Origin of the sequence: Paenalcaligenes hominis (assembly GCF_041359055.1) — a bacterium.
Lineage (GTDB): Bacteria > Pseudomonadota > Gammaproteobacteria > Burkholderiales > Burkholderiaceae_B > Paenalcaligenes > Paenalcaligenes hominis_A.
This window is the reverse complement of record NZ_JBGJKZ010000001.1, coordinates 115,344-171,512: the sequence shown is the minus strand read 5'-3', so window position 1 is coordinate 171,512 and position 56,169 is coordinate 115,344. Positions and strand designations below refer to the sequence as shown.

The 56,169-nt window shown below is 47.1% G+C and carries 62 protein-coding genes and 1 tRNA gene (2 of these 63 running past the window's edge); 49 read left to right on the top strand and 14 right to left on the bottom strand.

The features are described 5' to 3' along the window. The 5 genes in view from ACBP46_RS00825 to ACBP46_RS00805 are tightly spaced (at most 44 nt apart) and all read right to left on the bottom strand, a layout consistent with a single transcriptional unit that may run on beyond the window. Positions 1-1,138 carry the 5' portion of a glycosyltransferase family 4 protein gene (locus tag ACBP46_RS00825; protein WP_371014845.1) on the bottom strand. The gene continues 92 nt to the left of window position 1, outside the view, so 1,138 of the gene's 1,230 nt are visible here — the first part of the coding sequence; the start codon lies at positions 1,136-1,138; its stop codon lies off the left edge, out of view. Positions 1,139-1,146: 8 nt separating this feature from the next. Further along, the gene (locus tag ACBP46_RS00820; protein WP_371014844.1) at positions 1,147-2,538 is read right to left on the bottom strand and encodes an MFS transporter; all 1,392 of its coding nucleotides are present in this window, start codon (positions 2,536-2,538) and stop codon (positions 1,147-1,149) included. A 2-nt stretch (positions 2,539-2,540) separates the two neighbouring features. Next, the gene (gene glmU / locus ACBP46_RS00815) at positions 2,541-3,914 is read right to left on the bottom strand and encodes a bifunctional UDP-N-acetylglucosamine diphosphorylase/glucosamine-1-phosphate N-acetyltransferase GlmU (RefSeq protein ID WP_371014843.1); all 1,374 of its coding nucleotides are present in this window, start codon (positions 3,912-3,914) and stop codon (positions 2,541-2,543) included. 24 nt (positions 3,915-3,938) lie between these two features. Then, entirely contained in the window at positions 3,939-4,634 is a 696-nt protein-coding gene (locus ACBP46_RS00810; protein WP_371014842.1) for a PhaM family polyhydroxyalkanoate granule multifunctional regulatory protein, read from the bottom strand. Positions 4,635-4,678: 44 nt separating this feature from the next. Then, positions 4,679-5,503, bottom strand: a complete 825-nt coding sequence (locus ACBP46_RS00805; RefSeq protein WP_371014841.1) for an NUDIX hydrolase — start codon at positions 5,501-5,503, stop codon at positions 4,679-4,681. Positions 5,504-5,694: 191 nt separating this feature from the next. Here ACBP46_RS00805 and ACBP46_RS00800 point away from each other — a divergent pair, with 191 nt between their 5' ends. The 23 genes from ACBP46_RS00800 to sorU all read left to right on the top strand — a co-directional run bounded on the left by ACBP46_RS00800 (position 5,695) and on the right by sorU (position 21,978). Continuing rightward, positions 5,695-6,576 carry a DMT family transporter gene (locus tag ACBP46_RS00800; RefSeq protein WP_371014840.1) on the top strand — a complete coding sequence of 294 codons (882 nt, stop codon included), beginning with the start codon at positions 5,695-5,697 and terminating at the stop codon, positions 6,574-6,576. 33 nt (positions 6,577-6,609) lie between these two features. Next, positions 6,610-7,434: an ABC transporter ATP-binding protein gene (locus ACBP46_RS00795; RefSeq protein WP_371014839.1), complete on the top strand. Its 825-nt coding sequence runs from the start codon at positions 6,610-6,612 to the stop codon at positions 7,432-7,434. Further along, the gene (gene mlaE / locus ACBP46_RS00790; RefSeq protein ID WP_371014838.1) at positions 7,431-8,219 is read left to right on the top strand and encodes a lipid asymmetry maintenance ABC transporter permease subunit MlaE; all 789 of its coding nucleotides are present in this window, start codon (positions 7,431-7,433) and stop codon (positions 8,217-8,219) included. The genes ACBP46_RS00795 and mlaE overlap by 4 nt, the downstream gene beginning before the upstream one ends. 16 nt (positions 8,220-8,235) lie before the next feature. After that, on the top strand, positions 8,236-8,691 hold the full coding sequence (gene mlaD, locus ACBP46_RS00785; protein WP_371014837.1) for an outer membrane lipid asymmetry maintenance protein MlaD: 456 nt from the start codon (positions 8,236-8,238) through the stop codon (positions 8,689-8,691). A gap of 45 nt (positions 8,692-8,736) precedes the next feature. Further along, positions 8,737-9,552, top strand: a complete 816-nt coding sequence (locus ACBP46_RS00780; RefSeq protein ID WP_371014836.1) for an MlaA family lipoprotein — start codon at positions 8,737-8,739, stop codon at positions 9,550-9,552. 21 nt (positions 9,553-9,573) lie between these two features. Next, positions 9,574-10,215, top strand: coding sequence for an MlaC/ttg2D family ABC transporter substrate-binding protein (locus ACBP46_RS00775; protein ID WP_371014835.1), 642 nt, complete (start codon positions 9,574-9,576; stop codon positions 10,213-10,215). An 87-nt stretch (positions 10,216-10,302) separates the two neighbouring features. Further along, entirely contained in the window at positions 10,303-11,070 is a 768-nt protein-coding gene (locus ACBP46_RS00770) for an ABC transporter ATP-binding protein (RefSeq protein ID WP_371014834.1), read from the top strand. 89 nt (positions 11,071-11,159) lie between these two features. Continuing rightward, entirely contained in the window at positions 11,160-11,918 is a 759-nt protein-coding gene (locus ACBP46_RS00765; RefSeq protein ID WP_371015400.1) for an ABC transporter permease, read from the top strand. A 4-nt stretch (positions 11,919-11,922) separates the two neighbouring features. After that, positions 11,923-12,162 (top strand): BolA family protein, encoded by a 240-nt coding sequence (locus ACBP46_RS00760; RefSeq protein ID WP_371014833.1) that lies wholly within the window; start codon positions 11,923-11,925, stop codon positions 12,160-12,162. Continuing rightward, positions 12,162-13,418, top strand: coding sequence for a UDP-N-acetylglucosamine 1-carboxyvinyltransferase (murA, locus tag ACBP46_RS00755; RefSeq protein WP_371014832.1), 1,257 nt, complete (start codon positions 12,162-12,164; stop codon positions 13,416-13,418). The genes ACBP46_RS00760 and murA overlap by 1 nt, the downstream gene beginning before the upstream one ends. 4 nt (positions 13,419-13,422) lie before the next feature. Then, complete coding sequence (gene hisG, locus ACBP46_RS00750; protein ID WP_371014831.1) at positions 13,423-14,109, top strand: ATP phosphoribosyltransferase; 687 nt, start codon at positions 13,423-13,425, stop codon at positions 14,107-14,109. Positions 14,110-14,162: 53 nt separating this feature from the next. After that, entirely contained in the window at positions 14,163-15,467 is a 1,305-nt protein-coding gene (gene hisD, locus ACBP46_RS00745; RefSeq protein WP_371014830.1) for a histidinol dehydrogenase, read from the top strand. A 15-nt stretch (positions 15,468-15,482) separates the two neighbouring features. Next, complete coding sequence (gene hisB / locus ACBP46_RS00740) at positions 15,483-16,070, top strand: imidazoleglycerol-phosphate dehydratase HisB (protein ID WP_371014829.1); 588 nt, start codon at positions 15,483-15,485, stop codon at positions 16,068-16,070. 42 nt (positions 16,071-16,112) lie between these two features. Then, positions 16,113-16,853 (top strand): 1-(5-phosphoribosyl)-5-[(5-phosphoribosylamino)methylideneamino]imidazole-4-carboxamide isomerase, encoded by a 741-nt coding sequence (gene hisA / locus ACBP46_RS00735; RefSeq protein ID WP_371014828.1) that lies wholly within the window; start codon positions 16,113-16,115, stop codon positions 16,851-16,853. Further along, positions 16,850-17,626, top strand: a complete 777-nt coding sequence (gene hisF, locus ACBP46_RS00730; protein ID WP_371014827.1) for an imidazole glycerol phosphate synthase subunit HisF — start codon at positions 16,850-16,852, stop codon at positions 17,624-17,626. Before hisA ends, hisF begins: the two co-directional genes overlap by 4 nt. Next, positions 17,623-18,021, top strand: a complete 399-nt coding sequence (hisI, locus tag ACBP46_RS00725) for a phosphoribosyl-AMP cyclohydrolase (RefSeq protein WP_371014826.1) — start codon at positions 17,623-17,625, stop codon at positions 18,019-18,021. The genes hisF and hisI overlap by 4 nt, the downstream gene beginning before the upstream one ends. Beyond that, positions 18,018-18,347 carry a phosphoribosyl-ATP diphosphatase gene (locus ACBP46_RS00720; protein WP_371014825.1) on the top strand — a complete coding sequence of 110 codons (330 nt, stop codon included), beginning with the start codon at positions 18,018-18,020 and terminating at the stop codon, positions 18,345-18,347. Before hisI ends, ACBP46_RS00720 begins: the two co-directional genes overlap by 4 nt. 79 nt (positions 18,348-18,426) lie before the next feature. Then, a complete protein-coding gene (locus ACBP46_RS00715; RefSeq protein WP_371014824.1) occupies positions 18,427-18,795 on the top strand; it encodes a histidine triad nucleotide-binding protein in 369 nt (122 codons plus the stop codon). Between the two features lie 13 nt (positions 18,796-18,808). After that, entirely contained in the window at positions 18,809-19,036 is a 228-nt protein-coding gene (tatA, locus tag ACBP46_RS00710) for a Sec-independent protein translocase subunit TatA (protein ID WP_371014823.1), read from the top strand. An 18-nt stretch (positions 19,037-19,054) separates the two neighbouring features. Beyond that, entirely contained in the window at positions 19,055-19,450 is a 396-nt protein-coding gene (gene tatB / locus ACBP46_RS00705; protein WP_371014822.1) for a Sec-independent protein translocase protein TatB, read from the top strand. Next, entirely contained in the window at positions 19,447-20,205 is a 759-nt protein-coding gene (gene tatC, locus ACBP46_RS00700; protein WP_371014821.1) for a twin-arginine translocase subunit TatC, read from the top strand. The genes tatB and tatC overlap by 4 nt, the downstream gene beginning before the upstream one ends. Positions 20,206-20,354: 149 nt before the next feature. Continuing rightward, entirely contained in the window at positions 20,355-21,581 is a 1,227-nt protein-coding gene (gene sorT, locus ACBP46_RS00695; protein ID WP_371014820.1) for a SorT family sulfite dehydrogenase catalytic subunit, read from the top strand. Between the two features lie 70 nt (positions 21,582-21,651). Continuing rightward, positions 21,652-21,978 (top strand): SorU family sulfite dehydrogenase c-type cytochrome subunit, encoded by a 327-nt coding sequence (gene sorU / locus ACBP46_RS00690; RefSeq protein ID WP_371014819.1) that lies wholly within the window; start codon positions 21,652-21,654, stop codon positions 21,976-21,978. 109 nt (positions 21,979-22,087) lie between these two features. Here the strand turns inward: sorU and ACBP46_RS00685 are convergent, their stop codons facing one another. Further along, positions 22,088-22,804, bottom strand: a complete 717-nt coding sequence (locus tag ACBP46_RS00685; RefSeq protein WP_371014818.1) for an alpha/beta hydrolase family protein — start codon at positions 22,802-22,804, stop codon at positions 22,088-22,090. Between the two features lie 238 nt (positions 22,805-23,042). Here ACBP46_RS00685 and ACBP46_RS00680 point away from each other — a divergent pair, with 238 nt between their 5' ends. After that, a complete protein-coding gene (locus ACBP46_RS00680; RefSeq protein ID WP_371014817.1) occupies positions 23,043-23,822 on the top strand; it encodes a Nif3-like dinuclear metal center hexameric protein in 780 nt (259 codons plus the stop codon). Positions 23,823-23,878: 56 nt separating this feature from the next. On the opposite strand, the gene mscL is transcribed toward ACBP46_RS00680, so the two are convergent. After that, positions 23,879-24,346: a large conductance mechanosensitive channel protein MscL gene (gene mscL, locus ACBP46_RS00675; RefSeq protein ID WP_077734209.1), complete on the bottom strand. Its 468-nt coding sequence runs from the start codon at positions 24,344-24,346 to the stop codon at positions 23,879-23,881. 124 nt (positions 24,347-24,470) lie between these two features. Between mscL and petA the strand changes: the two genes are divergently transcribed. The 16 genes from petA to ACBP46_RS00595 all read left to right on the top strand — a co-directional run bounded on the left by petA (position 24,471) and on the right by ACBP46_RS00595 (position 40,598). Beyond that, positions 24,471-25,118 carry a ubiquinol-cytochrome c reductase iron-sulfur subunit gene (gene petA / locus ACBP46_RS00670; RefSeq protein WP_167661321.1) on the top strand — a complete coding sequence of 216 codons (648 nt, stop codon included), beginning with the start codon at positions 24,471-24,473 and terminating at the stop codon, positions 25,116-25,118. A gap of 44 nt (positions 25,119-25,162) precedes the next feature. Then, complete coding sequence (locus ACBP46_RS00665; protein ID WP_167661322.1) at positions 25,163-26,548, top strand: cytochrome b; 1,386 nt, start codon at positions 25,163-25,165, stop codon at positions 26,546-26,548. 20 nt (positions 26,549-26,568) lie between these two features. Continuing rightward, on the top strand, positions 26,569-27,417 hold the full coding sequence (locus tag ACBP46_RS00660; protein ID WP_371014816.1) for a cytochrome c1: 849 nt from the start codon (positions 26,569-26,571) through the stop codon (positions 27,415-27,417). Between the two features lie 110 nt (positions 27,418-27,527). Continuing rightward, on the top strand, positions 27,528-28,136 hold the full coding sequence (locus ACBP46_RS00655; RefSeq protein WP_371014815.1) for a glutathione S-transferase N-terminal domain-containing protein: 609 nt from the start codon (positions 27,528-27,530) through the stop codon (positions 28,134-28,136). A 1-nt stretch (position 28,137) separates the two neighbouring features. After that, on the top strand, positions 28,138-28,560 hold the full coding sequence (locus ACBP46_RS00650; RefSeq protein ID WP_167661324.1) for a ClpXP protease specificity-enhancing factor: 423 nt from the start codon (positions 28,138-28,140) through the stop codon (positions 28,558-28,560). Between the two features lie 186 nt (positions 28,561-28,746). Continuing rightward, the gene (locus ACBP46_RS00645) at positions 28,747-30,750 is read left to right on the top strand and encodes a BCCT family transporter (protein WP_371014814.1); all 2,004 of its coding nucleotides are present in this window, start codon (positions 28,747-28,749) and stop codon (positions 30,748-30,750) included. A gap of 127 nt (positions 30,751-30,877) precedes the next feature. Then, positions 30,878-30,953 (top strand) — tRNA-Thr (locus ACBP46_RS00640). Positions 30,954-31,146: 193 nt separating this feature from the next. Beyond that, positions 31,147-31,899 (top strand): sulfite exporter TauE/SafE family protein, encoded by a 753-nt coding sequence (locus tag ACBP46_RS00635; protein ID WP_371014813.1) that lies wholly within the window; start codon positions 31,147-31,149, stop codon positions 31,897-31,899. A gap of 237 nt (positions 31,900-32,136) precedes the next feature. Beyond that, complete coding sequence (locus ACBP46_RS00630) at positions 32,137-32,721, top strand: TetR/AcrR family transcriptional regulator (RefSeq protein WP_371014812.1); 585 nt, start codon at positions 32,137-32,139, stop codon at positions 32,719-32,721. Positions 32,722-32,936: 215 nt separating this feature from the next. Further along, the gene (locus tag ACBP46_RS00625; RefSeq protein ID WP_371014811.1) at positions 32,937-33,770 is read left to right on the top strand and encodes a pirin family protein; all 834 of its coding nucleotides are present in this window, start codon (positions 32,937-32,939) and stop codon (positions 33,768-33,770) included. Between the two features lie 137 nt (positions 33,771-33,907). After that, positions 33,908-35,845, top strand: a complete 1,938-nt coding sequence (locus ACBP46_RS00620) for a DUF294 nucleotidyltransferase-like domain-containing protein (RefSeq protein WP_371014810.1) — start codon at positions 33,908-33,910, stop codon at positions 35,843-35,845. A 2-nt stretch (positions 35,846-35,847) separates the two neighbouring features. After that, on the top strand, positions 35,848-36,579 hold the full coding sequence (locus tag ACBP46_RS00615; RefSeq protein ID WP_371014809.1) for a 3'-5' exonuclease: 732 nt from the start codon (positions 35,848-35,850) through the stop codon (positions 36,577-36,579). Positions 36,580-36,686: 107 nt separating this feature from the next. Beyond that, entirely contained in the window at positions 36,687-37,886 is a 1,200-nt protein-coding gene (gene fmdA, locus ACBP46_RS00610) for a formamidase (protein ID WP_371014808.1), read from the top strand. 47 nt (positions 37,887-37,933) lie between these two features. Beyond that, the gene (locus ACBP46_RS00605; protein ID WP_371014807.1) at positions 37,934-38,227 is read left to right on the top strand and encodes an FmdB family zinc ribbon protein; all 294 of its coding nucleotides are present in this window, start codon (positions 37,934-37,936) and stop codon (positions 38,225-38,227) included. A gap of 46 nt (positions 38,228-38,273) precedes the next feature. Further along, entirely contained in the window at positions 38,274-38,948 is a 675-nt protein-coding gene (locus tag ACBP46_RS00600; RefSeq protein ID WP_371014806.1) for an HAD family hydrolase, read from the top strand. Between the two features lie 96 nt (positions 38,949-39,044). Continuing rightward, on the top strand, positions 39,045-40,598 hold the full coding sequence (locus tag ACBP46_RS00595; RefSeq protein WP_371014805.1) for a hypothetical protein: 1,554 nt from the start codon (positions 39,045-39,047) through the stop codon (positions 40,596-40,598). 54 nt (positions 40,599-40,652) lie between these two features. Here the strand turns inward: ACBP46_RS00595 and ACBP46_RS00590 are convergent, their stop codons facing one another. The 6 genes from ACBP46_RS00590 to ACBP46_RS00565 are packed head-to-tail and all read right to left on the bottom strand — an operon-like array spanning position 40,653 to position 46,008. Continuing rightward, on the bottom strand, positions 40,653-41,003 hold the full coding sequence (locus ACBP46_RS00590) for a two pore domain potassium channel family protein (protein ID WP_371014804.1): 351 nt from the start codon (positions 41,001-41,003) through the stop codon (positions 40,653-40,655). Positions 41,004-41,059: 56 nt separating this feature from the next. Further along, the gene (locus ACBP46_RS00585; RefSeq protein WP_371014803.1) at positions 41,060-42,523 is read right to left on the bottom strand and encodes a GTPase/DUF3482 domain-containing protein; all 1,464 of its coding nucleotides are present in this window, start codon (positions 42,521-42,523) and stop codon (positions 41,060-41,062) included. Next, a complete protein-coding gene (locus tag ACBP46_RS00580) occupies positions 42,513-43,916 on the bottom strand; it encodes a DUF2868 domain-containing protein (protein WP_371014802.1) in 1,404 nt (467 codons plus the stop codon). The genes ACBP46_RS00585 and ACBP46_RS00580 overlap by 11 nt, the downstream gene beginning before the upstream one ends. A gap of 2 nt (positions 43,917-43,918) precedes the next feature. Next, positions 43,919-44,407, bottom strand: coding sequence for a TPM domain-containing protein (locus ACBP46_RS00575; protein ID WP_371014801.1), 489 nt, complete (start codon positions 44,405-44,407; stop codon positions 43,919-43,921). A gap of 11 nt (positions 44,408-44,418) precedes the next feature. Next, entirely contained in the window at positions 44,419-45,363 is a 945-nt protein-coding gene (locus tag ACBP46_RS00570; protein ID WP_371014800.1) for a TPM domain-containing protein, read from the bottom strand. A 30-nt stretch (positions 45,364-45,393) separates the two neighbouring features. Continuing rightward, complete coding sequence (locus tag ACBP46_RS00565; RefSeq protein WP_371014799.1) at positions 45,394-46,008, bottom strand: LemA family protein; 615 nt, start codon at positions 46,006-46,008, stop codon at positions 45,394-45,396. 283 nt (positions 46,009-46,291) lie between these two features. On the opposite strand from ACBP46_RS00565, the gene ACBP46_RS00560 reads away from it, so the two are divergent. The 9 genes from ACBP46_RS00560 to ACBP46_RS00520 all read left to right on the top strand — a co-directional run bounded on the left by ACBP46_RS00560 (position 46,292) and on the right by ACBP46_RS00520 (position 55,970). Further along, positions 46,292-47,617, top strand: a complete 1,326-nt coding sequence (locus tag ACBP46_RS00560; RefSeq protein WP_371014798.1) for a DEAD/DEAH box helicase — start codon at positions 46,292-46,294, stop codon at positions 47,615-47,617. Positions 47,618-47,817: 200 nt separating this feature from the next. After that, positions 47,818-48,288, top strand: coding sequence for a curli production assembly/transport protein CsgE (locus ACBP46_RS00555; RefSeq protein WP_371014797.1), 471 nt, complete (start codon positions 47,818-47,820; stop codon positions 48,286-48,288). Beyond that, the gene (locus tag ACBP46_RS00550; RefSeq protein ID WP_371014796.1) at positions 48,289-48,735 is read left to right on the top strand and encodes a curli assembly protein CsgF; all 447 of its coding nucleotides are present in this window, start codon (positions 48,289-48,291) and stop codon (positions 48,733-48,735) included. Next, entirely contained in the window at positions 48,732-49,610 is an 879-nt protein-coding gene (locus ACBP46_RS00545; RefSeq protein WP_371014795.1) for a CsgG/HfaB family protein, read from the top strand. Before ACBP46_RS00550 ends, ACBP46_RS00545 begins: the two co-directional genes overlap by 4 nt. Before the next feature lie 78 nt (positions 49,611-49,688). Next, complete coding sequence (locus ACBP46_RS00540) at positions 49,689-50,390, top strand: hypothetical protein (protein WP_371014794.1); 702 nt, start codon at positions 49,689-49,691, stop codon at positions 50,388-50,390. Between the two features lie 275 nt (positions 50,391-50,665). Then, the gene (locus ACBP46_RS00535) at positions 50,666-51,376 is read left to right on the top strand and encodes a response regulator transcription factor (protein WP_371014793.1); all 711 of its coding nucleotides are present in this window, start codon (positions 50,666-50,668) and stop codon (positions 51,374-51,376) included. Positions 51,377-51,590: 214 nt separating this feature from the next. After that, on the top strand, positions 51,591-53,399 hold the full coding sequence (locus tag ACBP46_RS00530; protein ID WP_371014792.1) for a methyl-accepting chemotaxis protein: 1,809 nt from the start codon (positions 51,591-51,593) through the stop codon (positions 53,397-53,399). Positions 53,400-53,586: 187 nt separating this feature from the next. Further along, a complete protein-coding gene (locus ACBP46_RS00525) occupies positions 53,587-55,197 on the top strand; it encodes a peptide chain release factor 3 (protein ID WP_371014791.1) in 1,611 nt (536 codons plus the stop codon). 41 nt (positions 55,198-55,238) lie between these two features. Further along, positions 55,239-55,970 carry a hypothetical protein gene (locus ACBP46_RS00520; protein ID WP_371014790.1) on the top strand — a complete coding sequence of 244 codons (732 nt, stop codon included), beginning with the start codon at positions 55,239-55,241 and terminating at the stop codon, positions 55,968-55,970. A gap of 51 nt (positions 55,971-56,021) precedes the next feature. Here the strand turns inward: ACBP46_RS00520 and bfr are convergent, their stop codons facing one another. Further along, a protein-coding gene (bfr, locus tag ACBP46_RS00515) for a bacterioferritin (protein ID WP_371014789.1) crosses the window boundary here: on the bottom strand, positions 56,022-56,169 show its final stretch. The gene runs 332 nt beyond the window's last position; the window shows 148 of its 480 coding nt (coding positions 333-480); its start codon lies off the right edge, out of view; the stop codon is at positions 56,022-56,024.

The following is a 56,169-nucleotide window of genomic DNA, read 5'->3' as shown; positions in this document are numbered from 1 at the left end:
GCTGATCTGCTGACTCTGCTGACACCGCGGCCGAATCAGCCGCTAACTCGGGAGCTGCATTCAGACGTCCGTGGTATAGATCTATATAGCTTTGTACCATGGTGTCTACGCCATGCTCTTTTTGTACCCATCGCAAGGCAGTCAGAATCATTTGATTTCTAAACGGTTCGTCTTCGAGTATACGGTCGCAAGCGGCAGCCATAGCATTAAAATCACCCACTTCGCAGGCAATACCTCGCTCATCACCTAATAACTCTGCTAAGCCTCCTGCATTGGTCGCAACCACCGGTGCGGCGTACAAAAACGCATCCAAGACGCTGCTGCCCAAGGCTTCAAAGCGCGAGCTTAATACAAACACATGCATTAAACGGTAAATGTCTTCGATGCGACGCTCAAAACCCATCAGTTTATAAACACCATCTAAGCCTAACTCGGTAATTAAGGCTTTAGCTGCGGGTGTGGCGTCGCCGTCCGCACCAAAATGCAAAAACACAAAGTCTTGACGTTGCTGCCACAAAGCATGCACCGCTCGAATCGTGGTTTCTGGGTCTTTTTCTCGAGTTAAGGCCGCAACGGTACCCAATACATACCGCCCCCCTAACTCATGCTGCTCGGTAAAAGCAATAATATGATCGGTATCCGCAGGCACAAACTCAACAGCACTGGGAATAATAATGGGCTTAAAACCCAGTTCGTGTGGATCACGCGCCGCAGCCGCACTAATGGCAACAAACTCATCCACCTTAGACCACTTCCAACGCAGTTTTTTTATGCGTTTTTGATAGTGGGTTTCAGTGTGACCGTCGCGACGCAAGGGAAACGCAGTGCGTCGAGTAAATACGACTTTGCCTTTTAGCAAAGGCTTCAGACTAGCAAGCCAGGTTAAAGCGGCAGAGGTTTGGGCATGATAGATGTCATACTGATGCCGATGCTGGATTAAATACCACATAGCATGTAGTGACGACTTGCATTCAACGACTGGTATGCCCAGCACTGCTAAACGCTGCGCCAAAGGCTCGCCTTGACGTGCTAATACGGTGGGATGCAGGCCTTGTTCGTGAAGACCTAGCGCAGTCAGCAGGGTTTGTCGTTCGCCCCCGCGCCAACCTCGTTCAAAATTAATTAATAAAACACGCATAACAACACTTAAAAGTCAGGGTCCGAAGCGGGGTTTAAATGACGGGCAATATTAATACCCAATGACATCAGCGCACAACCCGTGGCAACTAATACGCCTAGTATAGGGCCTTGGGCTGCGCCATACGCAAATGCTAGCGCGACCAAGGCAGTGCCAAAACTTTGGCCGTAAACACGCGTCGTGGCTTGCATACCCCCTGCTGCCGCGCTGCGGTGGCGAGGTATACCTGCCAGCATGGCACGGTTATTGGGAGTTTGAAACAAACCAAACCCAACGCCCCCTAAAATCATGGAAACACACACCCAGTAAATGGCTGACTGTGCATCTAAGAACACCAGTAGCAGGGTAGAACTAGCCATAGTGCCGGCTCCTGTTGCACATAAAATCGCAATAGGAACCCGACCCGATAACCAAGCCGCTAGAGGTGCCATCATGCCAACACCCAGTGACCATATACCTAACATTACACCGATTTCACTATAGCTATAGCCCATAATGCGCTGAAAATAAAAAGGCAGTGCAACCACAGACGCCATTTGTGCTGCAAAAGAAAAAGCAGAGGCGGCTACTGCATAAGCCACCGGCGTAATACGCAGCAAATCAATGGGGATTAAAGGTTCACTGTGGCGCAATGAATGACGAATCAGTACCCAAGCACACAAAGCCGCTATGCTCAAGCAAGCAATCGCCCACAGATACTGGGTGGCAATCAAATCCAAACCTAAGATAGAAAGGCCAAAAACCGGAAAGCTCATCACTGCAGCAAACCAGTCAAAACGCCGTAGACTACGCGGCACTCTAGGTAAAAAACGCACCCCACACCAAGCGGCGATACAAAAGGGAATATTTAAAAAGAAAATCCAACGCCACGAGCCCCACTCCAATATAAAAGCACCTAACGATGGTCCTAATACTGCCGTCATGGAAACGGTCATGGCATTAAGACTTAATCCCATGGCTAAACGGCTAAGGGGATAAATATTGCGCACCAACCCCCCAAATAAGCACATCAGCATTGACGAACCAATGCCTTGGGCAATTCGAGCTAGGATCAGGGTGACAAAATCATAAGAAAAAACAGCAGCAATGGATGCGCTTAAAAACACACCAATGCCTATAGTAAATAGCCGTCCTAAGCCAATACGCTCTGCTAAGGCTGAAAACGGCAATAGCGTCATGACAATGGTCAAACTGTACGCAATAGCCACCCACACCACGACCGCTGCATCAATGCCTAGTTCCAATGCGATTACCGGCAAAGCCACATTGGACATGCTGGCATCCAGCACGGTAATCACCAAGGACACCAAAAGCGTCAGCGCCGCATAAATGCGACGCGGCATAGGTAGCCCATCAGGCAACTCGGCATGAGCTGTCTGGGAATGGGCTGAGTTCGTCAATGTTATTTCGCTTTTTTAGGGCGTTGCCACTCTGCTTTATAGTGTTGAGGTGTACGGGATAAAACCAAACCGTTGTCTTCAGTATCGCGTGTTACGGTAGTACCGGCTGCTACAGTGGTGTTTTTACCGATGACAACCGGAGCTACTAACTGCGAATCGGAGCCAATAAATGCATCGTCCCCAATAACCGTTTTAAATTTATTGGCGCCATCGTAGTTACACGTAATAACCCCTGCGCCAATATTAACGCGCTGGCCAACTTGCGCATCGCCGATATAGCTGAGATGACTGGCTTTAGCGTCTGTGTCGAATTGGCTGTTTTTGACTTCGACAAAATTACCGATATGTGCGCGCTCGCCTAACTGCGTGCCTGGACGTAACCGAGCAAAGGGGCCAATGGATGTGTGGGCGGCCGCGTGACTCTGGTCTAGGTGGCTAAATGGATGCACCACTGTACCTGCACCAAGATGGGTGTCTTTGATCACGCTGTGTGCTCCGATTTGTACCCCGTCTTTGAGCACCACATGGCCTTCGAACACACACCCCACATCAATAAACACATCTCGCCCACACGCCAAGGTACCGCGAATATCAATACGCTCTGGGTCAGCCAAAGTAACACCGGCGTGCATTAAGCGGGATGCTTGTTCGCGCTGCCAAGCTCGTTCTAGTTGGGCTTGTTGCACGCGACTGTTTACCCCTAGGGTTTCCCAGTCGTACTCGGGGTGTGCTGCATTAACTGCTACCCCATCTTGTACCGCGAAACCAATAATATCGGTCAAGTAAAACTCTTGCTGTGCATTGTTGTTTTGTAAACGTGCTAGCCATTCTTTTAGCTGAGCGGTAGGTGCAGCAATAATACCGGTGTTGACCTCGGTAATGGCACGCTCGGCATCGCTTGCGTCTTTGTGCTCCACAATGCGTTGAATGCGACCTTCGGCGTCGCGTACTATACGCCCATACCCCGTAGGATCAGACAAGAATTCGGTTAATACGGCCATGCCTTGGCCGCGTGCTGCAATTAAGGCCTGCATAGTCTGTGGCTGTACCATCGGTACATCGCCGTAGAGTATTAAGGTGGTGTCCTGCGGGTTGGCACCACCTTTTAAAGCGGGCACCGCTTGTTGTACGGCATGGCCTGTGCCCAGCTGAGGCTGCTGCAACACAAACTGCATGTCAGCATTTTGGTTAAATGTATTTTTTACTTGCTCTGCACCATGACCTGTCACCACAATGACTGCATCAGGTTGTAGCGTTTGTGCGCTTTGTAGCACGTGCGCTAACATGCTTTGACCCGCAATACGGTGTAGCACTTTAGGTAAATCTGATTGCATACGAGTGCCTTTACCCGCTGCAAGAATCACTACATTTAACATATACATCCCGTTCTTAGGTTAGGGCTAAGAGGTTTTTTTCGCCGCCTTAGCTGTCTTTTTGGCTGCTTTTTTAGCAGCGCTTTTAGACGTGGTTTTTGTGGTTTTGGTGGCGCTAGTCGTGCGAGCTGTTTTTTTGGCTGCCGACTTTTTCGCCGTCTCTTTGGGTTTAAATGTGCTGTCAGCCGAAGGAGAAGCCACGCCTGCAGATAGGTTTTCTGCTACGTTTTGCGCCTGTTGCATGGACTGTGCCGTTGCTGTGGCTAAGGTCTCGAACTGATTTTGTAATAAATCCCACCAGGCTTGACCTGCTTGGCGTAGGCTTTCATCGTTAGTGTCTTCGGTTTGTTCAGCAGTGTCTGTCTCTGGGGCAGCGGCTTGCTCATTAGCCTGTGCCATCATTCCGCTGAGTTCAGACATTGCACCTAGGCCGCTTTTTGCCATTGCTTGTAAAGTCGTCAAGGTGCTGCGTTGAATTTCTAAGCCTTGAATGGTGCTAGATAACATAGACAAGTTAAGACGTAACCAGCTCTCAACCGCTTGTAGCTCTTCAATGCGTTTTGAAAGATCCTCGATAGTAGGGATCGCGGTAGCCGGTGTGGCTAAATCAAGGGGACTTTTAGCCATATTGCCCCAAATTTGCTGCATCATATTTAAACTAGCTAGCAGCGGGTTGTCTTGGTTAACAGCAAAACCTGGAATATCAAATGGATTGTTTTTCATGATCAAGCGTCTCCTTTACGTCTAGTTACGTACACCTAGATCTATTATGCCTGTAAGAGCCGTAAACGCACACTATCAATAAGCACCATTTCAGCCTCGAGCGTAAACACACCCGTTTGCATCATTTCCCACCAGTCTGAAATAGAGAGCAAACGTGTCTCACTGACCTCACCGTCTTGGTTCTGAGGAATCACACCCTCATCAAGTACACAGTCACTAATGAGTACGTCTTCAACCTGATACCCCTCGGGAAGTTGGCGATACATGCGTAATAAGTGCCGTAAAGGCTCACGCTGCAACAATTGCTGGGGCAAAAGCCCTGCTTCTTCTTCGCTTTCGCGCAATAAAGAAGTGTCTAAGTCTTCAAAAGCAACTGCTAGCCCCCCCACCATTGTGTCCCATTTGTTGGGATCCGTCGGTTTGGTCGCCGCGCGTTTTGCTACCCATAGTTTACCGTCATGGCTCCACGCATTTAAATGCACAGCCTGGGTCACCAAACCTAATGGGCGCACTGCACCACGCTCTATGGCCCCTACCATTTCTGTATTAGCAAACACATGCAAGAGCTCATCGCGCCATGCTTTTACCAAACCGGCTTGATCTAACTGCGCCGCAATCTCAGCTAAAAGTGCATTAATGGCAGGGCTAGGTTCTTGGGCCCACGCAATATGCACGCCAGTGTCATTAACTTGCACGCCAGGTAAAGCGGCAAGTACAGCAGTGGCTTGAGCGGTGGCCCAACCACATAACCGATTGCATACGGTAACAGGACGACTCTGTGCTTGTGGCAAGTCATAGGCCTGCTGTAATAAATATTGATAGCGCTGATCTAAATCAGCCAATGAAGGAAGTGTTTGAATAGGGGTCATTATTAAATTGTAATGGAATTACACCTAAACCGGGCAGCCTCTAAGCTTAGCAGATAGTAACTGGTATTTACTTGGCCTCTACTTCTGAACTAAGCTTTTTCGCTTTTTATATAAAGCAAAAAGCAGCGTAATACTGACCAAGCAGATACAATTAATCTCTTATTCCATTTTTACGCCAAGGCCGCCTTTCTATGAAAGCCCAAGACCTGCAGCAACTGTTTCTTCTCGCCGCTATCTGGGGCAGCTCCTTTCTTTTTATGCGTTTAGCTGTAGATGATTTTGGCACATGGCCTCTTATGTTGGTGCGGGTAGGCATAGCCGCATTAGCGATGCTAAGTGTCGTAGCTTGGCAAAAAAAGTGGCAAGCCCTGCGACAGTACGGCTGGCCTATTGCTTTTGTTGGGGTGGTAAACGCTGCGATTCCATTTAGCTTATTCGTGTACGCTACCCAACACTTACCTACTGGTACCATTGCCGTGATTAATGCCATGACGCCTTTATTTGGCGCTCTTATTGCGCGCGCTTGGCTTGGCGAACACCTCAGTGGCTCTCGGCTGCTTGGGCTTATTGTGGGGTTTAGTGGTATTGTTTTTCTCGTATATGACAAACTATTTTTTCAGGATCAGCACCAAAGCTTAGCTGTGTTTGCCTCATTAGCTGCCACAATCAGTTACGGCATTGCCGCCAGCTTTAGCACTAAGTACTTAAAAGGTGCTGACCCTATTGCAGTTACGGCTGGCAGCTTTAGTTCGGCTACTTTGTGTGTGCTGCCCTTAGCCATTTATTTCTGGCCACAGCACCCTGTTTCTATCAATGCATGGGGTTCAGCATTAAGCCTAGCCTTGCTCTGTACAGCCGTGGCTTATATCATTTTTTATCGGCTCGTGGCATCCATTGGTGGTGCTCGCAGTGTAACTGTTACCTTTTTAGTGCCACCATTTGGTATTATTTGGGGCGTCTTGCTTTTAAATGAGCCATTTGGTTTAAACGAGCTTTTTAGTACCGCTCTTGTTTTAATTGGCACATTGTTAGCAACAGGTTTTTTACGTCTACGTTTAAAAAATACGCTATAAAGGCTACACGCTGCCATTTTTTATTTTGAATCTATGACCTCTGTTATCGACTCCACCACCGTTTTGCACTTTGATGATGTCGCCTTGGGCTATGGGGACTTTACCGTCCTAAAAAACATCAGCCTTACGGTGCAAAAGGGCCAAGTGGTAGCATTAATGGGGGGATCCGGCTCAGGAAAGACCACTCTATTGCGTGCGGCAACCGGTCAAATCGTGGCACAAACTGGCACTATTACTGCTTTTTCAAAAAACATTGCTCAGCTAAATCCCCCAGAGCTCCAAGCATTACGCAAGCGCATGGGGGTGCTTTTTCAGCACGGCGCATTATTTACCGATCTGAATGTATTTGAAAACGTCGCTTTTCCACTACGCGAACAAACAAATAAGTCTGAATCAGAAATCACGCAAATTGTGCTCGATAAACTGGATGCCGTCGGCCTAAAAGCGGCAGCTCATTTATATATTTCTGAAATTTCCGGCGGCATGGCGCGTCGTGTTGCTCTGGCGCGTGCAGTAGTGCTTGAACCCGAACTCATTCTCTATGACGAACCTTTTGCTGGCTTAGATCCTATTTCATTAGGTATTACAGCCCAATTAATTCGTCGATTATCCGATCAATTAAATTGTGCTTCGGTGATTATCACCCACGACGTTCCCGAATCCTTTAAAATTGCCGACCAGGTTTACATCGTAGGTCAAGGGAAACTCATTACCAGTGGTACACCAGACCAGTTGCTGGAATCCACCGATGAATACGTACAGCAGTTCTTAAATGGCAAGCCCGATGGGCCCATTGCCTTTAATTACCCCGTTACGCCGGCATTTGAAAATTGGCTCCAACAACGTAATAAATCATGACTTTTCTTACGACTCCGATTTCTGCTTTAGGCAGGCATGTGCGCCACAGCATTGTGGCTCTAGGTGCTTTTACACGCCTCTTTTTTGCTCTGTTGGCTCGTAGCAGTGTCATTTTTACGCGCCCCCGTTTAGTGACTCAACAAATCCACTTTATTGGTAATTATTCATTTTTAATTATCAGTGTCTCCGGACTCTTTGTTGGTTTTGTGTTGGGTCTACAGGGATACTACACCTTAACTCGGTATGGCTCCGAAGAAGCCATTGGTTTGTTGGTGGCACTTTCTCTGACTCGCGAGCTTGGGCCCGTGGTCACCGCTTTGTTGTTTGCGGGTCGCGCCGGCACCTCATTAACCGCTGAAATCGGGCTAATGAAAGCCGGTGAACAAATTGCTGCCATGGAAGTCATGGCAGTGGATCCTATGCGGCGTATTTTAGTACCTCGTCTCTGGGCCGGAATTATTGCTATGCCTGTCTTAGCTGCTGTATTTTCCATGGTGGGGATTATCGGTGGCTGGGTAGTCGGAGTCTTAATGATCGGTATTGATCCTGGCGTGTTCTGGTCACAAATGCAAGGCGGCGTAGACGTCATCAATGACGTCCTAAATGGTGTGATTAAAAGCGTTGTGTTTGGGGTAGTAGTCACCATGATTGCTCTCTATACCGGCTGGACCACCAAGGCCACACCTGAGGGCGTAGCTCGTGCTACCACGCGTACTGTAATTAGCGGCTCGTTAGCCGTGCTCGGGCTGGATTTCTTGCTCACAGCTCTTATGTTTAGCAATTAATTTTGGAATAGTTTCTATGTCAAATAACAAAAGCGATTTTTGGGTAGGACTCTTTGTCTTAATCGGCCTTCTCGCTCTGGTTTTTTTATCGCTACGAGCAGGCAATCTCAGCACCTTTTCTTTTGCGCCCACATACAAACTGCATGCCTCTTTTGACAACATTGGTGGGCTTAAAGTGCGTGCCCCAATCAAAAGCAGTGGCGTAGTGGTAGGCCGAGTGGTCGATATTGGTTTTGATACCACTGAATACCGTGCAACAGCTACTTTTGAAATCGACGAGAAATTTCTCTTTCCTGATGACAGCTCAGCCTCCATATTAACTTCTGGTTTACTCGGAGAGCAGTATATTGGGCTAACTCCAGGCGGCAGTGATGACGACTTTAAAGACGGCAGCAAAATCATTTACACCCAAAGTGCTGTTGTGCTTGAAGACCTCATCAGCAAATTTCTCTACAGCAAAGCAAGCGATTAATATCGGCATTGCCTGAGTCCTCTCTTTCTTTTCGAGTTTGATCTTATGTCTAGTACACCTGAGAGCCATTCCAAAAATAGCCCCACATGGGGCCGCCTCGGTTTAGCCGCTACTTCTTTACTCGTCATTACAGGGTGTGCCACGGTCGAGCACCCTAACCCAAATGACCCGTGGGAAAGTTACAACCGTACCATGGACAAAATCAACTACAACGTTGATAACGCGTTGGTAAAACCCATTGCAAACACTTACAAAACGCTAACCCCACAGCCCGTACAATCCTGTATACATAATATGTTCCGTAACGTAGGAGATGTCTGGTCAGCAGCCAACAGTTTCTTACAAGGTCGTCCGCATGACTTTTTTAACACCTTGGGACGTGTTTTGTTTAATAGCACTATGGGTGTAGGCGGGTGTTTTGATGTGGCGTCAAAAAACGGTGCACAGCGTATTCCTAATGATTTCGGAACAACATTAGGGGTGTGGGGCATTGGTTCAGGCCCTTATGTAGTGTTACCTTTAATTGGCCCCAGCACAGTACGAGACAGCGCGGCCCTAGCAGGCGGTGTGGCAGTTGGCTTTAGCGAGTCCTCTCCGATTGTGGCGATTAAAAATGTCCCCGTTCGCAACTCCATCTTAGGCTTGTACTTTGTGGATTTACGTACAGGCTTGTTGGATGCAGATGCAATGGTGAATGATATTGCGCTAGATCGCTACAGCTTTATACGCGATGCCTACTTGCAACGTCGTCAGTCACTGGTTAACCGGAAGCTTCGTGACCCCATGGATGATAGCTATGGCGATGACCTGCCTAACTACGAAGACTTTGATGACGATGACGCCTCATCCACCACAAATTAATCCCTCCAAAAAGGATGTTTTATGTTGTTAGCCAAACACTATTTTTCTGCAATTTTAATGGCGTTTGCCTTGGTCTTAGGCATTTCCCATGCTCATGCACAAAAGGTCGACCGCAAACAACCTCCCGCTGAGTTCATCGACGAGATTGCAACTCAAGCTCTTGACGCGGTAAAAAACGACACGGCAGCCCAAGGCGGTGACCGTGCAGCGATTAACGCCTTGGTAAATCAGTACGTACTGCCATATGTGAATTTTGAGAAAACCACCCGCTTAGCGACGGGTCGCCATTGGCGTCAAGCTAGCCCTGAACAGCGCAACGCGTTGGTTGATTCTTTCAAGAACACCTTAATCCGTACCTATAGCGGTGCGTTGGCTAACGTCAACAAACTGTCTTCTATCCAAGTAGGCCCTTTCCGTGGCGATGCCAATGCAGAGGATGTAGTAGTGCGCACCACCATCATTCAGCGTGATGGTCCTGCTGTTGGTGTAGACTACAGAATGGAGCAAACGCCCGACGGATGGCTCATTTATGACCTTAATGTTGAAGGCATTTGGCTGATTCAAAACTACCGCAACCAGTTCTCTGAAGTCATTCAGCGTGATGGCATAGACGGTCTGATCGATAGCCTTAATAAACAAACCATGCCTGTACAAAACCCTTAATCATTTAACGATACCGTTAGGGTTTTAATTCAGCTCATTTATAATAGAAATCTGGCTCATGGTGGGCCAGATTTTTATTGTGTACCTATGTCTGCAATCAAATTAGAAAATATCTCTAAAGTTTTTCCCCCTGAAAAAAAAGGCCTATTTAGCCCCGCTACAGGCCCAGGTTTTCAGGCTCTTCAAGACGTTAATCTCACGATTGAACAAGGTGAATTCTTTGGTTTGCTTGGCCCCAATGGCGCAGGCAAAACCACCATGATTTCTATACTAGCTGGGCTCTCCAAAGCCACAACAGGTCGTGCCAGTATCTGTGGGTTTGACGTGGAAACCGATTATCGTAATTCACGTCGTGCTTTAGGTGTGGTGCCCCAAGAAATCGTCTACGACCCATTTTTCACAGTGCGTGAAACGCTGCGACTTCAATCGGGCTACTTTGGTTTACGTAATAATGATGACTGGATTGATGAAATCCTGCATCATCTCGGCCTTTCTGACAAAAGCAACACGAACATGCGCGCCTTATCAGGTGGTATGAAACGACGCGTTTTGGTGGCTCAAGCCTTGGTGCATCGTCCTCCGGTCATTATCCTAGACGAACCCACTGCCGGAGTAGACGTAGATTTGCGTCGCAGTTTGTGGGAATTCATTTCTCGTCTTAACCATGAAGGCCACACCATTCTCTTAACTACACACTACCTCGAAGAAGCCGAGGCCTTGTGCAGTCGTATTGCAATGCTTAAATCAGGTCAAATCGTAGCCTTAGATACGACCGCCGCGCTGCTTGAGCGCGCTGGCACGGGCGATCTAGAAGAAGCATTCGTTCGTATTATGCATTCTGAAAAAAAACTATGACAGATTCCACTACTACCAAGCATTGGGGCGTGCCTAGCTCTACTGAGCCCACATCAGGTACAACCCAACAGCTCAAACCACAGCCCACCATGGGTTCAGGTTTTCCTACGCTATTTAAAAAAGAACTTTTGCGTTTTTACAAAGTGGCGTTTCAAACCGTTGCCGCACCCGTCTTAACGGCACTTTTGTACCTTTTAATCTTTGCTCACGTACTCGAAGACCGCGTACGTGTGTTTGATACAGTGCCTTATACGGCATTTTTGATCCCTGGCCTTATGATGATGAGCATGCTGCAAAACGCATTTGCTAACCCTTCTTCATCATTAATTCAAAGCCGCATCACCGGTAATCTGGTATTTATCCTTTTACCACCGCTGTCACACCGTGAAATTTTCTTTGCCTATATTTTGGCCGCTATTATTCGTGGCCTAACCGTAGGTATTTGTATTTGGCTTGTTTCCTTATTTTTTGTGCGTCTACCCGTAGCCAACCCGCTTTGGGTAATTAGCTTTGCCGTCTTATCTTGCGGTATCATGGCAACTCTAGGCGTTATTGCAGGGCTTTGGTCAGAAAAATTCGATCAACTCGCAGCCTTTCAAAACTTCTTAATCATGCCGGCTACTTTTTTATCTGGTGTGTTTTACTCCATTCACAGTTTGCCGCCTTTCTGGCAGGCCGTGTCACATTGGAACCCTATTTTCTATACCATTGACGGTTTTCGTTATGGGTTTTTTGCAGCCTCAGACGTTTCTCCGTGGCATAGTCTTGCCGTGGTTGGCACGGTCTTTGTAGTGCTTTGCTTTTTATCACTACGCCTGCTTGCTTCAGGCTACAAACTACGGAATTAATACTATGTTGCCCACCCCAGAACTTGTACGTCAGTACATCAATGACAACTTAGCGTGTGATCACATCGAAGTCCAAGGCGATGGCTCTCATTTCGAAGCCCTCATCGTCAGCTCTGCTTTTGAAGGCAAAAGTCGTATTCAACGCCATCAAGTGGTTTACGCTGCCTTAGGCGATCGTATGAAAAGCGAAATTCACGCCCTTTCCATGCGCACTCTTACCCCAGACGAACACAAGGCTCAATAATGGATAAATTACGCATCACCGGTGGTCAGAAACTGCACGGGGACGTCACCATTTCTGGCGCCAAGAATGCGGCTTTACCCATTCTGTGTGCTAGCCTGCTCACAGCAGACGACTTAGTGCTCAGCAATGTGCCGCGTTTACGTGATATTCGTACCGTCTGTAGCTTGCTTGAGCAACTCGGCGTACGCGCCCACGTCGAGGGCGAGCACATCACGCTTAACGCCTCTCAAATTACCAGTCTCGAGGCCCCTTACGAGCTCGTTAAGACCATGCGCGCCTCTATTTTGGTACTAGGCCCTTTGCTCGCACGTTTTGGTGAGGCTCGGGTAAGCTTACCTGGGGGCTGCGCTATTGGTCAACGCCCAGTAGATCAGCACATAAAAGGCCTACAAGCCATGGGGGCCGAGATTGAAATCGAGCACGGCTTTGTGGTTGCCAAGGCCAAACGCCTTAAAGGGGCGTCGATTCGCACCGACATGGTAACGGTAACAGGCACAGAAAATCTGCTTATGGCAGCCGCTCTAGCCCAGGGCGAAACCATTTTAGAAAACGCTGCCCAAGAGCCTGAAATTGTTGATCTGGCCGAGCTTTTAATTAAAATGGGCGCGAAAATCTCAGGTCATGGTACCGAGCGTATTGTGATTCAAGGGGTGGAACGTTTGCACGGTGCTGAGCACGCCATCATGCCAGATCGTATTGAAACAGGTACGTTTTTATGTGCCGTAGGTGCTACAGGTGGTGCTATCACCCTGCATAACACAGCCCCCCACACCTTACGTTCTACACTAGAAAAGCTAGAACAAGCTGGCCTAAGCATTCAATGCGATGGCACACGTATTCATGGTCGTATGAATTCTCGCCCCTTGTCCGTCAGTTTTAGTACCGCTGAACACCCTGGTTTCCCTACCGACATGCAGGCTCAGCTCATGGCGCTTAATGCACTAGCTCAAGGCACCGCCGTTATTGTAGAAAATATCTTTGAAAATCGCTTTATGCATGTTCAAGAACTACAACGTCTAGGGGCCCACATTGAAACCGAAGGGCATACTGCGTACGTGAAAGGCGTTGAGCGCTTGCTCGGGGCGCGCGTTATGGCGACTGACTTACGTGCCTCAGCCAGCCTAGTTATTGCTGGCTTAGCCGCCGAAGGCGAAACCATTATTGATCGTATTTATCACTTAGATCGCGGTTACGACCGCATGGAAAACAAGCTAGCCGCCATAGGCGCTACTATTGAACGCTTGCGTCAGGAATAATGTTATGAGCCCTGCCAACCCCAATCGCCCCTTAACTCTTGCTCTTTCTAAAGGGCGTATTTTCGATGAAACCATGCCTTTGCTTAATCAAGCTGGCATCGAGGTTCTCGAAAACCCAGAAACCTCACGCAAATTAATTTTGCCCACCAACTCGCCCGATATACAAATCATTATTGTGCGCGCCACCGATGTCCCCACCTATGTTCAATACGGTGCCGCCCATATTGGCATTGCAGGCAAAGATGTGTTGTATGAGCACATGGAAAGTCACCCTGGCGGTCTCTATCAGCCGGTAGATTTAAATATCGCGCGCTGTCGGATGTCTGTTGCCGTGCCCGATGGCTTTGATTACCACAATGCCGTAAAGCAAGGTTCCCGCTTACGAGTCGCGACCAAATACACACGTGCTGCACGTGAACACTTTGCAAGCAAAGGCGTTTACATTGATCTGATCAAACTGTATGGCTCAATGGAACTTGCGCCTCTGGTGGGCCTAGCCGATGCTATTGTGGATTTAGTATCTACTGGCGGCACACTACGGGCTAATCACCTGACTGAGGTCGAAGAAATTTCTCAAATTTCCTCGCGTCTTATTATTAATCAGGCCGCCATGAAAACGCGCCAAACACAACTTCAGCCTTTAATTGATGCATTAATGCAAGCTGCTTTCGATCCAGCCCCCCAAAACTAAGCGTTCCGATATACACTAAGCGTATAGATTATCGCTTTAGGAACATCTGGTTTATGTCTGTAATTCGTCGTTTGCAGTCTAACACTGCTCAGTTTAATGCTGAATTGCGTCAGCTATTAGCGTTTGAAGAAACGCAAGACGCTTCTATTGAAAATGCCTGTAGAGACATTTTGCATCAAATCCGCCAACGTGGTGATGCAGCGCTCATTGAATTTACCCATCGCTTTGATGGCGTACAGGTTCATCATGCATCTGAACTCGAAATCCATCACGACGAATTACATCATGCGCTCAACACACTCGAACCTACCCAGCGCGCTGCCCTAGAAGCAGCTGCGCAACGGGTGCGGCAATATCACGAACACCAGCTAGGCAAAAGCTGGACCTATACCGAAGCCGATGGCACTCGTTTAGGGCAGCAGGTCACCCCATTAGACCGCGTGGGCTTATATGTGCCTGGTGGCAAAGCGGCCTACCCTTCCTCGGTTCTCATGAATGCCATCCCGGCCAAAGTCGCTGGTGTCAGTCAACTCATTATGGTTACGCCCACCCCTAAAGGCCAGCGCAACCCTCTGGTGCTGGCTGCAGCCGCCCTAAGCGGTGTAGACAAGGTCTACGCTATCGGCGGTGCCCAAGCAGTGGGCGCTCTGGCCTATGGCACAGACACCATCCAAGCCGTAGATAAAATAGTTGGTCCCGGCAATGCATACGTAGCCGAAGCTAAACGCCGCGTTTTCGGTACAGTAGGCATCGACATGATCGCCGGCCCCAGTGAAATTTTAATTATTGCCGATGGCAGTGCGCCAGCAGAATGGGTCGCTATGGACCTTTTCTCCCAAGCCGAGCACGACGAATTAGCACAGTCCATTTTATTGTGTCCCGATGCCAACTACTTACAGGCGGTCGAGGACGCCATAGAAAAATTACTGCCCACCATGCCACGTGCAGATATTATTCGCACCAGCCTAGCAGATCGCGGCGCGCTTATTCTGGTCAAAGACTTGCACGAAGCATGTGAAATTGCCAACTTTATTGCGCCCGAACACCTAGAGGTATGTACTACAGCCCCTGAAACATGGTTGCCTTACATACGCCATGCAGGTGCTATTTTCCTCGGTCATTACAGCTCTGAATCGCTTGGCGATTACTGCGCAGGGCCAAACCACGTTTTACCCACTTCTCGTACTGCACGTTTTTCCTCGCCCCTAGGCGTCTACGATTTCCAAAAACGTAGCAGTATTATTCATGTGTCATCTGCTGGCGCTCAAGCCCTCGGGCCCATCGCCGCGACCTTAGCCAAAGGCGAAGGTCTCTATGCTCACGCTGCCAGTGCCGAATATCGGCTTAAAACCTCTTAATTTTTTGTCATCACTATGCGTACTGCCGAAGTAACTCGTAATACCAGCGAAACTCGTATTCGCGTTTCTATTAACTTGGATGGCACAGGCCGCCAAAGCCTAAATAGTGGCGTGCCTTTCCTTGATCATATGCTCGACCAAATTGCTCGTCATGGCATGATAGACCTTGATGTGCACTGTGATGGCGATACCCATATTGATGATCATCACACTGTGGAAGACATTGGTATTGCGCTCGGTCAGGCCATTGCCAAAGCAATCGGCAATAAAGCCGGCATTCGTCGTTACGGCCATGCTTACGTTCCTATGGACGAGTCGCTATCACGAGTTGCTATGGACTTCTCTGGCCGTCCGGGTTTGTTCTATTTTGTTGATTATTCGCGCGCGCGCATTGGTAATTTTGATGTAGACTTAGCGCGTGAGTTCTTCCAAGGCTTCGTGAACCATGCACAAGCCACCGTTCATATTGATAATTTACGTGGCGAAAATGCCCACCATCAATGTGAATCCATTTTTAAAGCTTTTGGGCGTGCCATGCGCATGGCGCTTGAAAAGGATCCACGTAATGAAAACGTCATTCCTTCTACCAAAGGCGTCTTATAACCTTTTTGCCATTTTCTTTTACGCATTTATTGGTTCTACATCATGTTACTCATTCCTGCCATCGACCTTAAAGACGGACGTTGTGTGCGCTTGCGCCAAGGCGCTTTAGATGACGTTACTGTATTTTCTGATGATCCTGCCGCCATGGCCGAACAATGGCTAGAACAAGGCGCACGTCGTCTACATCTGGTTGATTTGAACGGTGCTTTTGCTGGAAAACCTCTCAACAAAGAGGCAATCGCCGCTATTTTAGATACGGTGAGTGATGAAATCCCCGTCCAAATTGGCGGAGGAATCCGCGATTTAGATACCATCGAGACCTATTTAGACATGGGCATGCGCTACGTCATTATTGGCACAGCTGCAGTAAAAAGCCCTGGTTTTCTACGTGATGCTTGTAGTGCCTTTCCTGGCAGCATCATCGTAGGTCTAGATGCACGCGATGGCAAAGTTGCTACCGATGGCTGGAGCAAGGTCTCTCGCCACGATGTATTAGATTTAGCTAAAAAATTCGAAGACTACGGTTGTGAGTCCATTATCTATACCGATATTGGGCGCGACGGCATGCTATCTGGTGTCAATATCGAAGCCACAGTACGCCTTGCTCAACACGTCAACATTCCTGTGATCGCATCGGGCGGGGTTACTGACCTCAAAGACATAGATGCATTATGCGCGGTAGAACACGAAGGGGTAGAGGGCGTTATCTTAGGCCGTAGTATTTACGAAGGCACCTTGGACTTCGCCGAGGCGCAAACCTTTGCTGACGAGTACGAAGCATGAAATCTGAACAAGCTTGCCGTATTATCCCCTGCCTTGATGTCACAGCCGGTCGTGTTGTGAAAGGCGTCAACTTTGTTGACCTAGTTGATGCAGGGGACCCCGTTGAAATTGCACGCCGCTACAATGAACAAGGCGCTGATGAACTCACTTTACTTGATATCACAGCGACCACCGAAGATCGTGATTTGATCTTGCCCATTATTGCAGAGGTCGCAAAAAACATTTCTATCCCCCTTACTGTAGGCGGCGGCGTGCGCGAGCTCGCCGATGTCCAACGTTTAATGGACGCTGGGGCTACCCGCATTTCCATCAATAGTGCTGCTATTAGCAACCCCGAACTGGTGCGCGCTGCCAGCAAACAGTTCGGTAAAGACAGCATTATCGTAGCCATCGATGCTCGTCAAACCTCCGCTGATCCTAGTCACCCCACTTGGGAAATTTATACCCATGGTGGCAAACGCGCCACTGGTATAGATGCCATAGAATGGGCACAACGCATGGAGGAAATGGGTGCTGGTGCGCTTTTAGTCACCAGCATGGATAAAGACGGTACCAAATCGGGTTTTGACTTAGCTCTTACTCGTGCTATTTCTGATGCTGTGGCGATTCCTGTGATCGCATCCGGTGGTGTGGGTTCTCTCCAAGACCTAGCTGATGGCGTGCTCAAAGGCGGTGCCTCAGCCGTGCTAGCCGCTAGTATTTTTCATTATGGCGAACACACCATTGCCGAAGCCAAAACCTATTTAGCCCAACAGGGCATCAAGGTGTTATGAGCAAAAACTGGTTAGACCACGTTCATTTCGATGCGCAGGGTTTAATCCCTGCTATCGCCCAAGACCTTCACACCGGTCGTATTTTAATGGTGGCCTGGATGAATGCTGACGCCTTAAAGGAAACAGTAGCCACTCAGCGGGCGGTGTACTGGTCACGCTCTAGGCAAAAACTTTGGCGCAAGGGCGAGGAATCGGGCCACCACCAAAATGTACAATCCATTCGCTTAGACTGTGATGGCGATGTGATCTTGCTTACTGTGGAACAACAGGGCGACATCGCATGCCATACAGGGCGTAATAGTTGCTTTTATTCTCGCCTAGACTGCTCCGGTACTAGTCCGCAGTGGGAAATCACTGACCCCGTCCTTAAAGATCCCGACAGCATATACTCATGAATGCCGACCTCGTTTTAACTGAATTAATGGCTGTATTGCAATCTCGCTTGCCCAGTGCTGGCGGCGATCCCGACAGCTCCTATGTAGCCAAACTCTACGCCAAAGGTCCCGATGCGTTTTTAAAAAAGATTGGCGAGGAAGCCACCGAAGTGGTGATGGCGGCCAAAGACCAAGACCGTCAAAGCCTAGTTAGTGAAACCGCTGACTTATGGTTTCATTGTTTAGTCGCATTAAACTATTATGATATTGAACCCGCACAAGTTTTTGCCGAGCTGGCTAAACGCCAAGGCATCTCGGGTCTAGTGGAAAAGGCCAATCGAAGTTAATTCCAACAACAGCCCACAATACACTACAATAGTTAAAACATACTTTATTTAAAACGGTACCTACTCACACTGAACAGACATGAGTCAAGATTGTTTATTTTGCAAAATTATCGAGGGTACGATTCCCTCGGCTAAGGTTTACGAAGACGACGACTTTCTTGCCTTCAAAGACATCAACCCAGTCGCACCCGTTCACATTTTACTGATCCCAAAACATCACATTGTGTCTATGCAACACGTCACAGATAACGATGCAAACTGGCTAGGAAAAATGATGGCTCTAGTGCCTCAGATTGCCCTAGACAATGGCTGTAGACCGGGTGCCAAAGGCGGATATCGTATCGTCATTAATAGCGGTCAAGACGGTGGCCAAGAAATCGACCACCTGCATTTACATATTATTGGGGGCGAACGCCCTTGGAAAAACACTGCAACAGCAGTTGCATAACCGGAGTCCTACCATGGGTAGTTTTAGTATTTGGCATTGGCTTGTTGTTTTAGTCATTGTTGCTTTAGTTTTTGGCACCAAAAAGCTTCGTAATATCGGCGAAGACCTAGGCGGCGCTGTTAAAGGGTTTAAAAAAGGCATCAAAGAAGCCGAATCCGAAGACCTGCCTCCTAAACAGGTGGCTGATCAACATACCGTAGACGTTCAAGCCACAGAAAAACAAGACGTCTCTAAAAACTAATACGTCTCGTTTATCACTATGTTTGACATTAGCTTCAGCGAACTTTTACTCATCGGTATCGTAGCGTTGGTCGTTCTTGGCCCCGAACGCCTACCCCGTGTTGCCCGTACGGTAGGCCACATGTTTGGACGTGCGCAACGCTACATGAACGAAGTCAAAACCGATATTCAACGCGAAATTGACTTGGATGAGATCAATTCCATTAAAAAACAAATGGAAGACGCCTCTTCATCTATTAAGCAGTCAGTTAATCAGTTTGGTAGTCAAATTAAAGACCCCCTTGATGAAGCGCGCAAGGCTGTCAACGAACTTGAACACGATACCGAAACGATGGCAAAGTCTTTAGCAGACTCAACCAAAGACACTTCTCAACCTGCTGCTTCAGATAACAGCGCTGATGGTAAAAAAGAATGAGCACTACTCCTGCTAGTGACACCTTTATCTCTCACTTAGTCGAGTTACGCAGCCGTCTTCTTAAAGCCGTTGTTAGCGTACTGGCTGTGTTTGTGGTGTTATTTCTTTACCCTGGGCCCTCAGTCATTTACGACTTTTTAGCCCAACCCATGCTGGCGTCCTTACCCCAAGACACCCGCATGATTGCTACCGGTGTTATCACACCGTTTATGGTACCCGTCAAAGTCACTCTGCTGACGTCGTTTATCATTGCATTACCTATTGTGCTCTATCAGGCATGGGCCTTTATCGCACCCGGTCTCTACTCTCACGAAAAGAAACTGGCTATTCCCCTTATTTTCTCCAGTACGCTGCTCTTTATTTTGGGAATGAGCTTTTGTTATTTCGTGGTATTTAAAACGGTATTCCATTTTATTGCCTCTTTTGCACCTGACTCCATTACCCCTGCTCCCGATATCGAGGCCTACCTCAACTTTGTGATGACGATGTTCATTGCATTTGGGATTACCTTCGAAGTACCTATTGCAGTGGTTTTACTCGTCAAAACAGGTCTAACAACGGTTAAAAAACTCCGTGAAATTCGGGGCTACGTCATAGTGGGTGCTTTTGTAATTGCTGCGGTAGTTACACCACCTGATGTCATTAGTCAGTTTCTTTTGGCTGGGCCACTTTGTTTGCTGTATGAAATTGGTATTATTTTTGCTAATTTAGTGAAAAAACCCGAGGTCATCGAATACGATACCGATACCCAATAGTTCAAAAAACGCACCCATATATCAAAAAACGAGCCAAATTGGCTCGTTTTTTGCGTTATATACTAGGGTTAGAACTCCTATATCTAACTAACACTACGATCTAAACTACTTTCTCATATAACAATCAACTACTACACACAAGGTGCGTTATGAATCAGATTAACCACTCTCGTCGCAGTCTGCTAACAACTACAGGCGGTGCTATTGGTCTTGCTTCTATCGGGGCTATCGGCACACTTACACCTGCAGCCAAAGCACTTGCCGCAGCCCAAGACGATGCCAAGAAAGTGGCTTTGCCTCCTTATGCCAGCTGGAAAAATGCTGACAGCCTCATAATACACAGTGCGAATACCATGGAAACCAAACGTAATGCGTTTGGTAGTGGTGTCATTACTCCACTAGATCGTCTCTTTGTACGTAACAACATCTCCCCGCCCAGCGCAGACATCGTTGCGGATCCCGATGCATGGCAACTACAAATCGAAGGCGTTAAAAACCCTATCACCATTAGCGTAGCTGACCTAAAAACCTTAGGCGTAACTACAGTAGCCATGGTGTTACAGTGTTCAGGTAATGGTCGTGCTTACTTCCCTAGCAAACCAAGCGGCACCCAATGGACGGTTGGCGCAGCTGGTTGTGTCATGTTTACTGGTGTACCCGTTAAAACTGTACTCGAACACGTAGGTGGCATGAACTCAGATGCCAAGTACATGACAGGTACAGGTGGCGAGCCTATCCCAGAGGGTCTAGATCCTAACACCATCCAAGTCGAGCGTTCTGTACCCCTCGAGGGCATTGAAAACGCACTGTTAGCATGGGAAATCAACGGCGAAGCCCTCCCCTTAGCGCACGGTGGTCCTTTGCGTTTGGTGGTTCCTGGTTACACTGGCGTAAACAACGTTAAATACATCAAACGTTTAGCATTTACCACAGAACAATCTTCCGCCAACATTCAACAAACCGGTTATCGTTTAGCCCCTCAAGGCGAAAAAGGCGATCCAACTCAAAAATCCGTTTGGCAAATGCCAGTTAAATCATGGATTACCCATCCAGGCGACCCCGATGCAAAACTCAAAGCGGGCAACCTTCAAATCCAAGGTCTAGCTATGGGTGGTACCTCCGATGTCACAGGCATCGAGATTTCTGTTGATGGCGGAAAAACATGGCAAAAAGCCGAGTTCACTGGCCCAGACTTAGGCCCATTCGCATGGCGTCAGTTCGTACTGCCTGTAAACCTCAAAGCAGGCACCTACACCTTAGCTAGCCGTGCTACTAATAAAGACGGAGAGGTTCAGCCTGCCGAACGCCTAGAAAACAACCGTGGCTACTTAAACAACAGCTGGGAAGATCACGCATTAACAATCACTGTTGCTTAATCTGATCATTACTTTATGTTATTAGGCTGAGCTTAGGCTCAGCCTTTATCCTTTTTCTGATAAGAACAATATGTTGAAATCTACACTCAGCGCACTTAGCTCAGTAACTCTAGCCCTCCTAAGCTCTACAGCTATTGCAGCAGACGCCGCCCAACTCGAACAAGGTAAAACGCTATTTAGCGGTGGCGCACAGCCTATTGCCTGTGCCGTGTGTCATACACTTAACGACGCAGGCGCGGCAGGTACTATTGGTCCAGATCTAGACGAGCTCAAGCCCGATGCTGACCGTATCCGTAAAACCATGATGGAAGGAATGGGCGCTATGCCTTCTTTCTCTGATATGGACGAAGCCGATCGCGAAGCAATTATTGCCTATGTAGTTGATGTCACTAACTGATTTTAACTACGCTTAAAAATAGCGGCTTAGGCCGCTATTTTTTATGTAATAAATCACTCTTATGCGCCCCTAGACACGACGGCTTAGTGGGCATTAGGACTTAATACATTTAATTTTTAACCTCTAAATAGCCTAAGACTCGAGGCCAAATCTCACATTGCGGATCAATAATATAAAAATGATCGAGGTTTTCAACTTGCCAAAACTCTGGCTTCAAACCTTGAGCCTCTAAGGCCTGTATATAATCGGTGGAATGCGCTAGGGGAACACGCTGATCCTCTTCACCATGGATCACCAACAAGGCGCGCTGATCAGGCAATTGATGAATAGGCGATGCCTCAACGGCAACCTCTGTTAGTTGTGCCCCAAAAAAAGCCCGCGCTGCCGACTCACCTAAATCCTCTTGCTCAGTACGTAATACATCTGTTACAGGCGCTAAAGCAATGACCTGATCTTGCTCCTGAGCGGCAAGCAATACAAGCTGACCTCCTACGGAATGCCCTATTCCTACTACTGGCCCACCAACCTGTCGCGCTTGAGCCCGCTGTCGCACTGATTGGAATGCTTGGATAACATCCTCAATTATATGGGGCCAATTCCCATCACAGTCGCCCCGCCGATACTCTATATTGGCGACGGCCCATCCTTGGGCTAGAAAAAAACTGGCTAACGGATACATTTGTATCAACGTATGCTGCTGACGCCAAAACCCTCCATGAACCAATACAATGACTCCCTTAGGGGGCAAAGTAGCATTAGGCTCATACCACTCATACCATTGCTCTGGGCTTTTTCCATAAGCAACTGGCGTAGCTTTTATTTGCATATTCCACCTTTTTTCTAATAACTGATGCTGGACTACAGCAAAGCCACCTAAACAGTGCCTTTATATGAGTAACGTTATGATCTAGACAAAAAACAGATGTCGACTACACTTAGACGTTGCCTCGTAGTTTAAGTACCTTGAAATCATGGCTTTGCTCTAATACGAAAGTGCTCATTAGACTGCCATATGCTTTAGACCTAAACTATGGGGAATCTCCCTACATTTTTTTGCATTAGCTATGTCGATTTCTCTTTCTCGTTCCGAACTCGTACAGTGGTTAGATACTTACCTCGAGTCTTCTCGTTTCAAAGATTACTGCCCTAACGGCCTTCAAGTAGAAGGGGCTGAAACAGTGCGCCATATCGTTACCGGCGTGACAGCCTCCTTAGCACTGCTTGAGGCTGCCGTAGAACGCGGTGCGGACACTGTACTGGTGCATCACGGTTGGTTTTGGAAGAACGAAGACGAGCGCATTCGCGGTATGAAAAAAAAGCGTATTGCATACGCTCTTGAGCATAATCTAAATCTTATTGCTTACCACCTGCCCTTAGACGCACACCCTGAGGTAGGCAATAACACCCAACTCGCTCGTCAGTTGGGTTTTAAACACGATCTAGATACTAATGGTCAACCTATAGGCATAGGACCTAGCAATCTTATACAAACTGGTTATTTAGATATACCAGAAAGCCTAGGTTCTCTGTCGGATAAAATTAGCGATATTTTACAAAGAAAAACGTTGACTGTAGGCAATCCACAACAGGTTATTCAACGCTTGGCGTGGTGCACAGGGGGGGCGCAGGGCTTCATGAGCGAGGCCATCGAAGCCGGCGTAGACCTTTATATCAGTGGTGAAGCCTCCGAGCCTACCTACCATTATGCCTGCGAGACCTCAACGGCTTACATTGGGGCAGGCCACCATGCCACCGAGCGCTATGGTGTGAAAGCATTAGGCGAAAAAGTAGCCGAACACTTTAAGGTTCAAGTGGAATTTATCGACCTCAACAACCCTATCTAAAACAATAAAGCCCGTATTTCCACGGGCTTTATTGTACAATTAGCGCGATTCACTCATTAAGCATTCTTGTTTTTTAAAGCATCGCGAATTTCGCGCAACAACACCACGTCTTCGGGCGTAGGGGCGGGCTTGGCAGGTGCAGTAGCTTCTTCGTGATGAACAGCCTGGCGCATACGGTTAATCATCTTAACCATGACAAAGACCACAAAAGCCAACAACATGAAGTTGATAAATATGGTCAAAAAGTTGCCCCATGCTAATACGACGGCTCCTGCAGCATTAAGCTCTTCTAAGGTGTATGCGCCCGTGTAGCCTTCGGGCACGCGTAAAACGGTAAATTTATTGGCAAAATCAACTTCGCCACCGAGTATAAAGCTAATAACTGGCATGAATACGTCTCGGACTAGCGAATCAATAATTTTTCCGAATGCGCCGCCAATGATCACCCCTACTGCTAGGTCGATCATGTTGCCTTTCACAGCAAATTCGCGGAACTCTTTAAAAAAACTAGTGGTTTTACTCATATAAGCCTCTTAATGACATCACAGAAAATTTGCAAACGCTATAATAGATGGTTGCAAGAACTATACCCAGACCAAGTCCATAATTTGTGCTAAGCCCAACTTGGGCAGGAATAAGGATACTAGAATGAGTCAGATTACGACACAGCCCAATGACAACGGAGCGGAAGAAAACGCCATTCTCCCGTCCGACCCTGCGCGCCGTTTTTGGGTCACTACCGCCTGTGCGGTCGGTGGTGTCGCCGGTGTGGCTACCGCTGTCCCTTTTGTGGGCTCGTTTGCCCCTTCGGCTAAAGCCCGTGCTGCGGGTGCTCCAGTAGAGGTAGATATTTCCACTCTCGCGCCCGGCGAAATGCGTACTGTCGAATGGCGTGGCAATCCAATTTGGATTCTACACCGTACCGAAAGTCAATTGGCCGCTTTAGCCTCAAATGACAGTGAGCTCGCTGATCCTAATTCAAACCGCCCTGGCTTCACGCCTGAGTATGCCCAAAACGAATACCGCTCACGTCGTCCTGAAATCTTCGTATGTATCGGCATTTGTACGCATTTAGGTTGTTCACCTACCCCTCGTCTCGAGAACGGTGCCCAGCCCGGGTTACCATCCAGCTGGAACGGAGGCTTCCTCTGCCCCTGCCATGGTTCTACCTTCGATCTTGCAGGTCGTGTCTTCAGCAACAAGCCTGCTCCCGATAACCTTGAAATTCCGCCTTACGAGTTCTCCGCCGATGGCACGCGTGTCATTATCGGTGTAGATGAAAACAACAAGGCTTAAGGTCATTACAGTCTCATTAAATATAAGATTAAAGGAGCCGTTTCATGGCTGACGACAAAACTGTTGAAACAACAGGTCTCTTAGGATGGGTCGATAAGCGCTTCCCGCTTACGAAACTCTACAAAGAGCACATGTCTGAATACTACGCCCCCAAGAATTTCAACTTTTGGTATTTCTTCGGTTCACTTGCCATGCTGGTGTTGGTTATTCAGATTGTTTCTGGGATTTTCCTCGTAATGAACTACAAACCGGATGCAGAGCTTGCTTTTGCTTCGGTCGAATACATCATGCGCGAGGTACCTGGGGGCTGGTTTATCCGCTACATGCACTCAACCGGTGCGTCCATGTTCTTCGTGGTGGTGTATTTACACATGCTACGTGGGTTGTTTTATGGCTCTTACCGCAAACCACGCGAACTCGTCTGGATTTTCGGGGTAGCTATTTTCCTCTGTCTTATGGCCGAAGCCTTCCTAGGCTATCTCTTGCCTTGGGGTCAAATGTCTTACTGGGGTGCTCAGGTTATTGTTAACTTGTTTGCTGCCATTCCCTTTGTTGGTCCAGAGCTGGCCATTTGGATTCGTGGTGACTACGTGGTGTCAGACGCCACTCTAAACCGCTTCTTTGCATTGCACGTGGTTGCTATTCCATTGGTGTTAATTGGCTTAGTAGTTGCCCACTTAATCGCTCTGCACGAAGTCGGCTCTAACAACCCAGACGGCGTTGAAATTAAACAAGGCCCAAAAGACGCAAAAGGTCGCCCATTAGATGGCATTCCTTTCCACCCTTACTACTCCGTGCACGATATCGTTGGGGTGGCAGGGTTCATGATTGTCTTTGCCGCCATTTTGTTTTTTGCCCCAGAAATGGGCGGGTATTTCCTCGAGTTCAACAACTTTATTCCTGCTGACTCCATGAAGACCCCACCGCACATTGCGCCAGTGTGGTATTTCACTCCGTTTTACTCCATGCTCCGTGCCACCACCGATGACTTTACATGGCTTCTAGCGGGTGCTTCAGTGCTGGCTGCCATTGTGTTCCTCATCAAAGGCCTACCTGGAAAGATGCGCATTATCGTGCCCGCAATCCTGATTGCTGTCGCTATTGCACTTAAAGTGTTCGACGCGAAGTTCTGGGGTGTAGTGGCTATGGGCGGTACGGTTGTGATTCTTTTCTTCCTACCCTGGTTAGATCACAGCCCAGTGAAATCCATCCGCTATCGTCCGACGTGGCATAAAGTTCTGTATGCGATTTTTATCGTGAACTTCTTGATGTTGGGCTATTTAGGTACACAACCACCTAGCGATCTCTACAACTTGCTCAGTCAGGTTGGCACGGTTATTTACCTTGCTTTCTTCTTCCTGATGCCTGTCTGGAGCCGTCTAGGTACCTTCAAGCCAGTTCCCGAGCGCGTAACTTTCCGCGCCCACTAAGGACGTTTTAACAACACGGAATGACCATGATTAAAAAAATCCTTGGCGCTCTGGCATTAGCTCTTAGTCTAGGCAGCGTAGCTCAAGCTGCCGACGGAGCAATCGAACGCGCCCCTAATCGCATCAATGATTTGCCCGCCTTACAAAATGGCGCTAAGCTATTTGTTAACTACTGTTTAAACTGCCATAGCGCCAATGCTATGCGTTACAACAAGCTCACCGAAATCGGTCTAACCGAAGAAGAAATCAAGAAAAACTTGCTTTTCACTACGGACAAAGTCGGTGACACCATGTCTATTGCTATGCGTCCAGCAGACAGTAGCAAGTGGTTTGGTACCACGCCTCCTGATCTCTCCGTTATTGCTCGCGCAAAATCGGTTAACTTAGGCCCTAGCGGTACCGATTACATTTACAGCTATTTACGTACTTTCTACCGTGACGCAGCCCGTCCTACAGGTTGGGATAACGTCGTTTTCCCAAGCGTAGGTATGCCTCATGCCATGTGGGAACTCCAAGGCCCCGTTACGGCACAACGTACAAAAGTCGGTTTGACCAATGTAGATGGCAAGGAACAATGGGTGCGCACCGTCACTGATATTGATCAGTTTGGTTTTCATACCCAAAGCTCCGAAGTCTTAACCAATTACAACGGCGATGACTCTGAAACCGTGGTGGTGACCCCTGTTGATCCCGATCGTCAGGCTCAGTTTGATAATGATGTCGCTGACCTTAGCAACTTTCTTGCTTGGATGGCTGAACCGGTACAAACACTACGCAAACAAATTGGTGCTGGTGTCATGGTATTTCTTTTCTTGTTCTTCTTCGTCGCATGGCGCCTGAACAAAGAATACTGGAAAGACATCAAATAAACGCTTTGCTTGCTATTCGTTACGCGCGCCTGCCTTTCTACAAGGCAGGCCGCCTTTCTGTTTAAAGCCCTCGGCTTTTTTGCTTTTTTTTCACGACTGGAATCCATACTATGATGGTGCTCTACTCTGGAACTACTTGTCCCTTTTCACAACGCTGTCGTTTTGTGTTGTTCGAGAAAGGCATGGACTTCGAGGTTCGCGATATCGACTTGTACAACAAACCTGAAGATATTTCGGTCATGAACCCGTACGGCCAGGTACCTATTCTGGTCGAGCGTGAACTCATTTTGTACGAATCCAATATCATCAATGAATACATCGATGAGCGCTTCCCTCATCCGCAGCTAATGCCTGCTGATCCCACGATGCGTGCTCGTACCCGTTTATTTTTGTTTAATTTTGAGCGCGAGCTGTTTACCCAAGTGTCTTTACTTGAAGACCGCAACGAAACTGCCCCCAAAGCCCAAGAACAAGCACGTCAAAAAATTCGTGACGGGTTGGCACAACTTGCTCCTATCCTCACTAAAAACAAATACATGCTCGGCGAAGAATTCTCTATGTTAGATGTGGCTATTGCTCCGTTACTTTGGCGCTTAGACCACTACGGTATTGAATTGCCTAAATCTGCTGCACCGATTCAAAAATACGGTGAGCGTGTGTTCTCACGCCCTGCCTTTATCGAAGCCTTAACCCCTTCTGAAAAAGTAATGCGTCGTTAATATGTCAGCTAACGAAACCTCTACCAAACCCTATTTGCTACGCGCCTTGCACGACTGGTGTACCGATAACGGTTACACCCCACATATCGTGGTTCAAGTCGATGAAAATACGGTGGTGCCTCTAGCCCATGTTCAAGAAGGTCAAATCACTTTAAACATCGGGCTACTTGCTACTAACCAGCTCATACTAGGCAACGATTACATCGAATTCCAAGCCCGTTTTAACGGGGTGACCGAAGACATCTTTGTTCCGGTAGCAGCCGTTTCCGCTATTTTTGCACGCGAAACAGGGGCTGGAATGGGGTTTGAAATAAGCCCATCCGCACCGTATACCGACGAGGGCGCGCCAACAGAACCGCCTCACGATGACCCCGATCCCAAAGGGCCCGCCCCAGATCGAGGTCATCTACGTATCGTTAAATAATGAAAAAATGCCAATCCCTTTGGGTTGGCATTTTGCTTTTTGGTCGCTATATTTAAACTAAGAAACTAAAACCCGTACTTTTAGCTTCTTAAATGAAAAAGCGCCGCGTTGCTATCGCTTATTGTCCACACTACGACTTCTGCCACCGCAGCACAGCATAAAGTCAAACTACTGATCGGGTTTATTGTGAAAATATTCAAGCAAACCAGTCTTAACCCCCCCGTCTTTTACTCAGCGGCTCTGCTGATTTTTTTGCTCGTGGGTCTTGCTATTTTTGCTCCTAATTTCACTCAAGAGCTATTTGGAAATACGCAAAACTGGATTCTCACTAATGTCAGTTGGTTTTACATACTAACTGTAGCCATTATTTTAATCTCTACTATTTTTTTAGCGATTAGCCGTTATGGTGACATTAAGCTAGGCCCTGACCACTCTGCCCCCGACTTTAAAGACATGACATGGTTTGCTATGTTGTTCTCTACAGGGATGGGCATTGGTCTAATGTTCTTTGGTGTAGCCGAACCGGTAATGCATTTTATCAGTCCGCCTGTAGGTGAAGGAGGCACTATAGAATCTGCTCGTAATGCAATGAGCATCACCTTTTTCCATTGGGGACTACATGCGTGGTCTATCTATGCCATTGTAGGGTTGATCTTAGCGTTTTTCTCTTATAGACATGGCTTGCCCCTAAAGCTTAGCTCGGCACTATACCCTATGATCGGCGACCATATTCATGGTAAGGCAGGTCAGGCCGTTGATACCTTTGCAGTACTTGGCACCGTTTTTGGTGTAGCCACCTCTTTAGGTTTTGGTGTAGCCCAAATTAATAGCGGGCTTAGCTATTTATTTGACTTCCCATTTACCATCTATACCCAAATTGTCCTTATTATTATTGCTTGTGGCTTGGCTACTCTTTCTGTAGCCAGTGGTTTAGATCGAGGGATTAAAATACTCTCAGAGATCAATCTAAGCTTTGCATTCCTGTTATTGCTCTTCGTGCTTATTCTAGGGCCAACCGTCTTTTTGTTACAAACCTTTGTTCAAAATACCGGCTCCTATTTATCCGATCTCGTTACCGCCACCTTTAACCTTTATGCTTACGAGCCCAATGACTGGATCGGTGGTTGGACTTTGTTTTACTGGGGCTGGTGGCTTGCTTGGTCACCGTTTGTCGGTTTGTTCATTGCCCGTATTTCCCGAGGCCGTACTATCCGTCAATTTGTTTCGGGCGTGTTGCTAGTTCCCGCAGGTTTCACTTTGCTCTGGATGACCGTTTTTGGTGATACCGCCATCTATTATATTTTGGTAGAGGGCATGACCGAATTTGGTACTGTGGTGCAAGCGGACACCTCTCAAGCTCTATTTGTGTTTCTAGAGGAAATGCCTCTGACTAGCATCACATCTATTCTGGCTTTGATGATGGTCGTTGTTTTCTTCGTCACCTCTGCCGACTCTGGAGCTTTAGTCATAGACCTTCTCGCCTCTAAAGAAAATATGCCCTCACCCGTTTGGCAGCGTATTTTCTGGTCGGCACTTACAGGGTTAGTTGCCATAGCTCTGCTTTTAGCTGATGGTCTCCAGGCGCTGCAAACTGCGACAATTGCTACTGCATTCCCATTTTCCATTATTTTGCTTTTGTCTATTTTCGGCTTGTTTAAAGCCTTGCGCACCGACGCAACCAAACGCCAAATTCGCTATCAAACTGTAGCCCGTACGCAAATTGGTGTTCCTGGTCAGCCTTGGCAAAAACGTCTGCGTAACTTAATCGTCATGCCACAACAAGATCAAGTGGTACGGTTTATTAATCTTACTGCTGCCCCCGCCATGAAAGCCGTCAGCGAAGAGCTAATTAAATCCGGCTTTGATGCTCAAGTTCAACAAAACCTTTCTGATGCAGGCGATGCCGAAGGTTGGTCTTTATGCGTGGCGCATCATGGCGAATACCAAGATTTTCAATACACCGTACGCCCTATTGCTGAGTCTAGGCCTACACTGACTCCAGCCGACGCTAAGCGCCCTGAAAATCAAATTTACTATCGCGCTGAAGTTCATTTAGCCGAAGGCGGTCAAGATTACGATATTATGGGCTGGTCCGAGGATGAGGTAATCAACGACATCCTTGATCAATACGAGCGTCATCGTCATTTCTTACACATGGTCCATGATACCGACCCCTTAATCAGTGAGTAACTACTCTAGCTTTATAAAAAAGCATAGACTACCGACCTCACTTTCTAGTGAGGTCATTTTTCTTTAGTTATTTATACTGATTAAAAAGTTGCTTTTTTAAAAATCCGCCTTTATAATATCTTTTTTAGCCGGCTTAGCTCAGTTGGTAGAGCAGCGCACTTGTAATGCGAAGGTCGAGGGTTCAACTCCTTTAGCCGGCACCAGATACAAACAAAACGCCAATCCTTAGGGGTTGGCGTTTTGCTTTTCTACTGTAGGCTATTTTTTGTCCCAAAATCCCATTTAGCACAGTAATATGTCAAAGACGTAAAGTGCATTGGCTCTATTCGTAAAATCACCCCATTTGCAGTCTTACCCCTCTAACCACTACCTTAAAAAAAGAAAAAGCATTTTTTTATGGATATCAGTACTATCGTTTTGATTATTACAGGCGCTGTGGTTGCAGGTTTTGTCCAAGGGCTGTCCGGCTTTGCTTTTAGTATGGTAGCCATGTCCTTCTGGGCTTGGGCAGTAGACCCTAAGATTGCAGCAGTTTTAGCTGTATTTGGTGCTCTAACAGGTCAAGTACTAGCCGTATTCTCGGTGCGCCGCGCTTTTAATCTCTCGCTGTTGGCACCGTTTGTAGTGGGTGGTTTGTTTGGTATTCCGCTCGGTGTTTGGGTGCTGCCTCTACTAGACAGTAACTGGTTTAAAGTTTTTATCGGAGCCCTATTAGTACTGTGGTGTCCTGTCATGCTTTTTTCCAAAACCATCCCCACGCCCAAGCCCACTTTTCCTCTTTTGAATGGCATCATCGGTATCCTAGGAGGAGTAATGAGCGGTCTAGGCGGGTTTGCTGGTGCTATCCCAACCCTATGGTGCTATGTGCGCGGCTATGACCGCCACATTCAACGTGCTGTTATCCAAAATTTTAATTTGGCTATACTTAGTGTCACCATGGTCACCTACTTAGCTACGGGCTTGGTCACTACTTCTGTCTTGCCTCTGTTAGGGTTGGTTCTACCTGCTATGTTGATCCCTACTCTTTTGGGTACCCGCATTTATAAATACATCAGTGACGCTGTATTTAGAAAAGTCGTACTCAGCTTGCTTATTGGTTCTGGCTTAGCATTACTAGGTTCAGCCCTGCCTCAGATACTTTACTCTTAATATCCCCCCAGCCTAAAGGCCGGAGATGCTTACAGCGCTTAGGCGCAACATTAAGACGCCTCTGAGTTACTTAGGTAGGCTCCTGCTGCTGGCGGTCGGGCCGCCCCACCTCGCTAAAATCCAACGTCCGCGCCCTGAACGGCGGGCTTGTCGTGCTCTGGGTAAACTGTATTTTTATACGTTCCCAATGTCATAATAAATAATAAAATCAGATCATTTTTTAGTTTCTATTTGTCTATGACCTCTACCCCCAAAACCCGTCGTCGCGATCAGCATCTAGAGGCCGCTATTTTAGAGGCCACATGGCAAGAGCTATTGCGTGCGGGTTATGCTGGTTTAACGATGGAATCAGTTGCTACCGAAGCCGCCACAAGTCGTTCGGTATTAGCTAGGCGCTGGGATACCAAAGCCGCTTTAGTTGCTGCCACAGTCCGTGCGCAAATAGAACAATATCCTTATACACAGCCCAACCTTAATGCCTTACGTCCCGAGCTAGAAAACTATTTAGAACGAATCAGTGAATTAGCGCCGGTAATCACTATTATTTTTTCTTTGTTATCTGACTCAAAGTTTAGAGAGATCTACCCTTCAGCATCCATGCTTCGTGATGCCTTGAGTACCGATTGCTGCGATCACCTCAAACTTATCTTGCAGCGTGCAGCTGATCGTGGGGAAATAGCCCATCACAAAATCACCCCACCGTTAGAAACCTTACTTAGTGATTTAATAGGACACTACATTTTAATCCACAACGAAGCGCCCCCAAAAGCACTGCAACTTGCGTGGATTGATGATATTTTTCTGCCGCTTTTATTTAATTAGCTAAGAGGCTTAATTCAATATTTCATTAAGCAATGATGAATTGCTTAATTGCTCCCCTATCTGCGTTGCATCATCAATAATTTTGTATATCCTCAACAAAATAACACTCATTGTTGCCATAAAAGCAACAATATTTTGCTTAAATACCCCCTAATCAAAGCCTGCACAATCCTTTAAACTGAATACATTACGTATTTAATTCAAGAGGTTGCGCTATGAATCGCTCCGTAGAGTACATTGTCCCAGGCCAAGCCACTTCAGATGGGGCTGGCGTAAAGCTTACCCGTCTACTTGGTCACCATTTACAACAACGCCTAGATCCTTTTTTAATGCTTGATGCCTTTGGCAGCGATAATCCAGACGATTACATTGCCGGGTTCCCTAACCACCCGCACCGTGGCTTTGAAACCATGACCTACATGCTAAAAGGGCGTATGTTGCATCAGGATAGCGCCGGCAATCAGGGCCTACTCGAGGATGGGGGCATGCAATGGATGAGTGCAGCACGTGGTGTCATTCACTCAGAGATCCCGCAACAGGAAAATGGTGTCATGGCTGGCTTTCAGCTATGGGTCAACTTACCCGCCGCCAATAAAATGGATGAGCCGTGGTATCACGATTTTCAGCGTAAGGACCTACCTAGCTACCACACCGAGCACGGGGTAAATGTAATTGTGTTAGCAGGGCAAAGTCAGGGTACAGACGGTGCGGTCACACGTCCCGTCACGCAACCCTTAGTGCTTGATCTGCATCTGCCAGCACAGGCCCAGTTTTCCCACCCTGTTCCAGCAAACCACAATGCTTTCTTGGTCGTTTACGAAGGTTCAGTTACCCTAAATGAACAAGTCTTAACTCCGCACCAAATGGTCATTTTAGCCAACGATGGTGATCATGTTCAGTTACAGGCCTCTACCGAAGCCAAGGTGCTGTTAGTAGCTGGTCAGCCCTTAAAAGAACCCATTGCTCAATACGGCCCGTTTGTGATGAATACCCAAGAGCAAATTCAGCAGGCGCTGCAAGACTTTCAAGCCGGCACCTTGGCTCAATAGACAAACCACCGTTTCCATTTACGCCGATCCTCTGCCTAACCGCATGATCGGTTTTTTATTTATGCATTGAACTCTTTGTCATTCCTGTTAGGCTAAATAGTAGTGCTTGCTTTCATTGTATTGATATTACTTTGCCTATGACTGACCCAAACGCCTCTAGCCCTACCGCCCAAGCCGCATTACAACAAAATGGCCCAGCTATTTTGCACTTTTTGCAGCAGTACCCCCCTTTTAACCAAATGGAAACACGTCACTTGCATCATTTGGTAGAGCACGCTTGGCTACGGTTTTACGGCAAAGGCACGACCATTACCGATGCTAATAACGAGACTGAGCAATATTGGTTTCTGATTCGCCAAGGTCTGGTCCGCGGAGATCGACCTAATACCCGCTACCCAGACAATACAGAACGCTTTTTACTTACCGTGGGAGATAGTTTCCCCATTGCGGCCATTTTAAGTCAACGCTCAACACGCACAACTTATACGGCACAAGAAGACTGTTTTTGCTTGGTTTTAAGCGCGGCTGATTTTGTGAAGCTATTGCGTATTTCTGAGCCATTGCGTTCTTATGCGATACGGGGGTTTAGTAGTCTTCTTTCTGAACTGCAGCAGCAGGCTCAAGAGCGAGCATCAGCCCATTTGGGTGCCGACTACTCCATGCATGATGAGTTACGCTCTTTAATCGTACACCAACCTATCAGTTGCTATGCCGAGCAAAGCCTGCACGAAATACTACAAAGTATGCAGCAGCATCAAATTGGCAGTATGGTTATTGTGGATGCTGAGCAAGCCCCGCTCGGTATTTTTACTTTACGAGATCTACGTCGCGTCTTGGCAGCCAACCCAGAAAACCTCTTTGCACCTATTGGTAATTTAATGGTGACAGAGCCCTTAACGCTTCCCCCAAGCGCTAGCGCCTTTGATGCCGCCTTATTAATGGCTCAACATCATATTGGTCATCTTTGCGTGGTAGAGAACAAAAAGCTAGTGGGCGTGATCTCCGAGCGGGACTTGTTTTCATTACAGCGTGTAGATTTAGTGCATTTAGCCCGCTCATTACGCCAAGCGCCCTCTATAAAAGCTTTAGAACAAATACGCACAGACATTCATCATCTGGTTGATAGTATGTTGGCGCACGGAGCCGATGCCAATCAAATCACGCAGGTTATTACTCAGCTTAATGATCACACCACATCGCGTATTATCGAGTTGGTGCTACGTCAACACGGTAACCCAAACATTGAGTTTAACTGGCTGGTATTTGGTAGTGAGGCGCGTGGCGAGCAGGCGCTTATTACGGACCAAGACAATGGCATGCTGTTTCTTGCTGATACTCCAGACCAAGCCGAGCAATACCGTCAAACCTTACTCCCTATTGCCACTGCCATTAACCAGGCCTTAGATCAATGCGGTTTAAGCTTGTGTAAGGGCAATGTTATGGCAAGCAACCCAAAACTTTGCTTATCTTTAGAGGAATGGCAAGCTCGTTTCGACGACATACTCAGCCACCCTGACCCTAAACACTTACTGCAAGCGTCGGTTTTTTTCGATTTACGTCGTGTGTGGGGGCCTGAACTAGGTTTTGATGTATTTCATCAACAGCTTTTAGCCAAAACCAAAAAAGACGCCCGTTTTTTACGCCGCTTAGCCAAAGCCGCCTTAAATTATCCTTCTGCACCAAGCCAACTGCGACGTTGGGTTGCTCGTACCGTAGGCGCTACTACCGATACCCAGCTCGAGTTGAAGCGACATGGTTTATCCCCTTTTGTGGATGCAGCACGGGTATTGGCCCTATCTGCTAACATTGCCGAGGCTTCCACTCTTTTGCGTTTAGAGCGCTTGGCCCAAAAAGGAATTATTAGCGCCAAAGATGCAGAGGTTTGGGCTGATGCGTATAGGTATTTGCAATTGCTACGTTTACAACTGCATCAACGCCTAGCAGCACACCAACAGCCTCTTACCAACACCTTAGCCTTAGACGACCTCAATCAACTTCATAGCCGTATGCTACGGGAAGCACTGCGTCAGCTGCGTTATATTCAAGCTTTTCTTACCTATCGCTATAGGCTATGAGCATGCGAGCTTCTTGGTGGCAATCCCTTAAACGATACTACACAGCTTTTCAATCAAAACGTACTGGTTTTCATCCTGATCGTTATGCACAACAGGTATTGAACCAAGCAGCCCCGCTAATTCCTGCGGATCAATCCCTGCAACATCCTGCCATGGTGTTTGACTTAGAAACCACAGGGCTAGATACCCGTACCGATACCGTTATTTCTATTGGTGCAGTACGCTTGGCAGAGCAAGGCATAGCGTTAGGTAATAGTTTTTACCAAGTGCTAGATATAAACGTTGATTTACACGGCGAAAGTCAGTTGATCCATGGGTTAACCCAAAAAGACTTAGACAAAGGCTGCGATCCACGCCAAGCCTTATTTGATTTTTTTTATTACAGCCAAAATCATATCTGGCTTGCGTTTCATGCTGAATTTGATCGACGCATGCTTAAAAACGCTGTTTTACAGCATTTAGGGCTAATTATTGACCCCCAACCTATAGATATCGCGTATTTAGCGCCTTTGTTATTTCCCGAGCTGGCGGCAAGCAATGCAACACTGGACGATTGGTTACGGATTTTTAACTTGCCTATTTTAGCGCGTCATAATGCTGCGGCCGACGCCTTGGCAACCGCTGAGCTCGTGATGGTGTTATTACACAAAGCACAACAACTTGGTTTTAGCACATGGGGGGAATTGCAAAATGCCTGCTTGCAACAGCGCCAAGTCCAACGCTTTCTAAACTAGCGACTTAGGGTTTATGTCCCCTAGCCAATCCTTATATCCACGCTAACATAAAGAAGCGCGCGGTAGCAAAAGTTCATAATTAATAAATGAATTACAAGGAAAAGGACATGCAACACATTAAAATTTCCCCTGGCAAATCCTTAGCCGAACAAGCCGAAATCGGACATAATCGCTGGCATCCTGATATTCCCGAGCTCACTAGCGTTAAACCAGGCGAAGAAATTATTCTCGAATGTCTGGATTTTTTAGATGCTCAAATTAAAGATAGCGATAGCGCCAATGATGTGCGCGATGTGGACTTAACACGAGCTCACCCCCTCACTGGCCCGGTACACGTCGAGGGTGCCGAACCCGGGGACATTCTCGTGGTTGATTTGCTCGATATTAATTATGTCACCCCTATTGGTTTTTCTGGCGTATTCGCCAAAAACAATGGGGGTTCTTTTTTAGTCGACCATTTCCCCGAGGCCGACAAAGCCATCTGGAACCTCAAGGGTAAATACGCCACCTCACGCCATATTCCAGGGGTACGCATTGGTGCTATGTTGCACCCAGGACTAATCGGCACGCTGCCTTCCCACGAGCTACTACGTGAATGGAACCGCCGTGAAGACGTGCTCGTCAAAAAAGGCCAAGCCAACCCCCCTCATAAAGACACCGCAGTATTACGTGGTGTATCAGGTGCCGACTTTGACCGCATGGCCTCAGAGGCTGCCCGTACCGTACCGCCACGCGAACACGGCGGCAACCTAGACATTAAAAACCTCACTGTAGGCACTCGTATTTATTTCCCTGTCTACGTTAAAGGTGCTGGCCTGTCTTTGGGCGACCTGCATTTTTCTCAAGGGGATGGCGAAATTTCATTTTGTGGTGCTATTGAAATGGATGGCGCAGCACACTTAGGCTTTGACCTCATCAAAGGCGGAATGGCTAAATACGGTATTACTTCACCTATTTATGTACCGGGCCGTCACGATGTGCGCTATGACCAGTGGCTAACTTTTACCGGCATTAGCGTAGAGGACGATGTAAACCACTATTTAGATGCTACTGTGGCCTACAAACAAGCCTGCTTAGCAACTATTGATTACATTACGCGTGTTACTGAGCTCAATGCTAGCCAAGCCTATATGTTGCTTACAGCAGCTCCCGTAGAGGGGCGTTACGGTGGGGTGGTTGACTTACCAAACGCGTCTGCTTCGTTGGCGTTGCCTACCGGCATTTTTGATACGGATATCTTGCCCCAAGGGGCCTTGAACGAGGCTGCCCATTATGGTCGTCCTGGGGTGCGCTGCACACTAAGCTAACTTCTTTCTCCCTCAGGCCTGCCTAAGAAGCAGGCCTGAGCTGTTTCATGCCCATTTACGATTATTTTTGTTCATCTTGTTTTGAAACTAGCAGCCGCTTTTTACCAATGGCCCAACGGCACGATCCAAGCCCATGCCCACATTGCAACAAAGGCCAACTACAACTACAAATTACAGCGCCCCGCAGCCTACAATTTAAAGATAGCCCTATGCGTGCGCTAACCCCCCAACAACAACTTGCCGGCACCCAAGCTCAAGGTCCAGGTATGCAGTCAGGCATACGCAGCTCTGTACTCCATAACTGTAAAGGTCCCTCCTGCTCTGTTTGCGCCACCGCCTAAGCTCCGGCTCCTTTATAATTAGTTCCACATAAATAAAGGAGCTCGTATGTCTTTTGCTGCCATACTGTTTGATTGTGATGGTGTTTTGGTTGATAGTGAGCCCATTCGTTTAGAAATACTACGCAAAATGCTGGCTGATCTCGGCTGGCAATTAAGCCCTAGCGAATGCAAACGCTTTTTCTTAGGCAAATCCTCCAAAGAAGAAGTCCAACTTATAGAAAATCACCTAAATATCAAGCTCGATCACGAATGGCACCAAGCCTTTACTCTACGTCGCAATCAAGCCTTACGCCAGCATGTCATAGCCACCCCTGGCATTTATGAATGCTTAAAAGCACTACGTAAAAGCTGGCCCTTACACATAGCCTGCGTTTCTGCAGCAGAAAAAAGCAAAATGACTCTTCAGCTCGATAAACTGGGCTTAACTGATTTTTTTGATGGTTATATTTTTAGTGGTACCCAAGTACTGCGTAACAAACCCTACCCCGATGTGTACTTAGCTGCTGCTCAGGCCTTGGGCGTTGACCCCACCCAATGCGCTGTTATTGAAGACAGTATTACCGGCATTACGGCCGGAGCCTCTAGTGGCGCTACCGTGTTCGCCTATTGTCCAGACGACGAAGACCCTGCTCCTCTTCTAGAGGCTGGCGCACAGTATTTTTTTAGAGATATGCGGCTATTACCAGACATACTGCAGCGCAACACTAGCAGTAACGCCTAATTAACGTTTAAAATCTGCACTTTGATGCTCAGGCATTTTAACTAGCTCACGCTCATATCAGTGGCGTGGGCTTTTTTACTATTAAACAGGTCAGAAATGAGTCAGGGGTCCGTCCACTATCCGTGGTTTAAGCATGAAGACATTGATGCATTTTTTGCATTATTCCAAAACAACATTGCTAATTTCATTATTATTGCACTCGCTATGCTGGGCATGGGCTTTAGCCAAGACATCGTCTTTGGAAAAGTTTTACCTGGTGCTGCCGTGGCCGTCATGACAGGCAACTTTTACTATGCCTACATGGCAAAACGTTTAGCTCAACGTGAGCAACGTACTGACGTTACGGCATTATCTTATGGAATTAGTACCCCTGTGATGTTTGTGTTTTTATTTGGTGTACTACTGCCAGCAAAAACCATTACAGGTGATGCGGACCTGGCTTGGAAAATCGCTGCTGGTGCGTGTTTTCTAAGCGGTATTATTGAGGTATTAGTATCGCTAACCGGACGTTGGATGCAACGCAATTTACCACGAGCAGCCATGTTAGGAGCTGTGGCTGGGGTCGCCATGACCTTTATTGGTGGTGAAATGCTCTTTAAGACGTTCGAAATGCCTATTTTAGGTTTAGTCGTCTTAGGCATCATTATCGTGGGGATTATTGGTCGTGTGGTCATGCCATTTCGCTTATCTCCCACATTTTTTGCCATTTTGATTGGCACAGTATTAGCTTATACCTTACGTCAAGCCGACCCCAATAATATTCACGAAGGCCTCGAACATTTGGGCTTTTACCCTCCTATGTTCACCATGGCTGCCTTTGATGGTATGGGTTTACTCTTTACCAGCATGGTAGGCGTACTTACCGTGGTCTTGCCTATCACTCTTTACAACGCCATTGAAACCATGAATAACGTGGAAACCATGAAAGTATTGGGTGATGAGTATGATGTCCGTGAGTGTCAGGCCGTAGACGGTATCGGTACTGCCTTAGGCGCTTTATTTGGCGGGCTTTTTCCCACCACTGTTTACATTGCCTCCGCAAGCTCCAAATGGATGAATGCCGGACGGGGCTACAGTATTGCTAACGGCGTGGTTTACCTAATTGCGACCACTTGTGGCTTGATTGCCACTCTTGCCGCGATTATTCCCGTGGCTGTGGTTTCCCCCATTTTGGTTTTTGTGGGTATTTCCATGGTAGCAACGGCTTATCAGGCTAATGCTAAACGCTATTATCCTGCTGTTGCCTTAGCCATGCTGCCGTATTTTGGTAATTACCTCATGACACGCTTTGGTAATAAGGCCAGTGAAGTGGTGGAGGGTATTTCCTCTGGCATTGTACCTCTGGGCCAAGGGGCCATGTTTACCGCCATGATGATCGGTGCCATGACAGTGTGTATTATTGATCACAACTTCCGCCGTGCCGCTGTGTTCAGTTTTATTACCGCTTTTCTTTCTTTTATCGGCTTAATTCATGCACCGCATTTGGGTTGGAATGCCGCACCTGATTTCACCTTGGGGTATATTATTCTTGGTGTGTTTTTCCTTTATTTTACTGTGGTAAAACCTATCATTCTGCCTGCTCCCCCTGCTCTATTTAGTTTACGTAGTGACGATGACGATCACCCTCAAAGTTCACCGCGTAAAGATTAAAAGCAAATAAAAAACGCCCCCTCTGGGGCGTTTTTATTATTGGCTGAATCACAACTAATCGTTTTCCTCATCATCTAAGTGCATTTTATGCACTATACGATGAATAAGGGGCGCGGCCACTACACCAATAAGCGTAGCAAACAACACCCCCACAAATAACCCATAAAAGGAAAGAAATAGCTTGCCGCCGTAACTTTCCGGTTGAAAAATTGTGCCCAATCCCCCCATGATCATTGAACTATTTAATAGTGCATCGTCAAAAACAATACCTTCAAAAAACATGTGCCCTAAAGCACCAAGTACAATAGTGATCAAACTAATTAAAAACGCAGCAGCAATATGCCAAGCACACCGCACTACAAAGGCTTTATTGCTGATCAGGGCTTCTTGTTTAGACTCGTACATAGTAATAAAAAAGAATTAAACACAACGTGAATTAGCTTTTTTATACCCTATTACTATCATGGGTTTGAGGACATAATAACCGACTGTGCCGACTCAGACGAGGCTTGCTGCTCAAGCAAAGCGGCTAACTGATCCACGGCCTGTTCACGGCGTGCGCTAGCCACATGTTTTTGGTGTAAAGCCGACCATTCAGGAAAAGCACGTGCTTGGATTAATACCTCGGGCAAATCACCCGAACGCCAATTAACAGGCGCAATGGTTTTTTGCTCTGCTTCAAGCAAAGACGTTTGAGCACGAGGGATAGCAATCGGGGTTTGCGCTGCATGCCCTCGTTGGGCCAACGCATTTATTAGCGCCGTTTCACGTAAAGCCAATACACGAATTACACTATCGTCCACCGTTAGCTCGGACTCGCCCCGCCATTTATTAATAAGGCGCTGACCCCACTTGTCTACGCCTTGCCATAACCCCCCTGCGGCCGCACCAATTAAAGTGCCCGTGCCTAAGCTTAAACCTGCCGTAAGCAAATCAAAGGTAGCACCCGCCATAGCTCCTGCAGCCACACCTTTACCGACTTGAACGCCTAGCTCTTTCATCACCTCTGGATGGAACAGGTCTGTTTCCCAACGACAGCCCTCTAAGGTAATATCATCAGGCAAATAATCACGCGTCGTAAAATTAAAGCGACGCAACAATGACTTCACACATGCCTCTTCACGTAAACGGATTGTTTCGTGCAAAGCGCGTACATTTTGTTCTAAAAACTCGCGCTGCGATGGGCTAACCAACCGTAAAGCAGCCACATCAACCAAAAGTTCGGCCAAAATACGCCATGCATCTTTTAAACGTTGTTGACGTTGCTGCTCTACATCGGTGCTTAGGCGGTGCAGTTGCTCGCCATGGCGTGCTGGTACTAACAGAGCCAATTTTTCATATAGCTGCGCCTCACCATTTAATGCGGGTGCAACCGTATCAAACTCTGCCAAAGCATGCAGACCCAAAGCAGCTAAAGCGGAGCGCCACTCCTCAATGCGTTGCTCTGCGCTCCGAGTAAAGTTCAACACAGGCAAAATAGGTTTGCCTGCCATAACTAAAATTTTTAATTCGTCTTTGTGCTTAGCCAAAATAGGGTCGCGCACATCCACCACATACAACGCCACATCGCTGTGTAACAACTGCCGCAAAACCCGACCTTCTTGTTCAAAACGCTCTTGCGCTTCCGGTGCCTGTAAGAACCGCTCTATATACTGCGGTGGATCCATACCTTCGTGCTCAGTAGCTAAACGTTGCAGATAATCGAACAAAGCCATGCTGTCTTCCATGCCTGGTGTGTCAAACAGCTCGATTAACTCATTAGAAGCCAAACGTAAGCGCACGCCCTCTACATGGCGCGTTGTGCCGGGACTATTACGCACCTCACCAAAATGCGTATCACGTGTTAGGGTGCGTAACAGCGAGGTTTTACCCGTATTGGTATGACCGACCACTGCCAGTCGAAGCGGAGCAAACTCAGGATTCATGGTGATTGTGTAACTCGAAAAATAAGGTATTTATATCTGTATACACCGACTCAAAATCTGCTTTTTTTAAACGAGAGCGCCACGCGTCTAATCGATCAGGACCTTGACCTGCATTTATTAAGTACACTGAAGCAAAGTCGCTATAGCTAGCTAGCTCAGCTAGCCACGCCATGACGCCTCGATCAGGCGTTTGGGCAGCATCCACACATAGCACCACATGTGCATACGCATGTTGTGTCAACTGGGTTAACAGCTCAGCCCGCTGTTCTCGACTATCAATTAACCCCGCATCCTGCCACCCCACAGGCAAACTAAACGGCGGCCATGGCTGATCGGGCGACAACTCTACACCAACAACCAATGTCTTAGCCGTAACAGCAGGACGTTGTATTGGCTCGGGAGCCACTGGAACCTGATCCACTCCAGCCACTGCATCCACCCCCACATACTCAGCAACAGGCATTAAACGCGGGCGTAACTCAATTAACCCCACTTGATCAGTATTAACATGTAGCTGTCGTAAGTTTTTTCTTAGCTGCCAATAGCACGCCCCTAACGCTACCAGACGAGGCAACAAACCGTACACTAACACACAACCCACTAGCCAACTTGACCACTGCACCTGCACGGCACTAGGTACGGTTTGCAGCCCATCGCTTAAACGAATCATCTCAGGACTAGGGGTACTAAAACCAAGCCAACCAGGCAACCAACCTAAGGCTTGCACCACTAAGACAAAATTATCTGCACTTAATAAAGTCGTTTCCCAGTTAAAACTGTAGCGCTTTGCCGCTAACAACAATAACAGGGTTACCAACATAGCCATTAAGCCTAAAACCCAAGCGGCGTGGTTAATCACGCTTAATAACCATTGCGCTAGACGTTGCTTAATTAATAAATTTAAATACGCATTAAAAAGTAAAGCTTGATCAGGCCCTTTCACTATACGTTGGCTTAGCCAAAGCCAAAGTTGACTGACACCTATGCCCGCACGTTGTTCTGAACGTGTACTAAAAAGCAACGCAATCAACCACACCAACAAACTAAAGCTAGGCAAGGCCAAAAGCGTTAACACGGCCCAGAGAATATTGACCCGTCCGTCCGTCGCATTTAGGGCTCCTAACGCTGCTCCGGTGCCTAGAATCAAAAACAATGCAAAGACAAGCCCTAAGCTCCAACGCATAAAACGCCAGAGTCCTTGTTGCTTTTGAGACCACTGCTCACGCTGACTTAAAAGTTGAGCACGCATGAGCAGACGTTCTTCTAGGCTACCGCCAGCGGCAATAGCCCGCCGCACCTCTACTGCATCTTCAATAGGGCCCCATTGGCTTTCTTTTAATCGCACCGCCTCTAATAGCCAGTACGGCACTAAATCCGATGTTTTTTTCCGCATAGCTACATAATCACAGGCTCGTTGGGTAATACATTTTGACTTGTATCCCCTGTAGGCGCATGCTTTTTTAAAATCAGCTCAATCTCATCAACCGCAGCAAGCAAACCTTCTATGTAGTCGCCCTGAGCAAAACGACGCTCTAAAGTACTACATACTTGTTGCCACGCTGTATTGGCAGCCTTAACACCGCGGTCAGCAATAATTTCTATTGCGCGCTGGTCTAAGGCGATATAAAGCAACACACCACTATTTAATGGTGTGTCCCATACGCGCAAGCGCCCATAGACCTCTAGAGCACGTAAATAGGCATCAGGCTCGTGGCTAGGCATCACCGCCTCAATGGCTAGAACCAACTCACCTGTATGGCTAGATTCGCTGTTTTTAATTCGTTCCGCCACATGAGCTAACACCTCTTCGTCAAAATGACGACGACGTAGCCATTGCCCCTCTAAAGCGGAGTAGCCTGTGATTTTTTTAAAGGTTGTTTTCATTGCTTATCCTTTTACCAGCTACCAGAGGCTCCACCGCCGCCACTACTGCCACCGCCACCGCCACCAAAGCCACCGCCGCCGCCAAAGCCGCCCCCACCAAAACCGCCACCGCCGCCATGCCGGCCAGCCCCAAAGCCGCCTAGACCCCCTCCTAAGCCGCCTAAGGTCGCCCCTCGTTTAGAAGCTCGGCCTGAGTTACCCCGAGAACGTGGCCCCAGAAATTTCCCTACTAAAGACAGCATAACTGCAGCCAACACACAGACCAGTGAAATTAATACACTGCCAAAAGCAAAAAATGTGAAAATGGCCGTAATCAATGCCGCTGCTAAAGGCGGTAATACCCATGCAAACAACACCAAAGGAAACAACACGAACAACGGAGGCGCGTCCTCATCACCCCAAACACCCTCTTGGGTAGCTGGCGGTAAGTCTTCACCTTGGGCCAAGGCTATTAATTGGTCTACCCCTGCATTAATCCCTGCCACGTAATCATTTTTCGCAAAATATGGGGTGATGAACTCACGAATAATGCGGCCTGCTTGTAAATCAGTTACAGCGCCTTCTAGGCCATAACCGACCTCTATGCGTAACCGCCTATCGTCTTTAGCCACTACTAATAAAATCCCATCATCGACTTTATTACGCCCTAAGCGCCACGCGTCATAAACTCGACGAGTGTACTGATCAATGGGCTCACCATCCGTAGTGGAAACCACTAATACAAAGAGTTGCGCCCCCTTAGTTTGCTCTAGCTGTTGCAAACGCTGAGTTAAGGCTTGTTTTTCAGCTGAAGAAAATGTGCCCGTGGTGTCCACCACCCAATTGTCTAACTTGGGAATAGACGGCGCTTGAGCCCATACCAAACTGCTTATAAAAAAACAGCACGCCAACACCCACAAAAACACGCCGTGTTTCATGAGCTGCTGTCCACGATTGCTCGGTAGATAATGACTCATATACCCCTCAATACCGATAATAATTACGTATTACTGTGCAGGCTGACTCGTAGGTAAATCAAACCGTACCTCTGGATTACGGGTGATTTCTGATTCTCGATCTACACCGTAGTTCTCTTTTACCTTATAACCAAACACTTTAGCTGTCAGCACGGTTGGAAACTGACGTATATACGAGTTGTACTCTTGAACAGTTTGCACAAAACGCCCACGTTCAGTAGCAATACGATTTTCTGTACCTTCGAGTTGGGTCATTAAATCACGTACTAAGCCATCACTTTTTAATTGGGGGTAGTTTTCTGATACCGCCATTAAGCGAGACAAGGCAGATGACAACTCGCCCTGAGCCTGTGAAAACCGACGCATTAATTCAGGATTATCTAAATCATTCACATTCAGGTTGATTTGCCCTACTTTTGCCCTAGCCTCTGTCACATCTGTAAGCACAGTGCGCTCGTTAACCATATATGCATTCACAGAACTAACTAGCTTGGGCACTAAGTCAGCACGACGCTCGTATTGATTTAGTGTTTGTGACCACGCGGCTTTAACTTGCTCATCAAGGCGCTGTATATCGTTATAACCACAACCCGTTAATAACACCGCAGTAACGCTTAACCACAGCCAACGTAAATACGTTTTCATAATCGCTTCCTATAAAAACTGGCGTTATCTAACGCGCATCATCAAAGTAGTGCTTAGATTAAACGCCTGACACAGGCTCAGCAAGCCAAAAATTATTAAGATCATCAGAGTTTTTATCTAATTCTTAGCTAATTAACGCTATAATAGATTTTTTGCGTAACACACCAATCATTACGTTTCTCTAGCAGGTCTTACCCTGTATCGGCATCTTCGCCATCAACCTCATTCTGTCAGCCTAGATTGGTATTACCTTTTTAGTAATAGGCTAGTCGCTGGAAATACTTTGAATAACAACACTACTTTTGCCTCGTTAGCATTGGCAGAACCTTTATTGCGCGCCATTAAAGACAGCGGTTATACCACTCCTACCCCTATTCAAGCTCAGGCCATACCGCATGTGCTGCAGGGTGGCGATGTATTGGCTGCTGCTCAAACAGGAACGGGTAAAACAGCGGGCTTTACGCTTCCTATTTTGCACCAAATTTTAAGCAAACCATTAAAAAAATTAACTGCAGGTCGCCCTCGCGCTTTAATTCTAACGCCTACGCGTGAATTAGCTGCTCAAGTCGAAGAATCAGTACGTTTATACAGCCAACACACTTCTGTGCGTTCGTTGGTGTTATTTGGTGGCGTAAATATTAACCCCCAAACCAACGCTTTACGTCATCCTATCGATATAGTGGTGGCAACGCCCGGTCGTTTGTTAGATCACGTAGGACAAAAAAATATTGATTTAAGCGGTATTGAGACTATTGTGCTGGATGAAGCAGACCGCATGCTAGACATGGGTTTCATCCGTGATATTCGTCGCATCTTGAAACTGCTACCTGAACAACGCCAAAGCTTACTCTTTTCCGCTACCTTTTCTGACGAGATTCGAGCTTTAGCCAAAAGCTCACTTCATGACCCGATTGAAATTTCTGTTACACCCCGCAATACGGCTTCTGAACTCATCACCCAAGAAATGGTACAGACCGAACAGCGTCATAAACGCGATCTAGTGAGCCATATTATTCGTCAAAGCGGGTGGCATCAGGTCTTAGTGTTCTGTCGCACTAAACACGGAGCTAACCGGTTAGCAGATAAACTTAGCAAAGACGGCCTAAGCGCTGCGGCTTTACATGGCAATAAAAGCCAAGCAGCCCGTACGCGTGCTTTAACAGGTTTTAAAAATGGCAAGGTTGCGGTGCTGGTAGCCACTGATATTGCAGCGCGTGGTTTAGATATTGACCAATTGCCTTATGTGATTAATTTTGAATTACCCCAAGTTGCCGAAGACTATGTACACCGTATTGGTCGCACGGGTCGAGCAGGCAGTGAAGGGCGTGCTATTTCATTAGTTGATAGCTCTGAAACTCGTTTGCTTAAAGCCATTGAACGTTTAATTAAACGCCCAATTACGCCGATTACCATTGAGGGGTTCACGCCTTCAACTGAACCGGAACCGGTTGTGTCTAAACGCTCGGCTACTACTGAAAACCCTCGTTCCCGTGGCCGTCGCTCCAATACATCAGGGGCTGGCTCTAGAAACAAGCCCCGATCAGGCAATCGATCTACAGCTAAGCGTAGTTCCAGCACGGCCCCTAGAAACCTACAAACCATCGAATAAAAACCCATTTATTTTGATTGAGCCTCACCCGTTATAACGGGTGAGGCTTTTCCCTAAACTATTCTTTATTTTTCAAACATCTACGGCAAACGACCGAGTTATTCTCGCCATTTGCCCTATATTTACGCCCGCTAATTCCCACTATTATCTTAGTGACTAAGTGTTGCTTTGGTATCCAACTGAATCAATTGAGGCGTCTTATGCGAGAGCGGTTTCTTTTTGTTGCTTTATGCATGCTACTAGGAACATACCACACCGCATCTGCCTCTCAGATTGAAGCAAATACGGCCCCCACATTAACAGAAAAAAATCCATTACCCACTAGCCCCAACACGCTTTTTGACGACCCATTAAAAGGCATCTTGGTCAATCGCACCGTCACAGTACAAGGGCATGAGTTCTATCACTATTTTTCTATGTGGTGGCATCACCATGACGAGGCCAATCAGTATTCGCTTTCCGTATTTGAGCGTCCCTCAGCACGTTGGGGTAGCGAAGTCTGGGTAGAGCACAATCGCGTCATTATGTTTAGAACCTTTCTACCACCAGCGCGCTCACAAACCAAACAAATTAGCGAGCAAGCTGCTGCCATCGTGTTTGAAAATATTCAAAACAATGAGCTCGAAAAGAGCCTTTTTAGTAGCGATGATCTAGGACCGGAGGAGATGTAAATGAAGCCAAAGAGACAAATATATAGTGCTCTAATAGCGGCCGCTATGTGCACCCTAAGCCTGAGCACAAGCCAAGCTAGCGAGCTCATCTATTACCCCATCAACCCTTCTTTTGGCGGTAGCCCTTTAAACGGTGCAGTGCTTTTAAACTCTGCCCAAGCCACTAACAAGCATAAAGACCCAGATATAGACAACGATCGCTATGGCATTGAAGACAAGCCAGCGATTGATCAGTTTAATGAAACCCTTGAGCGCACTATTATTTCTCGTTTAGCAGCATCAGCTAGCTCTAAGATCGTAGACGAATTTGGCAACTTCATTCCTGGCACCATCGAAACCCAAAATTTCACTATCAGTGTATCTGACCCTGGCACCGGTTTACTACAAATTACCACTACTGACCGTATCTCTGGTGGCGTGACTATCTTTGAGGTAAGTAAAAAATGACTTTCCTCACTATTTTTAAAAACCCGTCTCTCGCTCGCGTTATTGGATGCCTATTTGTGCTTTCTTTAGCAGGATGTGCGGTAGTCCAAGAACCTGTAGAGGTGGATACAGCGGCTCAATTGACCCCACCAACCCCCTCCACCAACGATTTATTACGCATGCCGCAGCCTAGAGGAAAAATTATTGCCGCGGTATATGGTTTTAGAGATCAAACAGGCCAATACAAAGCCTCTCCAGATAGCTCTTTTTCAACCTTAGTAACCCAAGGGGCTACGTCTATGTTGATCAAAGCGTTAAAAGACTCGGGTTGGTACACCCCAGTAGAGCGGGAAAGCTTGCAAGAGTTGCTTACGGAGCGTCGTATTGTGCGTGCTCTTGATGGCTCTCAGCCTGACGAAGCACCAGCTATCTATATACCGCCATTAACCCCTGCTTCTATTTTAATTGATGGCGGCATTATTTCTTATGAGAGCAATGTACGTACTGGTGGGGCCGGCGCACGCTTTCTGGGTATAGGTCTCTCAACCCAATATCGCGTTGATCAAGTCACTATCAGCTTACGCAGCACCGATATACGCACAGGCCAAATTCTGCAATCTGTGTCCACGACCAAAACCATTTTTTCTTATGAAGTACGGCCTAGCGTTTTCAAATTCGTGAACTTTAAAGACTTACTTGAAATTGAGGCTGGCTTAACACGTAACGAACCCGCACAACTAGGCGTCAAAGAAGCTATTGAGGCCGCTGTAATTCATTTAATCGTTCAGGGTCTTAAAGATGGCAATTGGCAACTGGACCAAGAGACAGATTGGAATTCCGATATTATTCAGCGCTATTTAAAAACCGACGATGTGTACCCGCTTCAACCTATTTAATCGTTTTACGCAGTACGCACCGTATGACGGAGACCATATTGTGCGCTTAATCTTAGTCTCTGCCTTAAGGAGATTCAAATGAAAATCAAACCTATTATTGCTGTATTAGGGCTAAGCTTGGCTTTTGGCGGTACTGCTTTTGCCACCACTAAAGCGGTCGTGTCCCAAGATGGGGTTGCTAATAATGCATTTGTAGAGCAAGTAAATAATCAGAAAACCAATGCAACCATCGGTGTTGTGGGCAACAACAACAAAACCGATATTATGCAAGACCAAAACTCATGGAGCAACGGCAGCACCTATATAACAGGGCATGACAACAAAGCCTATATCACCCAGACACGTAGTCACGATGTCAAAGGCTCTATCCTTATCGAAAACTGGAGCACTAACAATAAAGCCGGTATTACCACCACTCGGGTCCATAATGGTAACGCCAAAATTGTTGTCACCGGCCACCACGATACCGCTTGGATTAAGCAAACTGATTACAACGGTAGCACATCTAAAAACCTAGAGGCAGCTATCTACCAGAACTCGGGATCGCATAACAATGCTTATATTAATCAGCGTGGCTACAACCAAGACGCCACTATTGTGCAAGCTGGCTATACCAACGATGCCAGCATTTCACAAAGCGGTCGTGGCTTAAAGAACGTGGCTAGCGTTAGCCAAACTGGCTCCTTTAACGAGGGCCATATTAATCAACGTGGCAGCGATCTTCATGCCTCAGTAACCCAAATCGGCACAAGCAACCATGCCTATGTGAACCAGCGCTAATACGTTTCACAAAACAACATACTCAGAGGGCAACATCTGCTGTCCTCTGGTATGCGGTTGCTTAAATAACATGTTAGAAACTCTAAACCTTTGTTAATAAAGGTAAAAGCAAATTTTAATCTATGGTATATTTTAAAAAAAACGAGTTAATTATAAGATCGCTGCACCCCTGTTCGTTACTCCATAGTTCGTAAATACCCAAAGACTTTTCTAAATTATTCTTAAAAAAACTCAAAGATTTCACGCAGGTGAAATGCCACCTAGAGGGGTTTGTTATGACCACGATTATCGTGCTTGATCCTCATCCTATCTTACGGTTGGGGTTAATTCAGCTCTTAAAGGAAAATTTCGAGGGGACAACAGTAAAAGCAGAAGACTACCATCTGCTTACAGAACAAAAAAAACCCGCCTCTTGTGATTTGATAGTTTACACCTTAGGTTCCGAAGCCAATCCTACTAATCAATTAACGCTACTTTCTAAAAGCTATACACCACGTTTTATTCTTTTATTGGCCGAAGGCCAGCCTAGCTTACCGCCAGGGACATGCAAAAATTACCCTTTAGTACGCGGCCTTATCTGTAAAAACTCCACCCCTGAAATTATCCAAGCGTCTATTCGTCTCGTTCTGGCGGGAGGGACGTGCTTCCCTCATTACAACCAAGCCGAACCCGCTGGCTTAGTGCTAGACGAAAATGTGACTTGTGCCAGCTCGTGGAGCACACCAACTCCTACTGCTTTATCGACTCAGTTTTTACACAAAGAAGCTCAACTTTTAGGACTTACCATTAGGCAATACGAGGTACTGGTCCTTTTAGGCCAAGGGCTGCCTTTGAAGAGTATTGCTAAAGAACTCGACATTTCTGTTGCTACAGCAAAATCCCATACGGAAACACTTTATCAACGTTTAAAGGTACACAATAGCAATGCTGCCGTTTATACCGCCATCGCACGCGGCGCTACCTTGGGTTGGGGCCCCGCCCAATAACCACCGTGCGCTAAGCTCATTTTTATCTATTTCTTTCTTTTTGCACAAACTCCCACACGTTGGGAGTTTTGTTTTTTATACCACAAGATAAATCTTTTTGAAACAATTTTGTATCAATATGCGACTATATCGACAAAGTTTCTAAATTATTGTTAACTTGTTCCGTTAACATATCTCTGTTTTATTAAAGCTTTTTTACAAGTATCAATAAAAAATGAAAAACCTATCTATACGTACAAAATTGGTGCTCGCGTCCATTTGTACCATAGTTGTTGCTATGGCGGCTTTAGCCTTTGCCAACCATCAGTCAGCACAACGCGCCTTTATTAATGAAGCCCAAGATAAAACCAACTTAGTCATTGATGGAACAGTGCAACAGATTGAAAGTTGGCTTCAAAACAAAAAAAATATCGTTAAAGCATTAGCCCCAGCAGCTTCCAGTTATTACCCCCTCGCTGTTTTAGATCAAGCCCGTGAATCAGGCATGTTTATTTCCTCATATATTGGTTGGGCCAATAAGCGTTTTGTGACGTCTCCCGCAACCCGTATGGATAGCAACTATGACCCAACCAGTCGGCCCTGGTATACAGACGCCGCTGCTGCTGAAACAGAGATCTTAACGAATCCTTATGTAAATGCTGACGATGACACCATTGTGGTCACCTTAGCCTCGCCCATCAAAAACAACAAAGACGATTTGATTGCGGTTGCAGCTGCAGATATTGGGATGCAAGAAATTGTCAATTTAGTGCGTACCACTCAGCCCACCCCAAATAGTTATGCCATGCTCATTGATGGCAGTGGTCGCATTATTGCGCACCCTGATAACGAGCTTTCCTTAAAAAGCTTTGCGGATCACTACCCTCAAGTTCACGAAATAGGACTAGGTAAACTAGCTCAAGAACAAGAAGCGTTTCGCACAACCATTGACGATATGCCTTTCTGGATTAACGCCCGCCATATTCCTGGTAGTAGTTGGAGTGTAGTCATTGCCACACACCAAGGCGATGCACTAGAAAGTCTCAGCTCTATGCGCAATCAAGCCATTTTAACGAGCTTAATTATGATTGCCTTGGCCGCTTTTGTGCTCTCTATTGTCACTCGTGCGCTATTACGTCGCCTAGGTCTTTTACAAGTGGCTCTGGAAGACATTGCTTCCGGCGAGGGCGACCTCACACGACGTCTTGATGAAAGTGGCAACGACGAGCTGGCTAAAGTCGGGCAATCTTTTAACGTTTTTGTACGCAAGATCAGCGAAACCATCAGCAGCATTCGTATGACGGCTGAATCAGTTAACGTCGCTTCGGCACAAATTGCCGCTGGCAACACAGACCTAGCCGCTCGAACCGAACAAGCCGCTGCCGCCATCCAAGAAACGGCAAGCTCTATGGAGGAATTAGCAAGCACCGTACGCCAGACTGCGGATGCAGGTAACGTAGCAGACCAAATCGCAAATAATTCCCGCGCAGCAGCCATCGAAGGAGGCCAACTCATGGTTGAGGTGGTCGATACCATGCAAGACATCAATAACAGCTCACAACGTATGAGCGATATCGTGGGTGTTATCGACTCGATTGCCTTCCAAACGAATATCTTGGCATTAAATGCAGCCGTAGAAGCCGCGCGCGCTAACGAACATGGTCATGGTTTTGCAGTAGTAGCAGGCGAAGTGCGCTCACTGGCTCAGCGCAGTGCGCAATCCGCCCGTGAAATTCGTGATTTAATTTTAGCGAACGTAGATCGTGTCAACGCCGGTAGCGAATTAGTCCGTACTGCTGGCGGAGCCATGGATAAAATTGTGACCGAGGTTCAACATCTGTCTGACATTATTGGTGAAATCAAAGTCGCCGCTAATGAACAAAACTCAGGCATTAGTCAGGTGGGCGTAGCAATTAATGAGCTTGAGGCCACCACCCAGCAGAACTCATCTCTAGTCGCCGAATCTGCCGCCGCCTCTGCCAGTTTAAGTGCTCAGGCTAACGCTCTTTCACACGCTGTCTCAGGTTTTAGAACTGAATCCTAACCTCGCTTACACTTTAGTTAAGGATTAAGTTCTGCCCAGTTTCTTCCCCCGAGGAAACTGGGCTTTTTGTTTATCTGTGGTTTAGCTTTATACGACGTGCATTGTCACATACGCTAATATCAGCGAAAATAGAATGATTCATTTATTTTAGCGCTCTACTCGCTTACTTCATCTTTTTCACATATCCATGTCCAACGCCCTCATCACCAAAGAGGTGGCGAAACGCCGCACTTTTGCTATTATTTCTCACCCTGACGCGGGTAAAACCACACTAACAGAAAAACTCTTGTTGTTTGCAGGTGCCATTCAAATTGCAGGCAGCGTTAAGTCACGTAAAGCAGAACGGCACGCTTCCTCTGACTGGATGGATATTGAAAAGCAACGTGGTATTTCTGTCGCCTCCTCCGTGATGCAAATGGAATACCGAGATTGTGTTATTAACTTGCTCGACACCCCTGGTCACCAAGACTTTTCTGAAGACACATATCGCGTACTCACTGCTGTGGATGCCGCCCTTATGGTTATTGATGCTGCAAACGGGGTAGAGCCACAAACCATTCGCTTATTACAAGTCTGTCGGGCACGAAACACACCTATTATTACCTTTATCAACAAGCTCGACCGCGAGGTCCAAGAGCCACTCGATTTACTCGCCGAGATCGAAGAGCACCTAGGCATGGATGCCATTCCTTTTTCTTGGCCTGTGGGTATGGCACGCCGTTTTGCTGGTGTATTTAATATTCCCAAAGACCAAATGCATGTGTTTGATAGCTCGGCTAAAGATCATCGCGCCGAAAACGAAGAGCTCATTCCTGGCTTGCATAACCCAGAAAACGAAACGCGTTTTGGTGCTGAATTTAAAAAATCCCAAGAAGAAATCGAGCTTATCCAAGCAGCTACCCCCGATTTTAATCTTGAGGCTTTTTTAGCAGGCAAACAAACACCCGTGTTTTTTGGGTCTGCCCTCAATAACTTTGGCGTCCAAGAGGTATTAGATGCTTTGGTTGACATGGCACCAGCGCCCGGCCCACGCGAATCTGTACAGCGACTCGTGCAACCCACTGAACCTAAATTCACCGGCATGGTATTTAAAGTGCAGGCCAATATGGACCCAGCGCACCGTGACCGAGTTGCCTTTGTACGCGTCAGCTCTGGGCACTTTACACGTGGTATGCGCTTACGTGTGGCACGCACCAATAAAGAAATTCGTCCCAACAACGTTGTGTCATTTTTATCACAACGACGCGACCTAGTCGATGAAGCCTTTGCCGGCGATATTATTGGTATTCCTAACCATGGTGTGTTGCAACTAGGCGATGTACTGACCGAAGGTGAAGTGCTTCAATTTACTGGTCTACCGTTTTTTGCCCCTGAGCTGTTCCAAACTGTAGAGGTAAAAGACCCACTGCGTACCAAACAACTACGAACTGGTTTAACTCAACTTGGTGAAGAGGGTGCCATTCAAGTGTTTAGACCTTATCTCACCAGTGGCAGTTTGTTGTTGGGGGCTGTGGGCCAGCTACAGTTTGAGGTCGTAGCCGATCGCTTAAAACACGAGTATGGCGTAGACGCTCGCATGGCTTCTTCACGCTATAACTTAGCCCGATGGGTCACCTCAACAAATCCTACTGCATTGAAAAAATTTATAGAGACTAACGCGGCCAATATTGCTTATGATGTGGTAGATGCCGTCGCGTTTTTAGCTAGCTCACCGGCTCAATTACGGGTAGCCCAAGAACTCAATCCTGATGTAGAGTTTCATGATATGCGCGAGCATAGCGGGCAGCTATTTGGCTAACAATGGTTACAAGCAGGGTGGCAGCTGTTGGATTCTGTCACATGCATCAAGCCTCAATTCAGTACAATAGTCTTATTTATTTAATTTTCAATACCAATCCATATATGTCTTGGCGTATTCTTTTTGCCACCCTATTACTAGGTATAGCAGCCTCGGTTTGGGGTGGGTTCCAACTGGGTAACTGGCTTATCGAACACGGCCCTCTAAAGTCTGACGTCTTTGACGCTTACAAAGACCTCTACACGGTGCCTACCCTAGACGCAGACGGCAAGCCCTATGTCCCCTCACCACCCCAACCGCTAGTTAGTGGTCGCTTGGCTGTGCCCGAGGACATTGAAGCACTCAACTGGGAAATCGACCAAGACACTAATCTATTAGCAGAGCGCCCCCCCATTGCTTTAGCGACTGCCAATCAGGGTTTCACCACTGGCAATATCAACCGCAGAGCTGTCAGCCCTAGCGGATTACAAGGCATAGCTCAAATTAATAACAGTGGCTCTCAAAGAGGTTTAAGCAACAATCCAAATACAGATGTGCTGCAACCTATTGATATGGATGCGCCGCCCCCTCCGCCGTCTCAGGAAGTTCAAGTTAACAACCTACCAGTACAAAAAAACCCAAACTGGCAGGCTGACTTCCAACGTGAATTGGCTATGTGTGACTCAAAAAGCTTTTTGCAAACCCCTAGCTGCAAATGGGATGCCCGCAACAAATACTGTGGTCCTAATAATGCATGGGGCAAAGTTCCCAACTGTCCTTCCAAAGCTTTTTAAAACTAAAAAACCCCAAATAATATATTTGGGGTTTTTGTTGAGCAGCCACATTTATTCGGAAGGGGTGTTGCTTTGGCTTTGCAAGTAATTTTGCAAACCCATTTTAGCAATCAAGTCTTGTTGGGTTTCAAGCCAGTCGATGTGCTCTTCGGTGTCTTTTAAAATGTGAAGTAATAAGTCGCGGGACACAAAATCACCC

What these genes read in the sequence shown, in the direction of transcription:
- fmdA (WP_371014808.1), top strand. Translation starts at nt 36,687, where the DNA reads ATGCAACACATTAAAATTTCCCCTGGCAAATCCTTAGCCGAACAAGCC.
- ACBP46_RS00775 (WP_371014835.1), top strand. Translation starts at nt 9,574, where the DNA reads ATGTTGTTAGCCAAACACTATTTTTCTGCAATTTTAATGGCGTTTGCC.
- ACBP46_RS00800 (WP_371014840.1), top strand. Translation starts at nt 5,695, where the DNA reads ATGAAAGCCCAAGACCTGCAGCAACTGTTTCTTCTCGCCGCTATCTGG.
- mscL (WP_077734209.1), bottom strand. Translation starts at nt 24,346, where the DNA reads ATGAGTAAAACCACTAGTTTTTTTAAAGAGTTCCGCGAATTTGCTGTG.
- hisF (WP_371014827.1), top strand. Translation starts at nt 16,850, where the DNA reads ATGAAATCTGAACAAGCTTGCCGTATTATCCCCTGCCTTGATGTCACA.
- ACBP46_RS00805 (WP_371014841.1), bottom strand. Translation starts at nt 5,503, where the DNA reads ATGACCCCTATTCAAACACTTCCTTCATTGGCTGATTTAGATCAGCGC.
- ACBP46_RS00685 (WP_371014818.1), bottom strand. Translation starts at nt 22,804, where the DNA reads ATGCAAATAAAAGCTACGCCAGTTGCTTATGGAAAAAGCCCAGAGCAA.
- ACBP46_RS00795 (WP_371014839.1), top strand. Translation starts at nt 6,610, where the DNA reads ATGACCTCTGTTATCGACTCCACCACCGTTTTGCACTTTGATGATGTC.
- hisG (WP_371014831.1), top strand. Translation starts at nt 13,423, where the DNA reads ATGAGCCCTGCCAACCCCAATCGCCCCTTAACTCTTGCTCTTTCTAAA.
- ACBP46_RS00620 (WP_371014810.1), top strand. Translation starts at nt 33,908, where the DNA reads ATGACTGACCCAAACGCCTCTAGCCCTACCGCCCAAGCCGCATTACAA.
- ACBP46_RS00635 (WP_371014813.1), top strand. Translation starts at nt 31,147, where the DNA reads ATGGATATCAGTACTATCGTTTTGATTATTACAGGCGCTGTGGTTGCA.
- ACBP46_RS00535 (WP_371014793.1), top strand. Translation starts at nt 50,666, where the DNA reads ATGACCACGATTATCGTGCTTGATCCTCATCCTATCTTACGGTTGGGG.
- sorT (WP_371014820.1), top strand. Translation starts at nt 20,355, where the DNA reads ATGAATCAGATTAACCACTCTCGTCGCAGTCTGCTAACAACTACAGGC.
- ACBP46_RS00555 (WP_371014797.1), top strand. Translation starts at nt 47,818, where the DNA reads ATGCGAGAGCGGTTTCTTTTTGTTGCTTTATGCATGCTACTAGGAACA.
- ACBP46_RS00565 (WP_371014799.1), bottom strand. Translation starts at nt 46,008, where the DNA reads ATGAAAACGTATTTACGTTGGCTGTGGTTAAGCGTTACTGCGGTGTTA.
- ACBP46_RS00545 (WP_371014795.1), top strand. Translation starts at nt 48,732, where the DNA reads ATGACTTTCCTCACTATTTTTAAAAACCCGTCTCTCGCTCGCGTTATT.
- tatA (WP_371014823.1), top strand. Translation starts at nt 18,809, where the DNA reads ATGGGTAGTTTTAGTATTTGGCATTGGCTTGTTGTTTTAGTCATTGTT.
- ACBP46_RS00595 (WP_371014805.1), top strand. Translation starts at nt 39,045, where the DNA reads ATGAGTCAGGGGTCCGTCCACTATCCGTGGTTTAAGCATGAAGACATT.
- ACBP46_RS00765 (WP_371015400.1), top strand. Translation starts at nt 11,160, where the DNA reads ATGGGTTCAGGTTTTCCTACGCTATTTAAAAAAGAACTTTTGCGTTTT.
- ACBP46_RS00655 (WP_371014815.1), top strand. Translation starts at nt 27,528, where the DNA reads ATGATGGTGCTCTACTCTGGAACTACTTGTCCCTTTTCACAACGCTGT.
- mlaD (WP_371014837.1), top strand. Translation starts at nt 8,236, where the DNA reads ATGTCAAATAACAAAAGCGATTTTTGGGTAGGACTCTTTGTCTTAATC.
- ACBP46_RS00630 (WP_371014812.1), top strand. Translation starts at nt 32,137, where the DNA reads ATGACCTCTACCCCCAAAACCCGTCGTCGCGATCAGCATCTAGAGGCC.
- ACBP46_RS00715 (WP_371014824.1), top strand. Translation starts at nt 18,427, where the DNA reads ATGAGTCAAGATTGTTTATTTTGCAAAATTATCGAGGGTACGATTCCC.
- ACBP46_RS00585 (WP_371014803.1), bottom strand. Translation starts at nt 42,523, where the DNA reads ATGAATCCTGAGTTTGCTCCGCTTCGACTGGCAGTGGTCGGTCATACC.
- ACBP46_RS00615 (WP_371014809.1), top strand. Translation starts at nt 35,848, where the DNA reads ATGCGAGCTTCTTGGTGGCAATCCCTTAAACGATACTACACAGCTTTT.
- ACBP46_RS00680 (WP_371014817.1), top strand. Translation starts at nt 23,043, where the DNA reads ATGTCGATTTCTCTTTCTCGTTCCGAACTCGTACAGTGGTTAGATACT.
- ACBP46_RS00600 (WP_371014806.1), top strand. Translation starts at nt 38,274, where the DNA reads ATGTCTTTTGCTGCCATACTGTTTGATTGTGATGGTGTTTTGGTTGAT.
- hisI (WP_371014826.1), top strand. Translation starts at nt 17,623, where the DNA reads ATGAGCAAAAACTGGTTAGACCACGTTCATTTCGATGCGCAGGGTTTA.
- ACBP46_RS00810 (WP_371014842.1), bottom strand. Translation starts at nt 4,634, where the DNA reads ATGAAAAACAATCCATTTGATATTCCAGGTTTTGCTGTTAACCAAGAC.
- ACBP46_RS00665 (WP_167661322.1), top strand. Translation starts at nt 25,163, where the DNA reads ATGGCTGACGACAAAACTGTTGAAACAACAGGTCTCTTAGGATGGGTC.
- tatC (WP_371014821.1), top strand. Translation starts at nt 19,447, where the DNA reads ATGAGCACTACTCCTGCTAGTGACACCTTTATCTCTCACTTAGTCGAG.
- ACBP46_RS00580 (WP_371014802.1), bottom strand. Translation starts at nt 43,916, where the DNA reads ATGCGGAAAAAAACATCGGATTTAGTGCCGTACTGGCTATTAGAGGCG.
- ACBP46_RS00625 (WP_371014811.1), top strand. Translation starts at nt 32,937, where the DNA reads ATGAATCGCTCCGTAGAGTACATTGTCCCAGGCCAAGCCACTTCAGAT.
- tatB (WP_371014822.1), top strand. Translation starts at nt 19,055, where the DNA reads ATGTTTGACATTAGCTTCAGCGAACTTTTACTCATCGGTATCGTAGCG.
- sorU (WP_371014819.1), top strand. Translation starts at nt 21,652, where the DNA reads ATGTTGAAATCTACACTCAGCGCACTTAGCTCAGTAACTCTAGCCCTC.
- ACBP46_RS00575 (WP_371014801.1), bottom strand. Translation starts at nt 44,407, where the DNA reads ATGAAAACAACCTTTAAAAAAATCACAGGCTACTCCGCTTTAGAGGGG.
- mlaE (WP_371014838.1), top strand. Translation starts at nt 7,431, where the DNA reads ATGACTTTTCTTACGACTCCGATTTCTGCTTTAGGCAGGCATGTGCGC.
- ACBP46_RS00770 (WP_371014834.1), top strand. Translation starts at nt 10,303, where the DNA reads ATGTCTGCAATCAAATTAGAAAATATCTCTAAAGTTTTTCCCCCTGAA.
- ACBP46_RS00570 (WP_371014800.1), bottom strand. Translation starts at nt 45,363, where the DNA reads ATGAGTCATTATCTACCGAGCAATCGTGGACAGCAGCTCATGAAACAC.
- glmU (WP_371014843.1), bottom strand. Translation starts at nt 3,914, where the DNA reads ATGTTAAATGTAGTGATTCTTGCAGCGGGTAAAGGCACTCGTATGCAA.
- ACBP46_RS00760 (WP_371014833.1), top strand. Translation starts at nt 11,923, where the DNA reads ATGTTGCCCACCCCAGAACTTGTACGTCAGTACATCAATGACAACTTA.
- ACBP46_RS00650 (WP_167661324.1), top strand. Translation starts at nt 28,138, where the DNA reads ATGTCAGCTAACGAAACCTCTACCAAACCCTATTTGCTACGCGCCTTG.
- ACBP46_RS00605 (WP_371014807.1), top strand. Translation starts at nt 37,934, where the DNA reads ATGCCCATTTACGATTATTTTTGTTCATCTTGTTTTGAAACTAGCAGC.
- hisD (WP_371014830.1), top strand. Translation starts at nt 14,163, where the DNA reads ATGTCTGTAATTCGTCGTTTGCAGTCTAACACTGCTCAGTTTAATGCT.
- hisA (WP_371014828.1), top strand. Translation starts at nt 16,113, where the DNA reads ATGTTACTCATTCCTGCCATCGACCTTAAAGACGGACGTTGTGTGCGC.
- hisB (WP_371014829.1), top strand. Translation starts at nt 15,483, where the DNA reads ATGCGTACTGCCGAAGTAACTCGTAATACCAGCGAAACTCGTATTCGC.
- ACBP46_RS00780 (WP_371014836.1), top strand. Translation starts at nt 8,737, where the DNA reads ATGTCTAGTACACCTGAGAGCCATTCCAAAAATAGCCCCACATGGGGC.
- petA (WP_167661321.1), top strand. Translation starts at nt 24,471, where the DNA reads ATGAGTCAGATTACGACACAGCCCAATGACAACGGAGCGGAAGAAAAC.
- ACBP46_RS00530 (WP_371014792.1), top strand. Translation starts at nt 51,591, where the DNA reads ATGAAAAACCTATCTATACGTACAAAATTGGTGCTCGCGTCCATTTGT.
- murA (WP_371014832.1), top strand. Translation starts at nt 12,162, where the DNA reads ATGGATAAATTACGCATCACCGGTGGTCAGAAACTGCACGGGGACGTC.
- ACBP46_RS00660 (WP_371014816.1), top strand. Translation starts at nt 26,569, where the DNA reads ATGACCATGATTAAAAAAATCCTTGGCGCTCTGGCATTAGCTCTTAGT.
- ACBP46_RS00525 (WP_371014791.1), top strand. Translation starts at nt 53,587, where the DNA reads ATGTCCAACGCCCTCATCACCAAAGAGGTGGCGAAACGCCGCACTTTT.
- ACBP46_RS00720 (WP_371014825.1), top strand. Translation starts at nt 18,018, where the DNA reads ATGAATGCCGACCTCGTTTTAACTGAATTAATGGCTGTATTGCAATCT.
- ACBP46_RS00540 (WP_371014794.1), top strand. Translation starts at nt 49,689, where the DNA reads ATGAAAATCAAACCTATTATTGCTGTATTAGGGCTAAGCTTGGCTTTT.
- ACBP46_RS00590 (WP_371014804.1), bottom strand. Translation starts at nt 41,003, where the DNA reads ATGTACGAGTCTAAACAAGAAGCCCTGATCAGCAATAAAGCCTTTGTA.
- ACBP46_RS00550 (WP_371014796.1), top strand. Translation starts at nt 48,289, where the DNA reads ATGAAGCCAAAGAGACAAATATATAGTGCTCTAATAGCGGCCGCTATG.
- ACBP46_RS00520 (WP_371014790.1), top strand. Translation starts at nt 55,239, where the DNA reads ATGCATCAAGCCTCAATTCAGTACAATAGTCTTATTTATTTAATTTTC.